The following is a 41,467-nucleotide window of genomic DNA, read 5'->3' as shown; positions in this document are numbered from 1 at the left end:
CGCACCTCAGCGTCAGTGTTAGGCCAGATGGCTGCCTTCGCCATCGGTATTCCTCCAGATCTCTACGCATTTCACCGCTACACCTGGAATTCTACCATCCTCTCCCATACTCTAGCTAACCAGTATCGAATGCAATTCCCAAGTTAAGCTCGGGGATTTCACATTTGACTTAATTAGCCGCCTACGCGCGCTTTACGCCCAGTAAATCCGATTAACGCTTGCACCCTCTGTATTACCGCGGCTGCTGGCACAGAGTTAGCCGGTGCTTATTCTGCGAGTAACGTCCACTATCTCTAGGTATTATCTAAAGTAGCCTCCTCCTCGCTTAAAGTGCTTTACAACCATAAGGCCTTCTTCACACACGCGGCATGGCTGGATCAGGCTTGCGCCCATTGTCCAATATTCCCCACTGCTGCCTCCCGTAGGAGTCTGGGCCGTGTCTCAGTCCCAGTGTGGCGGATCATCCTCTCAGACCCGCTACAGATCGTCGCCTTGGTAGGCCTTTACCCCACCAACTAGCTAATCCGACTTAGGCTCATCTATTAGCGCAAGGTCCGAAGATCCCCTGCTTTCTCCCGTAGGACGTATGCGGTATTAGCATCCCTTTCGAGATGTTGTCCCCCACTAATAGGCAGATTCCTAAGCATTACTCACCCGTCCGCCGCTAGGTCCGGTAGCAAGCTACCTTCCCCCGCTCGACTTGCATGTGTTAAGCCTGCCGCCAGCGTTCAATCTGAGCCATGATCAAACTCTTCAGTTAAAATCATTTTGCACCTTATTTATAGACAAGGTGCCAATTCTGGCTCATCAATTACTGACTTAAATTTCGCTCAAATAAACTTCGAGTAATTTAAACCAATCAATCAATGAAAATTATTTCGATTAATCAATCAGTAAAAATCCACACAAGTTGTTCTTCAATTCTCTTAATGATTTTTCTGCTCCTCGTCAGAGACAGATCCAACACAATACTAAGCTTTTATCTTAACCCTGTAAGCTAAGATATTCTTGTGTATCGCGTCGGGATGAGTGCATTATAGGGAAAAAAAACCGGTACGCAAGCACTTTTATAAATATCCATGCTCGACCGGTTCTTTTTCAGTCAAATAAATTTAAAAAATAATTTAAGTTATTGATTCATATATTTAATTTATTTTCCCATTGTTTTGATCTTTATATCTACAATCTTTATAGGCTGTTTTGGTACGTTTTGATGCATGCCATAGTTTGATGTAGGAACCTGAACAATACGGTCTACTACATCCATTCCTTTTACAACTTTACCAAAAACGGCATATCCCGGATTTCCCGGTGAACGGTTAAGAAATTTATTATCTGCGACATTTATAAAAAATTGGCTAGTAGCTGAATCTGGATCTGATGTACGAGCCATCGCTAAAGTACCACGTGTATTTGCAATACCATTTCCTGCTTCGTTCTTAATAGGTGCTCGTGTTGTCTTTTCCTGCATATTTGCAGTCATGCCACCCCCTTGTGCCATGAAACCAGGAATCACACGATGAAAAATTGTTTCTTTATAAAAACCAGACTTTATATAGCTTTTAAAGTTATTCACACTAATCGGTGCTTTATCGTCATACAACTCTATTTCGATGTTGCCTAAATTTGTTTGCATCTCAACTAAGCTATTAGCCCATACTGAGTGACTACTTAGACCTAGACAAAACAACATCAATAACTTTTTCATATTTTCCTACAATAAGTTTTATAAAAAGATAATTATTAAATTTAATCATCTACAGCGAAGAATTCTAGTGACTATTTATTAAGAATTTTTAAGTCTATTTGTTTATTTAATCCATGTTCCACGTGAAACATGGATTATTGAATTTACTTAACTATTTTTATCCCAAAATTTTCTGAAGTTTTTACTAATTTCGATAGTATGACGTTTGGCTTTTCTAGAAATTGGAGTCAGGTTAATAAAACCATGAGTCTGTTCCGGAAACTCTTCGTAATACATTTTTACGCCATTTTGTCTTAATTTATGACTATATATTTTCGCTTCATCATGTAGGACATCATGTCCAGCTGTAATCACAAAAGCTGGTGGATTTTTCTTTAGGTTGCCATAGGTGGGTGAAATAATTGGATCATCAAGTTCTACATTATGCTGAGTTGCATAATATTGTGTGACGTAATCAATATCGGTATTTGTTAAAACCAATCCTTCGTTATAGGCATAAAAAGAAGGATGTCTGCTTTTAAAATCTACTGTTGGATAGATAAGTAATTGTGCTTGTGGTGCATAAGCTTTATTTACTGATCTTTGCGCTACAACAGTACTAATATTTCCTCCTGCACTGTCCCCTGCAACCGCAATTCTATTTTTTAATATTTTTAATTGTCTGCGATTTTGATAAACCCATGCTAATGCATCTTCACATGACTGAATTAAATGTTGTGGTGAAACTTCCGGAGCAAGAGGATAGTCGATACTGAGGACCTGTACTTTTGCATATTTTGCTAATAAACGACAAACTTCATCATGAGTATCTAAACCACCTACAACAAAACCACCCCCGTGATAAAACACGATTAATGGCAGTTTCTTATTAGGAGTCGGATGATAATGTCTGGCAAAGATTGTGCCGCTTTGTAGTGGAAGACGAATATCTTCTACTGATTCAATATAAGTTGGTTTTTGACGTATGGCCTGCATTTGTGCATCAAACATTCTTCTTGATTGAATCGGATCAGAGCCAATGAAACCCACTCTCCCCTGTTTGATTTGCACAGCCATCATGCATTTCGTAAATGAATCGAGATCTGGGTATTGATAAGAATATCCTAAAATTTTAGCGAGAGACTCTTGGGCTAGTCGGGGTAACCTATCAAGTGCTCGAGCAGCAGGGCCTTGTCCCTTATCTAGCAATGTTTGAATTTTTTGATTAAATGCTGTCATGCCTGTCTCCTTGAATCCCTCTTATCCTTCATATTTTCTACAGAATTCTTTGTTGTTTGACTATATTCGCATACAACTCATGCAATCAAGATACAAAGGTAAAAACCAATCTACGCTAATCTGATTTATAGCAAATGTCATTAACAAATCTGTCGATTAAAACAGGACTTTTTTGCCAATTATTGTTAACAGACAAAAAGAGGGACTGCTATGTCAGCAAAACTAGTTGTTACTATGTTAGCAACCAGTCTTTTAACTGTAGGCTGTGTTGCTTATCCAGATGATCCTTATTATCGTGGTGGCGGATATGGTTACCATGATCATGATCGTCGCTATGATCGTGATGATCAACGTCGATATAATGATTGGGAACGAAAACGTTGGGAAGAGCGTCAACGAGTATATGAACAACAACGTAAAGACATTCGTGAACAAGAAAAAAATCGTCGTGAATGGGAAAAAAGGCACCGTGATTGGGATAAAAAACGGGTAGAAAATCGAGATCATGATCGTCGAGATTATCGTCACGATGATTAAACTCACTAAGATATAAAAAGCCCCAAAGAGATAAGTCTTCTGGGGCTTTTTTGAGGAATATAAATTCTCTCTAATTTATAGAAAAATGAGTAGCAGCTCATTTCATATATGTATCGGCATCATGAACATATATGTTCTATAAACTCATATCTCTTATTTTTAGCAGTGTATTACTGAGCAGTTGCAGAACCTGAAACTGAACCAGAAGCACCAGCGTCTACTTGACCAGGTTGTGCTTGACCAGAAACACCTGCATCGATACCAGCACCAGCATGTACGCCAGATGGGCTAGCACTTGTTTGAGCAGAACCAGAAGCGTTTAAACCAGCTTCTGATGCACAACCAACAGCTGTAAGAGCAACACCAGCAAGTACTACAGAGATAAGACCTAATTTTTTCATGATTGCTTTCCTTTCATTACGACAAACGTTTAAATGCAAAGTTCATCTTCGCGCTGCCTATAATTCACAATTTTTTTTCTGACGTGCGTATCATTGGTTGTCTTTTGTAGTAATAGAAGTACAAATTCTGCAATTTTTTATTAAATTCATTTTTTTAATATGACCAACCTAATTTATAAATTAAACCATAGATAAACGATTGTTTAATTTTATCAATTTTTTCTTTTCATTCTGCTTGGCCGTTATATTTAAAATTTTTCCATTTATAGAAACGCTATATAAGGTACATAGACTGTTACAGAGCTTTTTGGCCCTTAAAAGTGGTTTTTCATAAAAAAGCCGCGAATGATCACGGCTCTTTTAAAAGTGAATACGGCTTAAATGTTAAATTATGGCCACTGCATTTCACCTTTTACGACCTTAGCCCCTAACTCTAAGCTATCCACGCTTTGAAGTGTTGGATATTGCTTTTGCATGAGTTTGCTCAACTCAGTAGCATTTTTAGTTGCTTTAGCTGCTTTTTCATAGCTATTTAAATAATTAATTGAAAAGTTAACAGCATCTAGGCCTTGTGGTGCGCCTTCTACCATATGAGCAGGTACGACAATTTTAGGTTGAAGGGCTTTAATGCTTTCTAAAGATTGAATGACTTCCACACGATCTTTGGTTTTAGGGGTATCGGCCATCCATAAATGAATGCCTGAAGATACCGGAATACCACCCACAACTGCTTTTGCAGAAGGAACCCATAAATAAGTAAGCTCTTTTTTACCTTTAATCTCGATTGATTCATTCTCAAGTTTTAAAGTTTTAGCAGTGTAAGCTTGAGGCACAATAATTTGGCTAGGTGCATTTGCACCCATTTGTGGCCCCCAATATTTAACTTTAAGCGCTTGAGTATCCTGAATATGCTTTACTGTTTCCGGCGTAGCAATGATCTGTACATTCGGGAAATACTGTTTAAATACGTCTAAGCCGAAATAATAGTCCGGGTCACCATAGCTTACAAAAATAGTTTTTAATGTTTTACCGCTATCAAGAATATTTGCAGCAATACGTAAAGCTTCAGATTTTGAAAATTGTGCATTAACCAATAAAACTTCCTTATCCCCTTCTATTAAGGTTGAAGTCACACCGAAGTGTTCTGGTTTAGCAAGAAAACTCTGAATTTTCAATTCTTGAGCAAAAGCTGACTGAGCCATGGTTAATGCTGTAGCAGTAGCCAGTGCGGAAGCGGTTAATTTAAATAATTTCATTAGGTATTCTCCTGTTTCATGAAGAACACTTTAAATTGCAATTTATGTAAGATAAACGCACTAATTTAAGATAAACTGTTGCATATATTGTAATAATAGCTAGACATATGGATACTTTAAAAGCGATTCAGGTCTTTGTTTCTATTGCACAACATGGCAATTTGACCAAAGCAGCCGAGCATCTTAATTATTCTCGTGCCATGGTTTCGCGTTATCTTGAACACCTTGAGCATACGTTCTCAACTCGACTTTTCCAAAGAAATACCCGAAAAATATCTCTTACTCCAGCAGGTGAGAAAGCTCTACTCTACTGTGAAAATATTTTACAACAGCAGTTACTCTTACAAGAACTCGCTGCACCTGAGCAGCATAATGGAACAATTCGTTTTACGTGCGGTTTATTTTTGTTTGAACTGGGGGTAGCAGAATGTATTCGACAGTTTAAACGTCAACATCCACATATTGATTTTGATGTTTACTTAACTGAAAACACCATGGATCTTATCGATGCACAAGTAGACTTGGCGTTACGTATCACTCAAAAGGTGGCCGATGGTTTAATTGCACGACCCGTTTGTCAAATCGAGTCTGTGTTCTGTGCTCATCCTGATTATTTGAAACAGCACAGTCCCCTGCTCCATCCTCGTCAACTTATTCAACATGAATGTATTGCTCATCACAGCCAACATCAATACTGGACACTTTTTGATAATGAACAACAGCCTCAGAACTATCCTTTAAATGTCACTTTTAAAAGTAATGATGTGAATGCGCTTTACGATATGTGCTTACACGCACAGGGAGTCGCAATGTTACCTACTTTATTAGTGGAGAAGGATTTAAAAGAAAAACGTCTAACTCCTTTATTTAAAAACTTTACGGCCCCTGAGTTAAGTTTGTCGGTCGTGTATGCTTCTAGACAGCATTTACCTCGAATTACTCAAGAATTTATAGCTTTTATGATTGAAAAGCTGGATTTTTACTTAAAACCGCAAAATTAAAGCTTTAAATTGCCGTGTACGCTTGAATTTTTAGGCAATGCCCATACTTCATCCCTATTAATGAATTACAGCATATGCATGGCAGTTCAGGTTTTACGCAGTAAATACTGATGCCAAAAAGGACTGTACATGTTTAAAAACCCATTTAAACGGAGATCATCAATGGCTAATGAGCAAAATGAGCAAGCTCAAGACATTCAAAATGAGCAAGCTGAGCAATCTAACGAGCAAACTCAGGCTGAAAGTGTAGAGCAAGCAAACGACGTTACCGTTGAATCTTTACAAGCGCAAATCACCAAACTAGAAGAAAATCTTAAGCTTGAAAAAGCTCGTACTGCTAATGCAGTTTACGAAGCACAAAAAAGCGTAGAGCGTATTCAACGTGAGTCTGAGAAACATAAAGAGACTGTACTTGAAAAATTTGCCAAAGAATTGTTGGACTCTGTCGACAATTTAGAACGTGCAATTCAGGCAGCTGGTGGTGAAGAAACACCTGTACTTGAAGGTGTTAAGTTAACCTTAAAGTCACTGTTAACGACTCTTGAGAAATTTGGTGTTGTAGAAGCTGATACTCAAAATGGTTTCAATGCAGATTTACACCAAGCTGTTGGCATTGACCCAAATGCCAAAGCCAATGAAATCGGCACCGTTTTACAAAAAGGCTATACCTTAAATGGTCGCTTGTTGCGCCCTGCTATGGTTATGGTTGGTCAATAAAATGAGCAAAAGCGAAGCATCGCTTCGCTAAAAGCACAAAATTTGAGAGTTTTTTGATTTTTTTTCATAAAAATGCTTGAAAAAAACCGATTGACTCTCATATCGAATAACAAGCAAAAACATTGCAACAGAATTTTAGAGGAACACACCAAATGGCGAAAATTATTGGTATTGACTTAGGTACTACCAACTCATGTGTTGCTGTACTTGAAGGCGATAAAGTAAAAGTAATCGAAAACGCTGAAGGCGCACGTACAACTCCATCGATCATTGCTTATAAAGATGGCGAGATCTTAGTTGGCCAAAGTGCTAAGCGTCAGGCAGTAACAAACCCTAAAAATACATTATTCGCGATCAAGCGTTTAATTGGTCGTCGTTATGAAGATCAAGCAGTACAAAAAGACATCGGTCTTGTACCATATAAAATCATTAAAGCAGATAATGGTGATGCTTGGGTTGAAGTAAACGATAAAAAATTAGCACCTCAACAAATCTCTGCAGAAATCTTGAAAAAGATGAAGAAAACAGCAGAAGATTACTTAGGTGAAACAGTAACTGAAGCGGTAATTACCGTTCCTGCTTACTTTAACGATGCTCAACGTCAAGCAACTAAAGATGCGGGTAAAATCGCTGGTTTAGATGTTAAACGTATCATTAACGAACCAACTGCTGCTGCACTTGCGTTCGGTATGGATAAAAAAGAAGGCGACCGTAAAGTTGCAGTTTACGACTTAGGTGGTGGTACATTCGACGTATCTATCATTGAAATCGCGGATCTTGATGGCGACCAACAAATTGAAGTGTTATCAACTAATGGTGATACTTTCCTTGGTGGTGAAGACTTTGATAACGCATTAATTGAATACTTGGTTGAAGAATTCAAGAAAGAACAAAGTGTGAACTTGAAAAATGATCCACTTGCGTTACAACGTTTGAAAGAAGCTGCTGAAAAAGCAAAAATCGAGCTTTCTTCATCAAATGCAACTGAAATCAACCTTCCATACATCACTGCTGATGCTTCTGGTCCTAAACACTTAGTGATCAACGTAACACGTGCAAAACTTGAAGGTTTAGTTGCTGATTTAGTTGCTCGTACGATTGAACCTTGTAAGATTGCACTTAAAGATGCTGGTCTTTCGACTTCTGACATCTCTGACGTAATCTTGGTTGGTGGTCAGTCTCGTATGCCGCTTGTACAACAAAAAGTACAAGAATTCTTCGGTAAAGAGCCACGTAAAGACGTGAACCCTGACGAAGCAGTTGCTATCGGTGCTGCAATTCAAGGTGCTGTATTATCTGGTGACAAGAATGACGTATTACTTCTTGACGTAACACCATTAACTTTAGGTATTGAAACAATGGGCGGTGTATTAACACCAATCATTGAGAAAAACACTACGATTCCTGCGAAGAAATCACAAGTGTTCTCTACTGCTGCTGATAACCAACCAGCTGTAGATATTTCAGTTTACCAAGGTGAACGTAAGATGGCTCAACAAAACAAATTGTTGGGTAACTTCCAATTAGGCGATATCCCACCTGCTCCACGTGGTGTGCCGCAAATTGAAGTATCGTTTGACATCAACGCTGACGGTATCTTGAAAGTATCTGCGAAAGATAAGAGCACTGGTAAAGAGCAATCGATTCAGATTAAAGCAAACTCAGGTTTGTCTGATGCTGAAATCGAAGCAATGATTAAAGATGCTGAAGCGAATGCTGAAGAAGACCGTAAGTTTGAAGAACTTGCAAAAGCTCGTAACGAAGCTGATGCATTAATTTCAAGCTCGAACAAAGCTGTTAAAGATCTTGGTGACAAAGTGACTGAAGATGAAAAAACAGCGGTAAGCACAGCAGTTTCTGAACTTGAAGCAGCAACTAAAGAAAATGACGTTGACGCAATTAAAGCGAAAACTGAAGCTTTACAAAACATTTTGATGCCGATCACTCAACGTGCTTATGAACAAGCACAACAAGCTGGTGGTGCTGAAGGTTTTGATCCTAATGCATTCCAAGGCGGTGATGCTGGTCAACAAAAAGCTGATGATGGCGTTGTAGATGCTGAATTTACAGAAGTAAAAGATGACAAAAAATAATTTGTCTCTTTAAAAAGACCGCGCGAAAGCGCGGTTTTTTTATGAGTTACAAAAAGAAACAATTATTGTTTTTATATCAATTTGGTTATTTTGCAGTCAAAATAGTCAATTATTAAAATTAACTTTTTATTATTTATAATTATTTTAAAAAATTAAAATCACTGTTATTAAATCCATTAAATTTTCCATTAGTGCCAAATAAATAGATTTATCCCTTCCCCTTTCTTTAGCAAGATCACAAAATGATCGCCTCCTTTGGTCTCCTTTATCACTTTGACGGATCCGAATTACTTACTAACAATAAGAATTTATTTGTATTTTTATTTTTGCCATGAAAAAATTTCTATGGTGGGGAATGAGCTTTTACTTAAGTATGAGCTTACACACAGTTGCTTTAGCTCAAAGCCATTTATCAACTATTTCTTTTAATCAACCTCTAAAATACAAGATTGATTATATAGATCCACGCTTTCATATTACCAAGGAACAATTTGTTCAAATTGGCAAAGAAGCTGCTGAAATTTGGCAGAAAGAAACTGGAAAAACTTATTTTATTTATGACTCACAAGCAGAGCTTACAATTAATTTAGTATTTGATGATTATCAAACTGCTCAAAATGAAAGAAAAATTAATATAAATAAGTTATTACAGCAGCAGGAAGAATGGCGGGAGAAAAATAAAGCTGTTCTTTTATCTAAACAACAAATAGAGGAGGAAACTACTCTTTTGAATGAAGCCAAAGTCCAGCTTAATAATAGATTTGAACAATATCAAAAGGATGTAACTATCTTTAACCAAGGAAATGTTGGGAAATTTAATCAAGCTGATTTAATTAAACGTCAAGCTGAGCTAACCAGATTATCATTAGATTTAAAAACAAAATTTTCTCATCATAGTAATAAAATAGAAACTCTTAATGCGCAAATTAAGCAAATAAATCAACAACAAAACATGCTTAATCAAGCTATCAAGGAATTTAATTTAAGCACAACTGATCGTCCTGAGACTTTTCATAAAGGCTTATTTAGTCAAAATCAAATTCAGATTTATGGCTTTAATTCATTTGATGATTTGCGTTTAACACTTGCCCATGAATTTGGACATGCATTGGGACTAAAACACACTACTGACCCTAAATCTTTGATGTACCCTCGTTTAAAGGAACAAGATATTCATAACTTCAAATTAACACATTCAGATTTAGATTTACTGAGTTCAACTTATAGTTCAAATGACAAAAATCATTAAAACTAACTGATTAAATAAACTAAATAAAATAAAAACTGTTCAAATTTTACTAACAAATAATTTGGCAAATGGTAAAAAATAATGAGACCAAAGTCTCATTTATTTATCGAAATTGTATATTTTTTGATTGATTTTTCATTTTATCTTCTTATAATACGTTTTTTTTAAAATCTCCCCCCTGACGACTATGCGCTTAACATCTTTGTTATTAGGCTTGGCTTTTGCTTTTTCTAATTTTCAGGCCAATGCTCATCTTGCAACTCCTGTAAACACTCAAGTTCAGCAAAAAAATGCTCAACATTTAACATATAGAATTGCTGAAGTTGATCCTCGTTTTGGTTTAAGTCAAGATCAATTGATTCAGATTACTCAGCAAGCTGCTGATATCTGGAAAGAAGGTACAGGTAAAAATTACTTTACTTATGACCCAAATGCAAAGTTAGAAATTCGTCTTGTATACGATGATAGCCAAAATCGTTCAGCAGAGCGTCAAAAAATTTCTGCTCAGTTTAAGCAAGATCAACAACGTGTAATTGATGAACAGCAGCAAATTAAGCAGTTGAAGCAAAATTTAAGTCAAACTCAATCTGATCTTGAAAACAAAAAACAGATCTTAAATGAGAAGTTGAAAAATTTTGATCAACAAATGATGCAGTTTAACGAAGGTAAATTAGCACCTGAATACACAGCAAAATCTCTTGCGAAGACTCAGAAAGATTTACAGAAGCAAACTGTTTCTTTGAAGAAAGATATTGCCGCTTATAATCAGCAAGCTGCAGATTTAAACAAAAAGGTTAATCACTTTAATCAGATTAACGATCAGTTCAATCAATCTTTAAATCAGTTTAAGCAAAATGCCCAAGCTGATGTATTTAAGAAAGGGATTTATAACGGTAAACAAATCACAATTTATGAGTATAGCTCAATTGATGATTTACGTTTAACGATTGCTCATGAATTAGGCCATGCACTAGGCTTAAAACATAGCGATCAACCGGGTGCCCTAATGTACTCAGTTCGCAAAGACAGCAATAAAAAAAGTAATGTTTTAACTGATGCTGATCGTGATCTATTAAACGCTTTACCTCAATAATTAGTTATGAGACATAACGATGTATCTATTTTATAAATAGATACATCGAAATTCATGTCAAAGTCATGTTATTGTGGTTGTAAGAGCCGTCTAAAATAGAATGGAGATCAAGATGAGTTATTATCATATCCTGATTGAAGTAAATGACCACATTAGTACGATTGAACAAACTCGAGATATCGAACTATTTGATATTATTGAACTTAAACCGTACCTTCATTCTATTTTGTTGCCTTACTTTAACGAGCAAGAAATTGAGCTTGAAGATGAAAATATTGAATATAAAGATATTTTACATCTTGAAGTTAAACAGACTTTACTGCCTATCGAACATTTAATTGAAGAAGAACAGAAGCAATTACCAAGTGACACTGATGTCACTATTACTGCTTATGAAATCTTTAATGATCGCGACCTAAGCCAAGATGTCACTTCAGTTATTTTTGATATTTTAGAAGCAGTAAAGCTAGATCAATCCATAATTTAGTTATTCAATAAAAAAGGTCTGCATATGCAGACCTTTTTATTTAATGCCTTATTGCATCATTTTTCGTGCTTGTTCCTGACGGAATGCACGTAAAATTTGTTGCCCTGCCCGTCCTGTTGGATTTAAACCTAAACGGGTTTGCTCCTGACGTATAGCAACACGGGTTTTATCTCCAATCAGTCCATCAACAGCACCAATATCATAACCACGATTAATCAAAAATTGCTGAATCTCACGACGCTCTGCGCGAGAAGTACCAGGGTCATCTGTTGGCCAAGAAGCAACGAATGGTTTCCCACCTTTTAAACGATCAGATAAATGTGCAATTGCAAGTCCATAACTTTCTGCTGCGTTATAGCTATAAATAGCATCAAAATTTTTAAATACTAAAAAGATTGGACCACTTGCTCCTGCAGGCGCCATTAACCCAGCTGGTGTGCTACCAGATAATGCACCTTGAATTAATGGTGTACCATCAATTCGGGTTACCCCACGTGAACTCCAGCTACTCAATGGCTTTTTAGAGCGACGCCCTTCTCCATCAATTGACATACCTGATGGAATTTTGACTTCAAAGCCCCAAGGCATACCAGTTTGCCATCCAGCTTTATTCAAGAAATTAGCCGTAGATGCCAATGCATCTGCTGTGCTAGATACTAAATCACGACGACCATCACCATCAAAATCAACAGCTAAGCGTTCATAAGTTGATGGCATAAACTGTGTATGTCCAAAAGCGCCAGCCCATGAACCTTTAAGTTGATCTTCGGTTAAATCACCGCGTTGCAAAATACGCATAGTGGCAAAAAATTCTGTCCGGAAATAACTTTGCCGGCGCCCTTCACAACTTAATGTTCCAAGTGCCTGCAATAAAGGATATTTTCCAGAAATATCGCCAAAATTACTTTCAACGCCCCACACTGCCACAATTGTTTCAGGCGGTACGCCATAAACTTGAGAGGCACGATTTAAAACATCACGATATTGCGCTAATTTTTGTTTCCCAAGCTCAACACGTTCTTCATCTACAAGACCAGATAAATAGTCCCAAATTGGTGTCGAAAACTCTGGCTGATAATTTAACTTATCAATTACTGAGTAGTCCGGCGTTAAATTTTGTGTATAACGGTCATACGTGCTACCCGAAACACCCGCAGCAATCGCTTGCGAACGTAAATTTGCCAAACAACTCTGAAAATTATTATTAGGCGTGTAAGTATTGCTATTCGTTACAGGAACTGTTGCATTACTAGATATTGTAGAAGTAGAACCATTAATTATCAGCTCTGCTTGAGCCTGAGTCATTGTCAAAAATATAGACCCAACAATACAAGAAAAACGTCGCATATTATCCTAGTTCAATTTTTAAATTTAAATTTGTCTTTACCATACCATTATGGACTCAAAATTTTCAGAGAGAAATCGTAAATTTGAATTCATAATTCCTTCTTTAAATTCATTTCCGGAGTTTTAAATTCAAATTTTGCATCCAGTTTTAAATTTAAAACTTCCAACATCAGATTAATTATTTTTAAATTCAAAAATCGCGTCCATACTTTAAATTCAAAACATCAGTTTAAATTTAAATATTCAAACCATAAACCAACTGTGGATAACTTATAAAACCACACACTAAAACTGCCGAAATCCCTATATTCTCTGTATCTTTCATCATCTTTATACGCTACAAGCCCCTCACCACTCATGGATACATGTTTTAAATTTAAAAGTTAGATATAGTTTTGAATTCAAAATACCACTCAGATAACATGCATCTTTTTAAATTCAAAACGCACATAAGCTAGAGACCCGATTTAAATTCAAACTTTAGGTATTGGGGATAACTTATTTTAAATTCAAAATCAGGACCTTCATTTAAATTTAAAAGCTCAACAAAAGTTATCCACAGTGAGCAAATAACAGGTTTTTAATATTTTTTAAATTTAAAAGACAAAAAAAGCGATCCGAAGATCGCTTTTTTGCAAATTTTAACTGAATTAAATGGTCATATCAGCTGTTAATGCGAGTGGTTCTGGCAAAATTTTCGCTAATTGACGGCATAAATTCGTCAATTCATTACTATCCACAGGCATTAACGTAATGTGGCCTAACTTACGGCCAGCACGTTCTGATTTGTTATAAAGGTGCAGATGAGCGCCATTTAGTGCTAAAACATCTTCAGTTTTAGGATGCTGACCAATAATATTGATCATGACCGTTGGTCGAACAACGTCTGTTGAACCTAATGGTAACCCTGCAACAGCTCGAACATGGTTTTCAAACTGCGAACATACAGCGCCTTCAATTGACCAGTGACCTGAGTTATGCACACGTGGTGCCATCTCATTTGCACATAGGCCTTGTTCTGTCACAAATAGCTCGAGAGTTAACACGCCAACGTAGTTGAGATGATTCAACAAACGCGTAATGTAGTCTTGAGCAACTGGTTGTAGAGCTTCACTGTTCGGTGCAGGCACGATTGAGTGCGACAAAATACCGTTGTGATGGTGGTTTTCAGCTAATGGCCAAGTCTTCACTTCACCATTTTGACCACGTACTGCAATAATCGAAACTTCGCGAGAAAACTTCACAAAGCTTTCAGCAACTAAGCTTTTTGCAGGACCAAGCTCTGCCCAAGCTGTATCAATTTGGTCTTCTGAACGAAGTACAAACTGACCTTTGCCGTCATATCCACCAGTTGCTGTCTTGAGCACAATTGGTAAACCAAGCTCAGCAACAGCTTTTTTTAAGCTTTCTAGGCTGTCTACAGCACGATACGGCGCAACAGGAATCGCAAGTTCATCAAATAATGCTTTTTCTGACAAACGATTTTGTGCAGTTGCTAAAGCAATACGGGGAGGGTGCAATGTTTTGGTTTGTGTTAAAACATCTACGTCCGCAACCGGCGTATTTTCAAACTCAAGACTGAAAACATCAGCACTTTCAATAAACTGCTTTAAACCTTGTTCATCTTGGCTAGAAAAAACTTGGCCTAAAACACCTGCTGGACAATCTGTATTTGCTTCAAAAAAAGTACATTGAATATTTAATGGTAAAGCTGCTTGCGCCATCATACGGCCCAATTGCCCACCACCAAAAATACCGATAGTTTTATCCATTTCAGCCTCTTAAACCTGTCCCGGAATATTGTTGCTTGCAACTTTATCAGTTTGCGCAGCACGGAAATCTGCAACATTTTTTGCAATTTCAGGACGAGTTAAACCTAAGATTTGAGCAGCCATAATCGCAGCATTAGTCGCACCAGCTGGGCCAATTGCCAAAGTACCGACTGCAATACCTGCTGGCATTTGTACGATTGAAAGTAATGAATCTACACCATTTAAAATTGATGATTTAACTGGTACACCCAACACAGGTAAGTCAGTTTTTGCCGCACACATACCCGGTAAATGCGCAGCGCCACCAGCGCCTGCAATAATCACTTGAATACCGCGATCACGCGCAGTTTCTGCGTATTCAAATAAACGGTCTGGCGTACGGTGAGCAGATACCACTTCCGCTTCAAATGGGACACCAAGCTGTTTAAGCATATTGGCAGTATGTTCAAGCGTTGCCCAATCGGACTGGGAACCCATGATAATTCCGACTAAAGGTTGGGTATCTGTTGCGACCGCGTTCATTGGCATTTCCAAAGCGTAAAAATGGTAAAAACTCGACTTGTACCAAGCCAAGCATGAGAGAAAAAGATGAGGCCAATATTATAGCTGTTTTTTCACTCACCCCAAAGCCCAAGTTTATGAGGAAAAAGCGTGAATCCGATGGATTTAACAACGATCTGTCTGAAAACCCAATTTCAAATAATTTTACTGGCTTCTAAATACAAAATAGACACAACCAAACAAGCATAACATGGCCCAAACATAGTCTAATTTAAACGGCTGCTTAAACAGCAACACCATAAATGGTACAAATACAATGAGGGTAACCACTTCTTGGGTAATTTTCATTTCACCCAAAGTCCAGTTTTGATCACTCAAGATTCGAGTTGCTGGAATCATAAAACTATATTCCAGTAGGGCAATAATCCAACCGAATAAAATCGCTTGCCAGAATGGAGCATGGTGCAAAAACTTAAGATGCCCATACCATGCAAGTGTCATAAAACAGTTCGAAATAATTAATAGCACAAAAGCTAAAACCGTTGGGCTCAAAGGCACATCCTTCATCGTCACGATGATTTAAGTATTAATATGGATCAAAAACATTATAAAAGATAAAACTATAATTCAGCTTAAATCTAAAAAATAAAGCTGTACTTTTATGAGTGCCTCAAACACATAGAACAACAACGAATTTTGACTATCTTTTCCAGTTGAGCCTTGCTATCGTTGCTGGCAAATTTATCAATAATGAAAACACAGTAATTCACATTAATACTGTGTACAAAAGCAGTGGAGAAGGCGAGCAATGCATCTGCATATCTTGGGTATTTGTGGCACTTTTATGGGCTCTTTAGCACTTTTAGCTCGTGATTTAGGACATAAGGTAACAGGTTCCGATTCAAATGTTTACCCGCCAATGTCTACCCAGTTAGAAAATGCAGGTATTGAACTCATGCAAGGCTATGACCGTAGTCATTTACAGCCTCATCCAGATTTGGTCATTGTCGGCAACGCTATGAAACGTGGTATTGATGCCGTCGAATACATGCTCAATGAAGGCCTGCCATATATTTCTGGTCCACAGTTCCTTGCTGACCACGTTTTACAAGGCAAACATGTCCTTGGGGTGGCGGGTACTCATGGAAAAACAACCACAACAACCATGTTGGCTTGGGTACTTGATCAGGCTGGTTTAAACCCAGGCTTTTTAATTGGTGGTGTGCCACTTGGTTTTAGTGAAAGTGCTCGTTTAGGCGGTGGCAAATACTTCTGCGTTGAAGCCGACGAATATGACTCAGCTTTCTTCGATAAACGTTCTAAGTTTGTTCATTATCACCCAAAAACGGCGATTTTAAATAACCTTGAATTTGACCATGCCGATATTTTTGATGACCTAGCAGCAATTCAAAAACAGTTCCATCATCTGGTTCGTACTATTCCAAGTGAAGGCCGTATTATTGCTCCAATTACCGAAACTCATATTGATGAAGTACTTGAAATGGGCTGCTGGACACCAGTGATTCGTACAAGTTTAGAAGCAAATGAAAAAGCTGCTTTATCTGCCGAATTAATTTCAATCGATGGCAGCCATTTTAAAGTCCTCGAAAATGGTCATGTTGTTGGTGAAGTGAAATGGAACATGACAGGGCAACACAGCGTAGCAAATGCTTTGGCAACCATTGCAGCCGCTCAACATGTGGGTGTTTCGCTTGAAAAGGCTTGTGACGCTTTATCTAACTTTGGCGGTGTAAAACGCCGTATGGAGTTACTCGGTACAGTGAATGGTATTGAGGTTTATGATGACTTCGCTCACCATCCAACAGCAATTGACACGACTTTGGATGGCGCACGTAAACGTTTAGGCGAACGTCGTTTATGGGCCATTATTGAACCGCGTTCAAATACCATGCGCATGGGTAGCCATAAAGATGGCTTGGCACATTCAGCACGCTTAGCAGATGACGTTATCTGGTACCAGCCAGAAGGTTTAGACTGGGATTTACAACCTGTAATTGAAGCTGCTTCAAACCGTGCTCAAGTCAGCCGTTCACTTGATGAAATTATTGACCGTATTGTCAATGAAGCAGGTGAGGGCGATGCTGTGGTGATTATGTCTAATGGCGGCTTTGGTGGCTTACATCAAAAACTTATAAGCGCATTAAAAGCAAAAGCTGCTTAACTTTCGCTCTAGATGATTCAATAAAAAACGGGTTTCAAATTGAAACCCGTTTTTTTAGTTTAATGGTTTTTAAACCTGCTTTGGCTCTATATCTTCTATAAATTTATTCGAGATGAATAAACGTAAGGTATAGACGATACCCATTGCAAACACGCTATATCCCACGTTATTACAAATGAATGGAATACATAAAATAATAAGCGCGGTAATAGGATAAAACCATTTAGAAATTCCAGCTAAACACTCAAACTCGTATAACATCCAGATACAGGTGGTATAAAGCACCACACTCACAGCAACAATCACACCCATATATAAATCAGAGATATGTGCATGATGGGTCGTGACATCCACGGCGGCGGCAAGCGCAGCACCCACCGCAGCAATACTTACAAAAACAAAATAATGGCCATAACCCCATACAAATGGGCGTACACCTTTAAAATGATGATGCTGTTCACTACGATCAAAGTAAGCCCACCACATTGCGAACATGAGCATCAATCCACCAATCATTAAGAAAACGGCTGGAATATTGATAGATTGAGCCGCAAGCGCATCACGTATGGCATTAAAACTACCTACGATTGATTCGCCCAAAACAATAATAGTGAGGAGAGCATAGCGCTCTACAATATGATGAGGATGCCACGGCGTAGGCGAATGTTTTTCTGCATAGATGGGAACAAATAACTCGAACACAACTAGACATAAAAATAGAGGTATAGAAAGGACATGAGCAAAGTTAGCTACAAGCCAGCCAATTTGTACTAAGACTATACCTATCGCATAGCGGTAAGCCGTAACTCGCCGTTCAGGATCATGTTTTGCTGCTCGGAGCCACTGGGTGACTAAAGCCAAGCGCATAATCACATAGCCCACAATAATGATGTCAAAGTCCTGACTACGAAACACATCAGGTATACCTGCGGCCATCACCAATGAACCTACAATCTGTACAAAAGTAAGGCACCGATACAATGCATCATCATTATCGTAAGCTGAAGCGAACCATGAAAAATTCATCCATGCCCACCACAGCGCAAAAAATACCATCAGGTAGCTTGGCAGAGCATGCCATAGATGATTTTCAATAATCGCATGATGTAACTGCTGACCCGCTGTGGCAATCGCAACCACAAAAATTAAATCGAACAATAATTCAAGGGGAGTCGCTGCTCTATGCGGCTGTTTTGGATCTCTTGGAGATAAAGGCCTCAAACTTAATTTTTTCTGTTTTTCTTGAGTAGTCATAAAATTAACGTTCTCGAATAAAGTGCCAACACGTTAACACTTTAATATTAACGTCCAGATCACGCATTAAAAATTATTCAGGTCTGATGATTAATCTTTACTCATCAATAAACTATATTTCATTTTTGTGACAATTCTTTATCAAGACAATAGGCTTAATTCTTTATCATAGCCCACGTTTTTTTGTTCTCGTTTGGAATATGAATGTCTTTAGAAACACTCAACCTTAGCTTATTCCATGTCATCAATGGTGCTCAGGATGCGAGTCAATTTATCATTCGTCTTGCTATCTTTTTTGCTAATGATCTCCTGTATATTCTTTTATTCATACTTACATTTTTATGGTTTTATGGCGATCAAGATTTAAAAAATAGGGTCATTAAATCTGTCTTTTTAACCTGCATATCACTTTTGGTGGGTTATATTATTTCTCTGTTTTATCACCATCCAAGACCGTTTGTGATGGGTGTGGGCACCACGTTTATTGAACATGCACCAACAGCGTCTTTTCCAAGTAATCATATGCTAATTTTTAGCACCATCTCGCTATCTTATTTGTTTGCTCAGCGCAAAATAATTGGAATGATTCTTTTATTTTTGTCATTTGTGGTGGCGTGGTCACGTATTTATTTAGGTGTGCATTTCCCTTTAGATATGTTGGGTGCTTTTATTGTCGCGCTATTGGTCAATACAGCAGGTTATTACTTTTGGAATGCTTACGGTACAAGTTTGACCGCATTCTTTATTCACCTTTACCAGATTATATGTAAACCACTTTTAGATCGTGGTTTGATTAAATAATCCATAGAACTTTTGGTATTCACGCTACGACATTAAGTTCAGTTGCGTAATACAAAAAAATCTGCCATTCTATGTGAAATTGGATAGGTTTTATCCAATACAGAATTTAGTTTGACAAGGGGAGTAGCCTCCTCCAAACATAACAGCAATGTTATGTGTCAGATATCGTCAATACACTTTTATTAAAAAGTCGGTATCTGAGCATCGTGAAATTCATGATGTAGGCAAGACCTTGATCATGTTGATACAGATGTTTAATTCATCTGGCAACTGGTCGAGGTTTTTTTATGCCCAATTGCCGGATGTAGGGAGGATTTATGGAAACAATCGGCAATTTATGGCTGTACGTAGCATTCTTTGGCATAGTCATTGTCATGCTCCTAATTGATTTCTTGGGCTTTAAACAAAAGCAGGGCCAGGATGTCTCAATTAAGCAAGCTGCCTACTGGAGTGTGGCGTGGGTAAGCGTCGCGGTCTTATTTGGTGGCGGTTTATGGCTTTATCTTCAACAAACGGTTGGGGTGATCTTAGCAAACCAAAAAACCATGGAATACTTTGCAGGTTACTTACTTGAAAAGTCCCTCGCGATTGACAACGTTTTCGTCTGGTTAATGATTTTTGCGGCATTTGCTATTCCAGCGGCACTACAACGTAAAATTTTGCTCTACGGCGTATTAGGCGCAATCGTACTGCGTACTCTCTTTATTTTCATTGGTGCATGGTTCGTTCAAGAGTTCTCTTGGGTGCTTTATATTTTCGGTGCGTTCTTGGTATATACAGGCTTCAAGTTCTTAAAAGGCCAAGAAGAAGAAACCAATATCGAAGATATCAAAGTTTTAAAGTGGCTACGTAAGCACATGCGTATTACGCCGCAGCTTGAAGGTGACAAATTCTTTGTACGTCAAAATGGTTTATTGTGGGCAACGCCGTTATTTCTAGTTTTAATTTTAGTTGAAGCTTCAGACGTAATTTTCGCGGTAGACTCTATTCCTGCTATTTTCGCGGTAACGAGTGATCCATTTATTGTTTTAACGGCAAACTTAATGGCAATTTTAGGTTTACGCGCAATGTTCTTCTTACTTGCTGGCGCTGCTTCTAAACTGCATTATTTACCGTATGGCTTAGGCATTATCTTATTGTTCATTGGTGCAAAAATGTTGTTGCTTGATGTATTCCATATGCCAATCTGGATCTCGTTAAGCTTTATTGTCATAGTATTAGCAATCACTGCTTACCTCTCTTTACGACACAATAAGCGACACATCTCATAGAATCTTTACTTACATAATATTAAAGGGCTTTCATAGAAAGCCCTTTTTAAATTAGGAATTGACTATTTTTAATTTTGGCCATTGTTGTAACCAATTTTTGCTTTCTACACGATTTTTGAAAGTCTGATAACTAACTAGAGCTGAATTCCAACGTAAATTCAATTCAAATAAATCTGATAAGCCAAAAGGTGCAATTATTTCTAAATTACCGAATGTGTCGAAACGTATTGCTATAGCTGTTGCTGTTTCTGACCATAATGATAATGCTTCCTCAATCGAAGTTAATGGTTGAATTTTTTCACCATTATCTTTACGGTACCATGTATGTACCAAAGCCTGATTAACAACATCCCAATCTTGATTTGGAAATTTGCTTTTTAAATCACTTTGCAACTTTTTTTGATAACTATCATCATATTCATTAGCATTATAATAAATCACATCCATATCACTTGTATTTAAATCATAAGTTTTGCCATGTAAATATGACCAAACAGTGTTTCTCACCGCACCAGCACTTAAATAAACTTTTGGATGCAATTGAGAAATGATAGCTAATATCTTTAATAAACAAGGAGATTTCATCACCAAATCAATAAAATCTTGTTGATAATTATTATATATATTTGTCATATTTTGAAAAATGCTAAAGACATCCACCATGTAATAGTACATAGAAGCTCTGTACTTTAAAAGCGCTGATCAATATCATATGCCAACTAAAAATTTATCTTTCCTAATCAGAAACATAATAGATAACAGCAATTCGGTATTTCATGCCGAACATATTTATTAAAATGTGTGGAGTCTCATGCGTTCTAAAAAAATTAATCTTGTCGTGGTCCCTTTATTACTCACGGCATGTAGCCATAAAGATGGTCCTTTAGTACAAGATGTATATAACAACCAATATGACTGTGCTCGCGACTGGAATAACGAAACATGTAAACAAGAAAATAGCTCAAGTGGACATGGTTCTAGCTATGTTGGTAGCCGCTATTTAGGTCCCGCGTATTATCGAAACAATCGGGAAGTTTCTTATCACGGCAATACCTTACATCCTTACAGCAATTTGAGTGTAGGTCACCCCATTATTTCAAGTACGGCGAAAAGCGCATCTTCTTCATCCCCAATTCGTGGTGGTTTTGGTCGTAGCGGCTTCTCTTTCGGCGGCTAACTCCTCAGGCATTCACTGAATATGAAAAGAAAAATATTTACTCCACGTCCAGACTGGCAAGTGGAGCATCAACATATTGGTTTCGATTATTTTAATTTACCTTCTCTCGATGGCTCAATTTACTGGTCTGAAGGGGTTGCTTATGAATTTACGCTTAAGCAGATTGAACAACTTGAAGATGCAGCAAATGAACTGCATCAGATGTGTTTATCGATAGTAGGAGATCTCATTCAACGGGGTGACTATCCTGCTTACTTTCAAATTCCCGAAACCGCTATAAGCCATATTGAATACTCATGGAAACAAAATGCTCCGATGCTGTATGGCCGTTTTGATTTCGCTTACGATGGGCGAAATATCAAAATGCTGGAATATAACGCCGACACACCGACTGGCTTACTTGAAGCTTCTGTAGCGCAGTGGCTGTGGATAGAACAAGTCTCGGGCATTGCAAACCGGGACCAGTTCAATAGCATTCATGAAGACCTGATTAAACGCTGGAAGACAATTTTACCGCGTGGTAGCCACGTGCATTTTGCTGCCAGTCAGGAAGCGGGAAGGGAAGACTGGGGCAATTTAGAGTACTTGATGGATACCGCTTATCAAGCTCATCTACAAGTTTCCGAGCTTTCTATGGAGAACATAGGCTGGAATGGGCAAGATTTTGTTGACCTTCATAACCAACCCATTCAAAACATATTTAAACTCTATCCATGGGAATGGATCTGGGAAGAAGCATTTTCTCAATATATTCACCCACAAACACAATGGATTGAACCTTGCTGGAAAATGCTACTTTCAAATAAAGCAATTCTGGTTGAGCTTTGGAAGCGTTATCCAAACCATCCATTATTGGTCGAAACCCATACCTATGACCCGCAACAAGCTTTGTCTGGCAAATGGGTGAAAAAGCCGATTTTGGCAAGGGAAGGTGCCAATATTCGGGTTTTACAAGACGGCCATGACCAAGGTGCAGCTTCTGGTAGCTTTTATTTTGATGACTATGACAAATATGGTTATGTCGTACAGAAATGGGTAGATACCCCATTATTTTCAGGACAACTGCCTACACTCGGTTTATGGATGGTCGGACATCAATGTGCCGGCATGTCTATTCGTGAAGATTGCTATGACATTATTGGTAATGACGCCCATTTTGCAGCGCATTATTTTGTCGATTAATAAACACCTAGACAGATATAAAAAAGCACTTTTTAGGTGCTTTTTTATTGTGCCCTCAACGCAATCAATCAGTGCATTCTAAGTACATAGCGAATAATAAACTTTAGCTTTTAAAGCTAAATTAGAACAAAAATTCAAAAAAAATATTAATTAACCACATGTATTTTAAAATTTTTATCTAATTTATTTTCTTAAAAGTCAATATTGGCAAGCTCTTTGCATCTCCAAAAAAGAAAAAAGCCTAGATTTTAGGGGCTCGTGAGAGCCCTGATTTTTTTAAGGAGTGATGCCATGAATGCGATTCCAACTTTAACACCCCTTGCCATGCCATGTAACAGCAGTTTTGATGCAAAAGATTGGGAAATTTTATCGAGCCATTGGTATCCGGTAGCGCGTATTCAAGATGTCTCTACTGCGCCTCAACGAGTCACACTACTAGACGTCAATATGGCACTCTACCAGACAGAAAGTGGTGAAATTCATCTGGTCCGAGATATTTGTCCCCATCGTGGCGTGCCTTTAACCAAAGGTTGGGTTGATGGTGAGGAGATTGTGTGTCCTTATCACGGTCTACGTTACAACACCGAAGGGAAATGTACCCAAATACCAGCTCAACCTGAGCTAACCAAAATTTCTGATCGTTTTTCTCTAACTAAATTTCCGGTTGTGCAAAGATACGGTCTCATTTGGACCAGTATTCATGGTCGTGATATTACTCAAGCCAATATTCCTGTATTAGATACTTGGGATGATGCAGAGCATCAAGCAATTTTGCCACCTTTTGTGGATATTGGTGGCTCTAGCGGTCGTCAGCTTGAAGGGTTTATCGATGTCGCTCATTTTGCATGGGTGCATCACAACGCCTTTGCGAATCGTGATAATCCCATCGTCCCTAAATATCACACTGAACGTACCAACTACGGCTTAAAAACGGTCTATATCAGCAATGTCAGTAATTATCCGCATGAGCTAAAACATCTCGAACCAGAAGGCTTTTTGTGGAAGCGTACTTTTGAGGTTTATCCGCCATTTTCTGCCGTGCTTACTGTCAATTTCCCAGAAAGTGGAGTCTTAAAAATTTTGAACGTCTGTTGTCCTATCTCAAGTAATAAGACCCGTTTATTTGTTCCACTCACACGTAACTTTGACCAAACAGGTGATTTAGAAAAAGTATATGCATTTAATGCGCAAATTTTTGCCGAAGACCAAGACATGGTCGAATCACAAAAACCAGAAGAACTACCGCTCGATCTAATGATGGAAGCACATTTTGAAGCAGACCGTTCATCAACGACTTATCGACGGATTTTGGCTGAATGGGGACTAAGTAAACGTTATACCGTTTAAATCTTGGCTAACTGGGGTACAATCAATCGAAAAAAGTGAAAATATATAGGCTATCCATGTCATTGATCGCAAATACCACCGTTGTGCGTGGTCGTTTTTTAGATATTCAACAAACTGTCTCTGAGCCAACTGATATTCCAAATCAAGTACGTTATTTGGAAGATGGTGTATTGATTAGTGAACATGGAAAGATCAAATGGTTTGGTGCATGGGAAGATGCAGAGCAGCATCTACCTGCTGGAGTTGAGGTTCAACATTATCCAGAACAATTGATTGTACCTGGCTTTATTGATACGCATATTCACTTCCCGCAAACCGAAATGGTTGGAGCTTACGGCGAACAACTTTTAAGCTGGCTCAACACCTATACGTTCCCAACCGAAATCCAGTTTCAAGACAAAGCATATGCAAGCGAAATTGCCCAGTTCTTTATTCAGGAACTCTTAAAACACGGCACAACCACAGCACTGGTGTTCTGTACTGTTCATCCCGAGTCTGTTGATGCCTTATTTGAAGCCGCAGAGCGCGTTCAGATGCGTTTAATTGCCGGTAAGGTACTCATGGACCGTAATGCCCCTGAAGCGCTGTGTGACACGCCAGAAACAGCTTACAGCGATACTAAAGCACTCATTAAAAAATGGCATGGTAAAGGCCGTGCTCTGTATGCGATTACGCCACGATTTGCACCGACTTCTACACCTGAGCAATTAGAAAGAGCAGGGCAGCTAAAACAAGAATTTCCAGATGTTTATGTCCATACACATTTAAGTGAAAACAAAGATGAAATCGCTTGGGTGAAATCTTTATTTCCGGAACAAGCTGGCTATTTAGATGTTTATCAACACTATGGCCTAACTGGTAAACGTTCTGTGTTTGCGCATTGTGTTCACTTAGAAGATGAAGAATGGCAATGTATGCATGATACACAATCGGCTATCGCATTTTGCCCAACTTCAAATCTTTTCTTAGGTAGTGGTTTATTCCCATTGAAAAAAACTTGGGAAAAGCAAGTCAAAGTAGGTTTGGGGACAGACATTGGTGCAGGTACTTCGTTTAGCTTACTGCAAACTGTTAACGAAGCTTATAAGGTTCAGCAATTACAAGGTGATAAACTTTCAGCTTATGAAGCGCTTTATCATGCAACCCTAGGCGGAGCAAAAGCACTCGATTTGCAGGATCAGTTAGGCAACTTCAACGTCGGTAAAGAAGCAGACTTTGTGGTACTCAACCTAAAGCCAACAGCATTACAGGAACTTCGCCAGTCTAAATCTAAGTCTGTTGAAGATTCGCTGTTTGCATTATTCACTTTAGGTGATGACCGTAATATTGAGGCGACTTATATTTATGGAAACCGTGCTTATCAAAAAGAAACAGCCAAATAAAAAAGGCATTGTTAAGTTTTTGTTATTATTTGGAATATGTGCTATTGCGTTAAAGCGTGATCGACATAATCCGCAAAATGATAAAATTTCACAGCCATCAAAGGGTGCATGAAACGTCATTTTGCTTTAAAATTTTACCATTAACTCAGATTTTCGAGGTGTTGCAGGTCAACACCTTTTTTATTTTTTCTTTTATATCTTGTAGGAATCTGCCATGACTGTTGCAATGAGCATCATGATTTCAACCGAAGAAATTCAAGCAAAAGTCAAAGAGCTCGGCGAGCAAATCAATTCTCATTATGCAAATAGTGACAAAGAATTGGTTCTGATTGGTCTACTTCGTGGTTCTGTTATTTTCATGGCAGACTTATGCCGTACCATTACCAAACCGCACGAACTCGATTTCATGACAGTGTCTAGTTACGGCGGCGGTACCACTTCAAGTCGAGACGTTAAAATCTTAAAAGATCTTGACGGTGAAATTCGTGGTAAAGATGTGCTGGTGGTTGAAGATATTATTGACTCTGGCAACACCTTAAGCAAAGTTGTGGAAATGTTGCAAACTCGCGAACCAAATTCGATTCAATTATGCACATTAGTGAGTAAACCATCACGCCGTGAAATTGATCTCGAAGTTAAGTTTTTAGGTTTTGAAGTTGAAGATCGGTTTATTGTAGGCTATGGCTTAGACTACGACCAGAAATATCGTCACTTGCCATTTATTGGTGAGATTGGTTTATAAATTTCATAAAAATGGCACCATAAGGTGCTATTTTTTTATATAACGTTTTAGCTTTGAACAAAAAAGACACAAAAAGTCGCAATCTGCTACAGACAAAACAGTTGGCTCTGTCGCACGATAGAATATGAAGCAAAATCATTAACTTCATCAAAAAAACAACTGGAGAACAAATATGTGGTCACTTATTGTTGCTATTGTGGTTGGTTTCTTCGCAGGCTTAATTGCACGTGCTTTACATCCTGGTGATGATAAAGCAGGTTTTATCGTTACTACTTTAATTGGTATCGCAGGTTCACTTTTAGCCACTTATGGTGGTCGTTTACTTGGTCTTTACGGAGAAAATTCAGCTGCGGGCTTTATCGCTTCCGTAATTGGTGCAGTCATCATTTTGTTTATTTACAACTTGATTGTACGAAAAAGCTAAACTTCAGTTCATTCATAAAAAAAGCACCTAATGGTGCTTTTTTTATTTACAGGCCTAGCTCTTTCCAAACTTCCTGAATTTCTTCAGCAGACCTTGCACCTACTAGTTTAAAACCGTTTGCAAAAATTAGGGTAGGAGTAGCATTAAAACCTAATTTTCTTCCAAGTTCCAAGTTCCGATCAATTGGGTTTGCGCAGCTCGCAACTGTTGGTTTTACACCTTGTTCAATCAGTTTCTTCCAAGAGTATGACTGGCTCGGTGCACACCAAACTTGTCTAGAAACCACAATAGACTGAGGTTTTAAAGGGTAAATAAACGTGTAAATTGTTACATCTTTAAGTTTATCGAGTTCAGGTTCAAGTTTTTTACAATAAGGGCAATTCGGATCGGAGAATACCGCTAAAACATGCTGACCATTACCTTTGACCGTTTTAATGGCATCTTTTAAAGGTAATTGCTTCCAATCAGTTGAGTTTTGTCCTAGAACTAAGTCTTTGGTTAAATTCTTCTGGTCCTTTAAGCGGATCATAGAGCCTACCAGCATATGCTGACCATCTTCACCAAGATAAATGATTTGTTGATCTAGATTGGCGCTATATAACCCAGGCATTTCGGTTTTCTGAATATTGCTAATTTTTAAATTAGGATATTGTTTTTTAATATTTTCCCGAACTGTATCTACATTAGCGAAACTCAAACTTGTTGTTAGACTAAATAATGCCAATATTCCTAATTTTTTAAGCATAAAACCGACTCGAGGACAGGAGAGTGAACATTTTAGTCAGTTCCGTTAATGAAAACAGAACTGATTACCGAGATATAACCAAACTTCTACCCAGTTATGCTAATGTTTCACGTGGAACATAAATAGGTTTTAAAGTATTAATTTCTACCGATATATGCACGATTTCATCATGAATCGATAAAGCATGACGAATCTGGTCTGCATTCAAAGAAATATCATCAGTTTCTAGCGCTAAAATACAAGAAAATTTACCTTTCGCGACTTTCCAGACATGAATATCTGTAATTTCAACATGTTTTGGAAATTCGGCTATTACTTCCCGAATTTCTTCAACTACTGGATGATCCATTTCAGCATCTAGAAGAGTTTTTCCTGTCTCTTTCATTAAACCAAATGACCACTTTGCAACTAAAATAGCACCTAAAATCCCTAAAAGGGCATCTAAAAAATCCCATCCAAAATATTTACCTGCGAAAAGCGCAACAATTGCAAAAACAGAAGTTACAGCGTCTGCAACCACATGTAAAAATGCAGCTTTTTGGTTCAAATCATGGTGATGAGGCCGATGCTCATGCTCATGCTCATGCTCATGCTCATGGTGATGGTGATGGTGATGGTGATGGTGATGGTGATGGTGATGGTGATGGTGATGGTGACCATCATCATGAAGTAACCAGGCACAAATCAAGTTAATAACTAAACCTAAAATTGCAATTGGAATAGCTTCATTATAAAAAATTTCCACCGGGTTAAATAAACGTTGAACTGACTGAAAAGCCATAAAAATAGCCACAACCATCAGCAAAATTGCGCTGCTATAGCCGGCTAAAATCTCAATCTTCCACGTCCCAAAACTAAAACGATGGTCTTTTGAATAATATTGAGCTGCACGATAGGCAAAGTAAGCTAAACCAAGGGCCAACATATGTGAACTCATATGCCAACCGTCGGCCAATAGTGCCATTGAATTGAAGAACCATCCACCAAATACTTCCAGTACCATCATGGACGCCGTTAAAATGGTTGCAATCAAAATCCGTTTTTGTGCTAAGGGATTTCCTTCATCAAACTGATGTTGATGATGACGTGATACACTATGATCCTGCATAAAATTTAAACCCAATATACTCCCTACCAGTATATTAAATTCTACAAGAGAAAACAGATGAGTCACATTGGTCAGGATAAAAAAATTCTTAATCGTGTAAAACGGTTAAAAGGACAAATCAACAGCATTGAAAATGCGATAGAACAAGCAGAATCTTCATGTATCGATATTTTGCAGCAAGTTGCAGCCATAAAAGGTGCTATAAACGGTTTAATGAGTGAATTAATGGAACAGCACTTACATCATCATGTGCTTAAAGGTGCAGAAATCGATCAAAATGAGCTAGAAGAATTTTTAAAAGTTTTAAAAAGATATGGCTAAAAGAAAGTTCTGGATGACACAACAATATGTATCATCCAGATTATTTAAAATTATTTTCCAATGCAGAAAGAACCGAAGATTTTGCCTAATAGATCATCGGCACTAAAGTCTCCAGTAATTTCACCTAAAGCATTTTGAGCAAGACGTAGTGATTCAGCAACGAGTTCACCAGCGTTAAATACAACAAGTTGCTCACGTGCCTCTGCCAAATAGAGCTGAGTGCGCTTCATTGCGTCTAAATGACGAGTTCTCGCAATAAATGTATCTTCCTCAGGGTGAAAGCCTGCATGCGCTGTAATCGCATCTACGAGGCCTTGTACACCCATCTCTTGTTTTGCTGAAACTGTAATATGACGGAATCCTTGATAATCGCCTATTTCGGCAGATTGACCAGTTAAATCACATTTATTGCCGATTAATATGAGACGACGCGGTTCAATATGTTCAGCAAAGTATTCTTGAGCAAGTTGTAATGGGTCATCACCTTGATTTAAATCGTAGACCAATAACAGCAAATCGGCCTGCTCAATTTCTTTGATTGCACGGCGAATACCTTCTTTCTCGACCACATCTCCAGTTTCACGAAGACCTGCTGTATCAGTTAAGGTAATTGGTAAACCATTTAAGCTAATTTTTTCATGCAAAACATCACGAGTCGTACCAGCAATGTCCGTAACAATCGCTCGTTCTACACCAGCAAGCGCATTTAACAAGCTCGATTTACCGGCATTTGGTTTACCCGCAATAACAACCTGTAGACCTTCACGGAGTAATTGTCCTTGTCGTGCAGAAGTTTGAACGGCATGCACCGACTGTTTAACATCTTCCAGTAAAGCTAAAATTTTGCCATCAGCCAAAAAATCAATTTCTTCTTCTGGAAAATCAATCGCAGCTTCTACGTGCAAACGTAAATGAATCAGTTTTTCTAAAACTGTATTAATTTTTGTTGAAAATGCACCTTGCAGAGAACGAACTGCCGAACGAGCCGCAGCTTGAGAGGTGGCATCAATTAAATCGGCAATAGCTTCCGCTTGTACCAAATCCATTTTGCCATTTTCAAAAGCTCGCATGGAGAATTCCCCAGCTTTCGCAGCAATTGCACCTAGCTCAAATAAACGGCCAAGGAGAGCATTTTGAATGATGGGACCGCCGTGCCCCTGTAATTCGACAACATCTTCACCAGTAAACGAATGCGGATTTGGAAAGCATAGGACAATGCCTTCATCCATAATGCTTCCATCAGCATCATAAAACTTACGAAAACCTGCCATACGCGCTTCAGGCAAGTTTTTTTGTGTCAGATTCTGAGCAATATCATAGGCCTTAGGTCCAGATAAGCGAATCACGCCCACTCCACCACGCCCTGGTGGCGTTGCAATTGCAGCAATTGTGGTTTGACTTTGCATATTATTCACCTAAAAAACCTAAAATACAGCCAAAGAAAAATCCGCCTAAGATTACCATCTTAAGCGGATTGATTCAGCAAAAGTTCAACGATTAAGATGCTGATTCAGTCTTGTTTAGACGACTTTTCTCAACACTCTTGTTAATAAACCATTGCTGTAAAATAGTAATACTGTTGTTCACAATCCAGTACAACACTAGACCCGCAGGGAAGAACAACATAAATACCGTGAACATAATCGGCATAATGCGGAATACTTTCGCTTGCATTGGATCAGCTGGTTGCGGGTTCAACATTTGCTGAGCAAACATTGTCGCACCCATAATTAACGGCAAGATGAACCAAGGATCCATTGCAGATAAGTCTTGAATCCAGCCTAACCATGGTGCATGACGTAATTCCACACTTTCCATGAGTACCCAGTACAACGCAAGGAAAATTGGCATTTGTAGCAATAACGGCAAACAACCAGACAATGGGTTCACTTGTTCACGTTTATAAAGCGCCATCATTTCTTGCGAGAAGCGCATACGGTCTTCACCGAACTCTTCTTTCATGCGTTGCATTTCTGGTGCAATCACACGCATTTTCGCCATAGAACGATAACTTTTTGAAGATAAAGGCCACAAGATCATCTTCACCATAATGGTAAGTAAGATGATTGACCATCCCCAGTTGCCTACAATGCTATGGAAGAATTGAAGACCTAAGAACAATAACTTCGCAATTGGCCATAACCAACCATAGTCCACAGTCTGGTTCAGACCGACAGCTAAATCTTTTAATTCAGATTGTACTTTAGGACCTGAATAAAGCTTTGCATCTACTTCCATTGAAGTGCCAGCTGGAACATTAATTACTGGCGAAGTAAAGCCAATAATATTCATATGATCCGCAGACTGACGTGATTCAAGCTTAGCAACATAAGGCTGACCATTTGCTTGAGTCAGTTTAAGGTTTCCTGGAATCCAAGCACTTACAAAATAGTGCTGAACAATCGCAACCCACCCACCTTTAGCATCAGCATTTAATTTTTCTTCTGAGAAATTAGCAAACTTAAGCTTGTTATAGTGTGAATCAGGCGTACCCCAAGCTCCCCCTAAGAACGTCCCTAGAGTAAAAATACCTTGAGAAGACTTACCAGGATCCTCAGAGTTATCACGCTTTAACTGTCCAAACATCTGACCTTGCCAGTTTTGTTGGCTACGGTTAATCACTTGATGGCTTACAACAATCGGGTATTGACCTTGGGTAAAGGTGAAAGTTTTAATAATTTCAACGCCTTCTGGTGTTTTAAATACCATTGGTACGCTTAAAACTTTTTCAGACTGTCCCTTTTGATCCTGCACACCCTTAGCATCAGCCAAAGTATATGATGTTTTTTCAACCGCATATAACGGACGACCACCACGACTACTATCTGGTCCATTCAAACCAATTAAGCCAGACTGAGCAACATATGTACGCTTGGCATCATTTTCAAGCATAACAAAAGGTTGATTACTGTCTTTGCTTTTGTCGTGAGAGAGTAATTCAATACGAACAATATCACCACCTTTTGGATTAATCCAAAGATGATAAAGGTCAGTTTGTACTGAAATAAGCTGTTGATTCACAGGTGCTGTCGCATCTGTGGTTTGTGACTGCGCAATATTTGCTTGTGGCACATCGGAAGCCACTGTTGCAGTTTTAGCATTTGGCAAATCAGCAGATATTTCATGTGAACTTACAGCCGCCGCTTGTTGTTGCGGTGCAGTTGCAGCATTTCCATAATCTTTTTGCCAAGCCAAAATGAGCAAATATGCGGTGACAAACATGGCCCCGAGAATTGCAAACCTGGCCCATTGTTGCATATCTATTACCCCAAATGGTTAGAGAGATTTTGCTTCATTAAACGATCACGAAAGGGTACAGCAACATGATGCGTTTGAGAATCTATTTGATGAAACGAAATAAAACGAATTGCTTTTGGCGGTACCGGATCATATCCGGAGCCTCCCCATGGATGACATCTGCAAATACGTTTAGAAGATAGCCAAACGCCTTTGATTGCACCATGAGTTTGTAATGCTTCTATCGCATATTGGGAACAAGTTGGGATATAACGACAACGGGGTCCAAGAAGCGGACTAATCGCAATTTGATACAGTCGAATGAACCAACGCAAAATACGAACCATTGGTCATCTCTTAATTTTGCGAGGTTGGGACAACTTTAGAATGTTTTTTTGCCAAGCGTTGTAATTTTTGCCAAGCAAAATCTAATTGTTGATATAGCTCAGCGTTCGTAATCGTTTCTATACCAACTTTAGGCATTACAACAACATCTATGTCTAACCCAAATTTCGGCTGATTTAGACGAAAGCTCTCACGAGCAAGACGCTTTATTCGATTTCTTTCATGCGCACGGCGCACTTTTTTCTTAGCAACAACAATACCCAAACGGCTATTAGGCTGTTCGGTGAATTTTGCAAGAAATAAAAAATGGGGTTGATGCACTTTAAAAAGCGCACCATCAAATACACTTTTATAATCTGCAGCACAGCGTACACGACGATCTGTGCTAAAACTGTAAAGTGCCATCACACCCAAGTCTGGTCAGCGTAACAGTAATTAAACAGTTAAGCTATGACGACCTTTTGCACGACGACGAGCTAATACTTGACGACCAGCTTTAGTTGCCATACGAGCACGGAAACCATGAACGCGTTTACGCTTTAATTCAGATGGTTGGAAAGTACGTTTCATATCGAAACTCCCAAAAATGATCTTTCTATAAAGGTCCGCGATTTTATTGTGCAATGTTTACTCTGTCAATGATAAACAGAGAAAGTTTTGTATTTAAGTCAAATTTTTAGTTCTTCATCCTCTCTTTATATTAAGTCAATTTTTATCATTTAAAAGTTATACACAAAGTAATTGTTTATTTTTATTATGACTTTTAAGATATACACTTCTTATTTACATACTTATCAACAAACCTTGATGTGGAATGAGTTTGGATTTGGTATATTTGAATTTAAATTCATATTTTTTAGTTATCCACAATTGGGAGTGACCCTATTAAATAAATTCAAATTTTAAAATTTAAATTTATTCTTATTAGTGTGGACTTTTTCTGTGGATTTGATGGTTTTAAATTTAAAAAACATATATTTGAACTGTTGATAACTCTGTTTTTATTATCTTTATGGATTGTGGATAAGTTTATGTGATAATTTATCCACAGGATGTGCAAAAAGTTATACACAATTGGTTTTGAATTTAAATTTATTCACAAGAGATTTCTTTTTAGTCAAAATCAACCGAATTCGTCATGACAGATGTGGATAACTTGGGTAGAATGGCGACCCCTTCTCATCAGGAAGGGTTAATCTTTAAATGATTTGAATTTAAAACGCAGACATAGGGGATACACATGCTTTGGACAGACTGCTTAACTCGCTTGCGACAAGAGCTCTCTGATAACGTCTTTGCGATGTGGATTCGCCCTTTAGTAGCTGAAGAAGTAGAGGGTATCCTACGTCTATATGCCCCTAATCCTTATTGGACACGTTATATTCAAGAGAATCATTTAGAGTTAATATCTATATTGGCGGAACAATTGTCTGAGGGACGTGTACGTCAGGTTGAAATCTTGGTCGATTCGCGTCCTGGTAGTATTTTGTCTTCTAATGAACAACCAGCAACAACTACAGCTGCTTTACAAAGTGCACCAGTTTCACAACCTACTAAGGTTAAAAGAGAACCAGAACCTGTTGCTAACCCTGCAGTTAGTTCGAAAACTTCAAAAAAGAAACTATTAAACCCACAATTTACTTTTTCGTTATTTGTTGAAGGCCGTTCTAACCAAATGGCAGCGGAAACTTGTAGAAAAGTATTAACACAATTAGGTGCTTCTCAACATAACCCTTTGTTTTTATATGGTCCAACGGGTCTTGGTAAAACTCACTTAATGCAAGCGGTTGGTAATGCTTTACTGCAAGCTAAGCCGAATGCGAGAGTCATGTATATGACTTCGGAAAGTTTTGTACAAGATTTTGTGAGTTCATTACAAAAAGGAAAGGTTGAAGAGTTTAAGAAAAATTGTCGTTCTTTAGATTTGTTATTAGTGGATGATATTCACCTTTTGGCTGGTAAAGAAGCTAGTCTTGTTGAATTCTTTTATACATTTAACGCCTTACTTGATGAATCTAAACAAATTATTTTAACGTCTGATCGATATCCTAAAGAATTAACAGAACTTGATCCACGATTGGTTTCTCGTTTTTCATGGGGACTATCAGTAGGTGTTGAGCCACCAGATATTGAAACCCGAATCGAAATTCTACTTAAAAAAGCTGAGAATAGTGGCGTTGATTTGCCTAGAAACTGCGCATTATTTATTGCACAACAAGTGGTAGCAAACGTACGTGAACTTGAAGGTGCTCTTAATAAAGTTGTCGCAATTTCACGTTTTAAAGGTGCTCCAATCGACCTTGATGTTGTGCGAGAGTCTTTAAAAGATGTATTGGCAATCCGTGCTCGTACAATCAGTGTGGAAAATATCCAACGTGTAGTGAGTGAATATTTCCGTATTCCTCTAAAAGAACTGGTAGGTCCAAAACGGACACGAATTTATGCTCGACCACGCCAATTGGCAATGGGGCTTGCCCGTGAGTTGACTGGTGATAGTTTTCCGGAAATTGGAATGGCTTTTGGTGGGCGAGACCATAGTACCGTGATGCATGCTTGTGAAAAAGTGGTCAGTTTGCGGGAAGAAGATCCTATCTTTGACGAAGATTATAAGAATTTACTACGTCTTCTTCAGAGTTAATGAAATCATAAGACGTTGTTGCAAAGTCTCCATAAGTGCAGCATAGTACACAGCTAAAAAATGAAATGTTTGCTCCAAGTTGCTAGAGGAATGAATCGTGCGTTTGAAAATCGCTAAAGAAAGTTTACTCAATGTTTTATCGCATGTTGTCGGTGCGGTAGAACGTCGTCATACCTTGAATATTCTTTCAAACGTCAAAATTCAGACTAATGGTCAAGCACTCACCATTACTGGTTCGGATTTAGAAGTTGAACTGGTGGCGAGCACTGCTTTATCAGAAGGGGCGTGTCTTGAAGCAGGTGAAACGACTGTTCCTGCTCGTAAGTTAATGGACATTTGTAAATCTTTGCCTACCGCTGCATTGATTGATTTACAAATTACTGAAGATCAAAGATGTATTTTAAAGTCTGGTAATAGCCGTTTTGTATTAGGTACTTTACCAGCAGAAGATTACCCGTTGTTAAATACTGAGAATAGCCAAGGTACGCAAGTACAGGTGACTCAACGTGAACTAAAGCGTTTATTTGAAAAAACTGCTTTTGCAATGGCTGTACAAGATGTACGTTTTTATTTAACTGGTACTTTGTTAGAAATTGATGAAAATCAATTGCGTGCAGTCACAACTGATGGCCACCGTCTTGCCCTATGTGAAATTTTGGCCTCTTCTAGTTCGTCTCAATTAGTACAAGCAATTGTGCCTCGTAAAGCTGTTGGTGAACTACAACGCTTACTTAGTATTGAAGATGAGCAACTCACTTTGCTTATTGGTCGTGAATTATTAAATGTAACGATTAATACGCCAAGCCGTGATAAAGAACAAGGTGATATTACAGTTCGTTTTACGACAAAATTGATTGATGGGAAATTCCCAGACTACCGCCGTGTGATTCCACGTGGTGGTGATAAACATGTTTTGATTGGTCATGACGTATTTAAACAATCATTACAACGTGTCGCAATTTTAAGTAATGAGAAATTACGTGGTGTGTTCTTAAACTTTAATCAGGATTCTTTACAGCTTCGTGCAAATAACCCTGAACAAGATGAAGCGATTGAGGATTTAGCAATCCAATATCAAAATACGCCATTAGAAATGTCATTTAATGCTCAATATTTACTTGATGTGTTGGGTGTATTAGATGGCGATGATGTAAATATGAGCATGACTGAAGCGAACCAATCAGTATTAGTACAAGATCCTGCTCATCCTGACCAGACTTATGTTGTTATGCCGATGCGTGTCTAAACTGGTTTAATTCTATGCATCTTACGCGCTTAAACATAGAACGCGTGCGTAATTTAAAAACGGTTGCACTCCATGGTTTGCAACCGTTTAATGTTTTTTATGGCGCTAACGGTTCGGGTAAAACATCAATTTTGGAAGCGATCCATTTACTTGCAACAGGTCGCTCATTCCGCACACATATCCCAAAAAACTATATTCAATATGAGGCTGACGACGCGATTGTGTTTGCTCAGTCAGCAACTGAAAAAATTGGTATGCAGAAACTCGCTTCTGGCGAGCAGTTGATGAAAGTAAATGGAGATACAGTTGCAACCCAAGGTCAACTCGCCAAATTACTCCCTTTACAGCATATTGATCCACAAAGTACAGATATTATTGACCATGGTGCTAAGCCAAGACGTCAGCTTTTAGATTGGCTAATGTTCCACGTGGAACCTGAGTTTTATTTTGCTTGGCAGTATTACTCTCGAGCTTTAAAACAGCGAAATACCTTACTCAAAACAAGACGCAATCTTTCTTTGGCTGACTTAGAGCCGTGGAACAAAATGTTGAGTGATTATGGTGAAATTTTACACTCACAGCGTTTAAGTATCGTAGAACAATGGAATGTATATTTCCAAAATGATTTAAGACAGTTACTGCCTGATTTAGAGATTGAGCTGGAATATAGCCCCGGTTTTCATACAGAGCAGGGGCTCATGCAAGACTTGCTGAATCAGCATCAAAAAGACATTGAAAGACGTTATACAGAGTATGGTCCACATCGGGCAGATTTGCGCTTAAAAACACCTTTTGGACACGCCGATGATGTTTTATCAAGAGGTCAGAAAAAACTCCTGATTATTGCCTTAAAACTGTCACAAATTGCAATGTTGCATGCGAGTAATAAGGAAACTGTGGTATTATTAGATGATCTGACAGCAGAATTAGACTTAACCGCACAACAACGTTTAATTGAACGATTAAGCCAACTTGGTAGCCAGGTTTTTATGACAACTTTAGATCATGCATCGGTAAAAAAACATTTACATGATCTGTCTATTTCATATCAATTATTCAGTGTTGAATCCGGTCAAGTTAGTCTTGCTTCACCATAATTTTTTGATGTTAACCATCTTTGAATAAACCTATATTTGCTAGGGAGAAACCATGAGTTCAGAGTCTCAATCAGCCTCTCAAACAGAACAAACCAATGAAAAGGCTTATGATTCCTCTAGTATTAAAGTATTACGTGGATTAGATGCAGTTCGTAAACGTCCGGGCATGTATATTGGGGATACAGACGACGGTACCGGTTTACACCATATGGTATTCGAGGTTGTCGATAACGCAATCGATGAAGCCTTAGCGGGTCACTGTGACGAAATTATTGTCACGATTCACGAAGATGAATCGGTGAGTGTTTCAGATAATGGCCGTGGTATTCCAACTGATATTCACCCTGAAGAAGGTGTATCTGCAGCAGAAGTTATTCTTACCATTCTGCATGCAGGCGGTAAGTTTGATGATAACAGCTATAAAGTTTCAGGTGGTTTGCACGGTGTAGGTGTATCAGTCGTAAACGCACTGTCTAGTAAATTACATTTAATTATTAATCGTGCTGGCCAAATTCATGAACAAGAATACCATCATGGTGATCCGCAATATCCATTACGTGTGATTGGTGAAACGGATAACACAGGTACGATTGTACGCTTCTGGCCAAGTGCAGAAACTTTTAGTCAAACCATTTTTAACGTTGAAATTTTAGCGCGCCGCTTACGTGAACTTTCTTTCTTAAATGCTGGTGTACGTATCGTTTTACGTGATGAGCGTATTAATCTTGAACATGTTTATGACTATGAAGGTGGTTTATCTGAGTTTGTTAAATACATTAACGAAGGTAAAAATCATCTGAACGAAATTTTCCATTTCACGGCTGATGCAGATAACGGCATTGCTGTAGAAGTTGCATTGCAGTGGAATGATAGTTATCAAGAAAATGTTCGTTGTTTCACAAACAACATTCCACAAAAAGATGGTGGTACACACTTAGCAGGTTTCCGTGCGGCATTAACGCGTGGCTTAAACCAATACCTTGAAAATGAAAACATTCTCAAGAAAGAAAAAGTGAATGTGACTGGTGATGATGCGCGTGAAGGTTTAACTGCTATTATTTCGGTTAAAGTTCCTGATCCAAAATTCTCTTCTCAAACGAAAGAAAAATTGGTATCGAGTGAGGTAAAACCAGCAGTAGAGCAGGCAATGAACAAAGAGTTCTCTGCTTACTTACTAGAAAACCCGCAAGCTGCAAAATCAATTGCTGGTAAGATTATTGACGCTGCTCGTGCACGTGATGCTGCGCGTAAAGCGCGTGAAATGACACGTCGTAAGAGTGCATTAGATATCGCAGGCTTGCCAGGTAAATTGGCTGACTGTCAGGAAAAAGATCCGGCACTTTCTGAATTATATCTTGTCGAGGGTGACTCTGCGGGTGGTAGTGCTAAGCAAGGTCGTAACCGTAAAATGCAAGCTATTTTACCTTTGAAAGGTAAAATCTTGAACGTTGAACGTGCCCGCTTTGACAAAATGATTTCGAGTCAGGAAGTCGGTACATTAATTACAGCACTTGGCTGTGGTATTGGCCGTGAAGAATATAACCCTGACAAGCTTCGTTATCATAAAATTATTATTATGACCGATGCCGACGTCGATGGTTCGCACATCCGTACATTGTTATTAACGTTCTTCTTCCGTCAAATGCCGGAGTTAGTTGAACGTGGTCATATCTATATTGCACAGCCACCTTTGTATAAACTGAAAAAAGGTAAGCAAGAGCAATATATTAAAGATAATGATGCTTTGGAAACTTATTTAATTTCAAATGCAATTGATGAGCTTGCTTTGCATATTAGTGCAGAAGCACCTGCAATTACAGGCGAAGCATTAGCAAAAGTGATCCAAGACTATCAAGTTTCACAAAAGAGCTTACAACGTTTAACGTTGCGTTATCCAGCAAGCTTACTTGATGCATTACTTGAAGTAGATGCCTTTAAAGCTGATCAGAACCATGACCAGGCTTATGTACAGCAATGGGCAGATCAAGTACGCGAAGCTGTACAAAGACTACAGCCAAGTTTGCGCCCTGAAATTACGCTTGAAACCTTCGAACGTGAAAATGCTCAAGGCGAGAAAACAGCACATTATTGGCCACGTGTGACTGTATATGTCCATAACTTGCCACATGCTTACTTACTTGATGCTGGCCTATTAAACTCAGCAGAATATGCGCGTTTATTGAAGAACTCTAAGAGTTGGTTCAATTTAATTGAAGATGGTGCATATTTACAGAAGGGTGATCGTCGTATTCAAGTGGTTAACTTCCATCAGGTATGGCAGCACATTCTGCAAGATTCGCGTCGCGGTATGATGATCCAGCGCTATAAAGGTCTGGGTGAGATGAATGCTGAACAGCTTTGGGAAACCACAATGGACCCTGAAAACCGTAATATGTTACAGGTGACTATTGATGATGCAATCGAAGCCGATCGTATGTTCTCATGCTTAATGGGTGATGACGTTGAACCACGTCGTGCCTTCATTGAAGAAAATGCATTAAATGCAGATATTGATGCTTAATTGATAGCTAGATTCTAAATCAGTCTAAGGAGAGAAGATGATGAGTCAAAAGTTTATAGCAAGTATGCTGATTTCATGTGCAGCTTTAGTGAGTCATTCTGCATTTGCAGCTGACTTGGAAGCTGACATGAAAACTTTAGCAAAGAGCACAAAAGCCTTTGCTGAAGCGAAAGATCTCAATAACGCAAAACAGCAGCTTGTGATTATGCGTCAGGCTGCATTATCTTCAAAAAAATCTTTACCTCATAAGTTAGAAGGTTTACCGCCGGAAAATGTACAGGTAAAGCAATATCAAGCGGGTTTAGATCAGTTGGTTGCTGAAATTGATCGCGTTACTGTATTGGTTGATAAAGGTCAATTAGACCAAGCCAAAACTGAAGCAATAAATCTGGTTAATATTCGTAATGAAAACCATAAAAAATTTAGATAGATTCATTTTGATCTAAATAAAATAAAGGGAATGATTGATTCATTCCCTTTATTTTTTTGGTTTATTTGAGTGGATTAACTTGAAAAAGATTAATTTTCTACTAAGTCTGTAACTTGAATGAGTGCGTGGCCAAACAAATATCCAGCAGTTAACAAAAGGCAGATCCACAAAATAGCTCCAGCGACATTATAGATTAAAAACTTTCCATAACTCATATTGCTAGAGCCAGCAGCTAATGGTGCAAAAGAGCGTGCAAAAGGAATAAAGCGTGCCAGAAGAATGGTTTTGCCACCGTGTTGTAAGAAATAACGGTTGGTTTTATTTAAATACTCTTTCTTAATAAAACGTGATTTTGCTTCAAAAATACGGTTACCAAAATGACGCCCAATAGAGTAGTTCACAATATAGCCTAGGGTGGCAGCTATGGTAAGCAAAGTAATCATATAACCCAGATGCATCATTTCAATTACTGAGCAAAGTGCCCCTACAGTTAGAAGTAAACTATCTCCTGGTAAAAAGAACATAAAAACAAAAGCTGTCTCAGAAAAAATGATCAAAAAGAGTATGGCATAGACCCATGCGCCATACTCCTGAATTAAAATAGGTAAAAAATGTTCAAAATTAGTAATAAAATCAA

The 41,467-nt window shown here is 38.3% G+C and carries 37 protein-coding genes, 1 rRNA gene and 3 pseudogenes; 22 read left to right on the top strand and 19 right to left on the bottom strand.

All coding sequences use genetic code 11. From position 1 onward, the window contains the following. From J582_RS0104935 to J582_RS17765, 3 genes are all read right to left on the bottom strand, one after another. Window positions 1-760 (bottom strand): 16S ribosomal RNA (locus J582_RS0104935); the annotation flags it as partial. Between the two features lie 390 nt (window positions 761-1,150). Continuing rightward, window positions 1,151-1,708 carry a peptidylprolyl isomerase gene (locus J582_RS17770; protein ID WP_004711225.1) on the bottom strand — a complete coding sequence of 186 codons (558 nt, stop codon included), beginning with the start codon at window positions 1,706-1,708 and terminating at the stop codon, window positions 1,151-1,153. A 147-nt stretch (window positions 1,709-1,855) separates the two neighbouring features. Next, window positions 1,856-2,926, bottom strand: coding sequence for an alpha/beta hydrolase (locus J582_RS17765; RefSeq protein WP_023188037.1), 1,071 nt, complete (start codon window positions 2,924-2,926; stop codon window positions 1,856-1,858). 210 nt (window positions 2,927-3,136) lie between these two features. Here J582_RS17765 and J582_RS17760 point away from each other — a divergent pair, with 210 nt between their 5' ends. Beyond that, window positions 3,137-3,463: a hypothetical protein gene (locus tag J582_RS17760; RefSeq protein ID WP_002051871.1), complete on the top strand. Its 327-nt coding sequence runs from the start codon at window positions 3,137-3,139 to the stop codon at window positions 3,461-3,463. Window positions 3,464-3,633: 170 nt separating this feature from the next. Here the strand turns inward: J582_RS17760 and J582_RS17755 are convergent, their stop codons facing one another. Both J582_RS17755 and J582_RS17750 read right to left on the bottom strand, forming a co-directional pair. After that, window positions 3,634-3,864 (bottom strand): hypothetical protein, encoded by a 231-nt coding sequence (locus J582_RS17755; protein WP_002051903.1) that lies wholly within the window; start codon window positions 3,862-3,864, stop codon window positions 3,634-3,636. A gap of 389 nt (window positions 3,865-4,253) precedes the next feature. After that, entirely contained in the window at window positions 4,254-5,120 is an 867-nt protein-coding gene (locus J582_RS17750; RefSeq protein ID WP_004711232.1) for an MBL fold metallo-hydrolase, read from the bottom strand. 107 nt (window positions 5,121-5,227) lie between these two features. On the opposite strand from J582_RS17750, the pseudogene J582_RS17745 reads away from it, so the two are divergent. The 6 genes and pseudogenes from J582_RS17745 to J582_RS17720 all read left to right on the top strand — a co-directional run bounded on the left by J582_RS17745 (window position 5,228) and on the right by J582_RS17720 (window position 11,760). Beyond that, window positions 5,228-6,155 (top strand): annotated as a pseudogene (locus J582_RS17745) (LysR family transcriptional regulator). A gap of 128 nt (window positions 6,156-6,283) precedes the next feature. Next, on the top strand, window positions 6,284-6,838 hold the full coding sequence (grpE, locus tag J582_RS17740) for a nucleotide exchange factor GrpE (RefSeq protein WP_002051954.1): 555 nt from the start codon (window positions 6,284-6,286) through the stop codon (window positions 6,836-6,838). 152 nt (window positions 6,839-6,990) lie between these two features. Then, on the top strand, window positions 6,991-8,931 hold the full coding sequence (gene dnaK / locus J582_RS17735; RefSeq protein ID WP_004884231.1) for a molecular chaperone DnaK: 1,941 nt from the start codon (window positions 6,991-6,993) through the stop codon (window positions 8,929-8,931). A gap of 331 nt (window positions 8,932-9,262) precedes the next feature. After that, entirely contained in the window at window positions 9,263-10,180 is a 918-nt protein-coding gene (locus J582_RS17730; RefSeq protein ID WP_004884233.1) for a matrixin family metalloprotease, read from the top strand. Window positions 10,181-10,261: 81 nt separating this feature from the next. Next, window positions 10,262-11,273, top strand: a pseudogene (locus J582_RS17725) (M57 family metalloprotease). Between the two features lie 100 nt (window positions 11,274-11,373). Beyond that, window positions 11,374-11,760, top strand: a complete 387-nt coding sequence (locus J582_RS17720) for a hypothetical protein (RefSeq protein WP_006581484.1) — start codon at window positions 11,374-11,376, stop codon at window positions 11,758-11,760. Between the two features lie 48 nt (window positions 11,761-11,808). Here J582_RS17720 and J582_RS17715 read toward each other — a convergent pair whose 3' ends face one another. The 4 genes from J582_RS17715 to J582_RS17700 all read right to left on the bottom strand — a co-directional run bounded on the left by J582_RS17715 (window position 11,809) and on the right by J582_RS17700 (window position 15,947). Beyond that, window positions 11,809-13,107 carry a lytic murein transglycosylase gene (locus J582_RS17715; protein ID WP_004711242.1) on the bottom strand — a complete coding sequence of 433 codons (1,299 nt, stop codon included), beginning with the start codon at window positions 13,105-13,107 and terminating at the stop codon, window positions 11,809-11,811. 650 nt (window positions 13,108-13,757) lie between these two features. Further along, window positions 13,758-14,879: a 5-(carboxyamino)imidazole ribonucleotide synthase gene (locus J582_RS17710; protein ID WP_004884239.1), complete on the bottom strand. Its 1,122-nt coding sequence runs from the start codon at window positions 14,877-14,879 to the stop codon at window positions 13,758-13,760. 9 nt (window positions 14,880-14,888) lie between these two features. Then, window positions 14,889-15,401 (bottom strand): 5-(carboxyamino)imidazole ribonucleotide mutase, encoded by a 513-nt coding sequence (gene purE, locus J582_RS17705; RefSeq protein WP_000994663.1) that lies wholly within the window; start codon window positions 15,399-15,401, stop codon window positions 14,889-14,891. Window positions 15,402-15,584: 183 nt separating this feature from the next. Further along, window positions 15,585-15,947, bottom strand: coding sequence for a DMT family protein (locus J582_RS17700; protein ID WP_004711246.1), 363 nt, complete (start codon window positions 15,945-15,947; stop codon window positions 15,585-15,587). A 241-nt stretch (window positions 15,948-16,188) separates the two neighbouring features. Between J582_RS17700 and mpl the strand changes: the two genes are divergently transcribed. Next, window positions 16,189-17,562: a UDP-N-acetylmuramate:L-alanyl-gamma-D-glutamyl-meso-diaminopimelate ligase gene (gene mpl, locus J582_RS17695; protein WP_004884241.1), complete on the top strand. Its 1,374-nt coding sequence runs from the start codon at window positions 16,189-16,191 to the stop codon at window positions 17,560-17,562. Window positions 17,563-17,631: 69 nt separating this feature from the next. Here the strand turns inward: mpl and J582_RS17690 are convergent. Continuing rightward, window positions 17,632-18,883, bottom strand: a pseudogene (locus tag J582_RS17690) (low temperature requirement protein A). A gap of 137 nt (window positions 18,884-19,020) precedes the next feature. Between J582_RS17690 and J582_RS17685 the strand changes: the two are divergent. After that, a complete protein-coding gene (locus J582_RS17685) occupies window positions 19,021-19,617 on the top strand; it encodes an undecaprenyl-diphosphatase (RefSeq protein ID WP_022575168.1) in 597 nt (198 codons plus the stop codon). 317 nt (window positions 19,618-19,934) lie between these two features. After that, window positions 19,935-20,888: a TerC family protein gene (locus J582_RS17680; protein ID WP_004884247.1), complete on the top strand. Its 954-nt coding sequence runs from the start codon at window positions 19,935-19,937 to the stop codon at window positions 20,886-20,888. Between the two features lie 51 nt (window positions 20,889-20,939). Here the strand turns inward: J582_RS17680 and J582_RS17675 are convergent, their stop codons facing one another. Further along, window positions 20,940-21,563 (bottom strand): nucleotidyltransferase family protein, encoded by a 624-nt coding sequence (locus J582_RS17675; protein WP_004884249.1) that lies wholly within the window; start codon window positions 21,561-21,563, stop codon window positions 20,940-20,942. A gap of 136 nt (window positions 21,564-21,699) precedes the next feature. On the opposite strand from J582_RS17675, the gene J582_RS17670 reads away from it, so the two are divergent. The 6 genes from J582_RS17670 (at window position 21,700) to J582_RS17640 (ending at window position 27,142) form a co-directional block, all read left to right on the top strand. Continuing rightward, window positions 21,700-22,065, top strand: a complete 366-nt coding sequence (locus tag J582_RS17670; protein WP_004711255.1) for a hypothetical protein — start codon at window positions 21,700-21,702, stop codon at window positions 22,063-22,065. 21 nt (window positions 22,066-22,086) lie between these two features. Continuing rightward, window positions 22,087-23,247, top strand: coding sequence for a glutathionylspermidine synthase family protein (locus J582_RS17665; RefSeq protein ID WP_004884251.1), 1,161 nt, complete (start codon window positions 22,087-22,089; stop codon window positions 23,245-23,247). Between the two features lie 291 nt (window positions 23,248-23,538). Beyond that, the gene (locus J582_RS17660) at window positions 23,539-24,594 is read left to right on the top strand and encodes an aromatic ring-hydroxylating oxygenase subunit alpha (protein WP_004884253.1); all 1,056 of its coding nucleotides are present in this window, start codon (window positions 23,539-23,541) and stop codon (window positions 24,592-24,594) included. Window positions 24,595-24,650: 56 nt separating this feature from the next. Next, the gene (guaD, locus tag J582_RS17655) at window positions 24,651-25,976 is read left to right on the top strand and encodes a guanine deaminase (RefSeq protein WP_004884255.1); all 1,326 of its coding nucleotides are present in this window, start codon (window positions 24,651-24,653) and stop codon (window positions 25,974-25,976) included. 214 nt (window positions 25,977-26,190) lie between these two features. Beyond that, window positions 26,191-26,718 (top strand): hypoxanthine phosphoribosyltransferase, encoded by a 528-nt coding sequence (gene hpt, locus J582_RS17645; RefSeq protein WP_002051884.1) that lies wholly within the window; start codon window positions 26,191-26,193, stop codon window positions 26,716-26,718. Between the two features lie 172 nt (window positions 26,719-26,890). After that, window positions 26,891-27,142 (top strand): GlsB/YeaQ/YmgE family stress response membrane protein, encoded by a 252-nt coding sequence (locus J582_RS17640; RefSeq protein WP_004884259.1) that lies wholly within the window; start codon window positions 26,891-26,893, stop codon window positions 27,140-27,142. Window positions 27,143-27,188: 46 nt separating this feature from the next. On the opposite strand, the gene J582_RS17635 is transcribed toward J582_RS17640, so the two are convergent. After that, the gene (locus J582_RS17635; RefSeq protein WP_032048307.1) at window positions 27,189-27,887 is read right to left on the bottom strand and encodes a DsbC family protein; all 699 of its coding nucleotides are present in this window, start codon (window positions 27,885-27,887) and stop codon (window positions 27,189-27,191) included. Between the two features lie 94 nt (window positions 27,888-27,981). Beyond that, complete coding sequence (dmeF, locus tag J582_RS17630; protein WP_032048306.1) at window positions 27,982-28,995, bottom strand: CDF family Co(II)/Ni(II) efflux transporter DmeF; 1,014 nt, start codon at window positions 28,993-28,995, stop codon at window positions 27,982-27,984. Window positions 28,996-29,052: 57 nt separating this feature from the next. Between dmeF and J582_RS17625 the strand changes: the two genes are divergently transcribed. After that, window positions 29,053-29,316: a metal/formaldehyde-sensitive transcriptional repressor gene (locus J582_RS17625; protein WP_002051959.1), complete on the top strand. Its 264-nt coding sequence runs from the start codon at window positions 29,053-29,055 to the stop codon at window positions 29,314-29,316. A gap of 50 nt (window positions 29,317-29,366) precedes the next feature. Here the strand turns inward: J582_RS17625 and mnmE are convergent, their stop codons facing one another. The 5 genes from mnmE to rpmH form a co-directional block, all read right to left on the bottom strand. Next, entirely contained in the window at window positions 29,367-30,722 is a 1,356-nt protein-coding gene (gene mnmE / locus J582_RS17620) for a tRNA uridine-5-carboxymethylaminomethyl(34) synthesis GTPase MnmE (protein WP_004884265.1), read from the bottom strand. A 91-nt stretch (window positions 30,723-30,813) separates the two neighbouring features. After that, complete coding sequence (gene yidC, locus J582_RS17615) at window positions 30,814-32,574, bottom strand: membrane protein insertase YidC (protein WP_004711270.1); 1,761 nt, start codon at window positions 32,572-32,574, stop codon at window positions 30,814-30,816. Between the two features lie 5 nt (window positions 32,575-32,579). Then, window positions 32,580-32,900, bottom strand: coding sequence for a membrane protein insertion efficiency factor YidD (gene yidD, locus J582_RS17610; protein ID WP_002051924.1), 321 nt, complete (start codon window positions 32,898-32,900; stop codon window positions 32,580-32,582). A gap of 10 nt (window positions 32,901-32,910) precedes the next feature. After that, on the bottom strand, window positions 32,911-33,303 hold the full coding sequence (rnpA, locus tag J582_RS17605; protein WP_004706196.1) for a ribonuclease P protein component: 393 nt from the start codon (window positions 33,301-33,303) through the stop codon (window positions 32,911-32,913). A 30-nt stretch (window positions 33,304-33,333) separates the two neighbouring features. Continuing rightward, window positions 33,334-33,468 (bottom strand): 50S ribosomal protein L34, encoded by a 135-nt coding sequence (rpmH, locus tag J582_RS17600; RefSeq protein WP_000831329.1) that lies wholly within the window; start codon window positions 33,466-33,468, stop codon window positions 33,334-33,336. A gap of 670 nt (window positions 33,469-34,138) precedes the next feature. On the opposite strand from rpmH, the gene dnaA reads away from it, so the two are divergent. From dnaA to cybC, 5 genes are all read left to right on the top strand, one after another. Next, window positions 34,139-35,536 (top strand): chromosomal replication initiator protein DnaA, encoded by a 1,398-nt coding sequence (gene dnaA, locus J582_RS17595; RefSeq protein WP_002051932.1) that lies wholly within the window; start codon window positions 34,139-34,141, stop codon window positions 35,534-35,536. Window positions 35,537-35,633: 97 nt separating this feature from the next. Beyond that, window positions 35,634-36,782, top strand: coding sequence for a DNA polymerase III subunit beta (gene dnaN, locus J582_RS17590; protein ID WP_002051938.1), 1,149 nt, complete (start codon window positions 35,634-35,636; stop codon window positions 36,780-36,782). A gap of 14 nt (window positions 36,783-36,796) precedes the next feature. Beyond that, window positions 36,797-37,879 (top strand): DNA replication/repair protein RecF, encoded by a 1,083-nt coding sequence (gene recF / locus J582_RS17585; protein WP_004711272.1) that lies wholly within the window; start codon window positions 36,797-36,799, stop codon window positions 37,877-37,879. A 52-nt stretch (window positions 37,880-37,931) separates the two neighbouring features. Beyond that, on the top strand, window positions 37,932-40,400 hold the full coding sequence (gene gyrB, locus J582_RS17580; protein WP_004882604.1) for a DNA topoisomerase (ATP-hydrolyzing) subunit B: 2,469 nt from the start codon (window positions 37,932-37,934) through the stop codon (window positions 40,398-40,400). A gap of 37 nt (window positions 40,401-40,437) precedes the next feature. Continuing rightward, window positions 40,438-40,830: a cytochrome b562 gene (gene cybC / locus J582_RS17575; RefSeq protein WP_004711273.1), complete on the top strand. Its 393-nt coding sequence runs from the start codon at window positions 40,438-40,440 to the stop codon at window positions 40,828-40,830. Window positions 40,831-40,919: 89 nt separating this feature from the next. Here cybC and J582_RS17570 read toward each other — a convergent pair. Next, window positions 40,920-41,467: VTT domain-containing protein (locus J582_RS17570; RefSeq protein WP_032048305.1), on the bottom strand; the 548-nt coding region annotated here is incomplete at its 5' end.

It is taken from the genome of Acinetobacter sp. 1566109 (genome assembly GCF_000582255.1).
GTDB lineage: Bacteria > Pseudomonadota > Gammaproteobacteria > Pseudomonadales > Moraxellaceae > Acinetobacter > Acinetobacter nosocomialis.
This window is presented reverse-complemented; position numbering and strand designations above follow the sequence as displayed.

What these genes read in the sequence shown, in the direction of transcription:
- dnaA (WP_002051932.1), top strand. Translation starts at nt 34,139, where the DNA reads ATGCTTTGGACAGACTGCTTAACTCGCTTGCGACAAGAGCTCTCTGAT.
- gyrB (WP_004882604.1), top strand. Translation starts at nt 37,932, where the DNA reads ATGAGTTCAGAGTCTCAATCAGCCTCTCAAACAGAACAAACCAATGAA.
- J582_RS17765 (WP_023188037.1), bottom strand. Translation starts at nt 2,926, where the DNA reads ATGACAGCATTTAATCAAAAAATTCAAACATTGCTAGATAAGGGACAA.
- J582_RS17720 (WP_006581484.1), top strand. Translation starts at nt 11,374, where the DNA reads ATGGAGATCAAGATGAGTTATTATCATATCCTGATTGAAGTAAATGAC.
- purE (WP_000994663.1), bottom strand. Translation starts at nt 15,401, where the DNA reads ATGAACGCGGTCGCAACAGATACCCAACCTTTAGTCGGAATTATCATG.
- J582_RS17710 (WP_004884239.1), bottom strand. Translation starts at nt 14,879, where the DNA reads ATGGATAAAACTATCGGTATTTTTGGTGGTGGGCAATTGGGCCGTATG.
- recF (WP_004711272.1), top strand. Translation starts at nt 36,797, where the DNA reads ATGCATCTTACGCGCTTAAACATAGAACGCGTGCGTAATTTAAAAACG.
- guaD (WP_004884255.1), top strand. Translation starts at nt 24,651, where the DNA reads ATGTCATTGATCGCAAATACCACCGTTGTGCGTGGTCGTTTTTTAGAT.
- J582_RS17665 (WP_004884251.1), top strand. Translation starts at nt 22,087, where the DNA reads ATGAAAAGAAAAATATTTACTCCACGTCCAGACTGGCAAGTGGAGCAT.
- J582_RS17700 (WP_004711246.1), bottom strand. Translation starts at nt 15,947, where the DNA reads ATGAAGGATGTGCCTTTGAGCCCAACGGTTTTAGCTTTTGTGCTATTA.
- dnaK (WP_004884231.1), top strand. Translation starts at nt 6,991, where the DNA reads ATGGCGAAAATTATTGGTATTGACTTAGGTACTACCAACTCATGTGTT.
- hpt (WP_002051884.1), top strand. Translation starts at nt 26,191, where the DNA reads ATGACTGTTGCAATGAGCATCATGATTTCAACCGAAGAAATTCAAGCA.
- mpl (WP_004884241.1), top strand. Translation starts at nt 16,189, where the DNA reads ATGCATCTGCATATCTTGGGTATTTGTGGCACTTTTATGGGCTCTTTA.
- J582_RS17750 (WP_004711232.1), bottom strand. Translation starts at nt 5,120, where the DNA reads ATGAAATTATTTAAATTAACCGCTTCCGCACTGGCTACTGCTACAGCA.
- J582_RS17680 (WP_004884247.1), top strand. Translation starts at nt 19,935, where the DNA reads ATGGAAACAATCGGCAATTTATGGCTGTACGTAGCATTCTTTGGCATA.
- grpE (WP_002051954.1), top strand. Translation starts at nt 6,284, where the DNA reads ATGGCTAATGAGCAAAATGAGCAAGCTCAAGACATTCAAAATGAGCAA.
- J582_RS17675 (WP_004884249.1), bottom strand. Translation starts at nt 21,563, where the DNA reads ATGTACTATTACATGGTGGATGTCTTTAGCATTTTTCAAAATATGACA.
- J582_RS17625 (WP_002051959.1), top strand. Translation starts at nt 29,053, where the DNA reads ATGAGTCACATTGGTCAGGATAAAAAAATTCTTAATCGTGTAAAACGG.
- yidC (WP_004711270.1), bottom strand. Translation starts at nt 32,574, where the DNA reads ATGCAACAATGGGCCAGGTTTGCAATTCTCGGGGCCATGTTTGTCACC.
- J582_RS17640 (WP_004884259.1), top strand. Translation starts at nt 26,891, where the DNA reads ATGTGGTCACTTATTGTTGCTATTGTGGTTGGTTTCTTCGCAGGCTTA.
- cybC (WP_004711273.1), top strand. Translation starts at nt 40,438, where the DNA reads ATGATGAGTCAAAAGTTTATAGCAAGTATGCTGATTTCATGTGCAGCT.
- mnmE (WP_004884265.1), bottom strand. Translation starts at nt 30,722, where the DNA reads ATGCAAAGTCAAACCACAATTGCTGCAATTGCAACGCCACCAGGGCGT.
- J582_RS17685 (WP_022575168.1), top strand. Translation starts at nt 19,021, where the DNA reads ATGTCTTTAGAAACACTCAACCTTAGCTTATTCCATGTCATCAATGGT.
- J582_RS17755 (WP_002051903.1), bottom strand. Translation starts at nt 3,864, where the DNA reads ATGAAAAAATTAGGTCTTATCTCTGTAGTACTTGCTGGTGTTGCTCTT.
- J582_RS17670 (WP_004711255.1), top strand. Translation starts at nt 21,700, where the DNA reads ATGCGTTCTAAAAAAATTAATCTTGTCGTGGTCCCTTTATTACTCACG.
- J582_RS17715 (WP_004711242.1), bottom strand. Translation starts at nt 13,107, where the DNA reads ATGCGACGTTTTTCTTGTATTGTTGGGTCTATATTTTTGACAATGACT.
- yidD (WP_002051924.1), bottom strand. Translation starts at nt 32,900, where the DNA reads ATGGTTCGTATTTTGCGTTGGTTCATTCGACTGTATCAAATTGCGATT.
- J582_RS17730 (WP_004884233.1), top strand. Translation starts at nt 9,263, where the DNA reads ATGAAAAAATTTCTATGGTGGGGAATGAGCTTTTACTTAAGTATGAGC.
- rnpA (WP_004706196.1), bottom strand. Translation starts at nt 33,303, where the DNA reads ATGGCACTTTACAGTTTTAGCACAGATCGTCGTGTACGCTGTGCTGCA.
- J582_RS17660 (WP_004884253.1), top strand. Translation starts at nt 23,539, where the DNA reads ATGAATGCGATTCCAACTTTAACACCCCTTGCCATGCCATGTAACAGC.
- J582_RS17770 (WP_004711225.1), bottom strand. Translation starts at nt 1,708, where the DNA reads ATGAAAAAGTTATTGATGTTGTTTTGTCTAGGTCTAAGTAGTCACTCA.
- J582_RS17760 (WP_002051871.1), top strand. Translation starts at nt 3,137, where the DNA reads ATGTCAGCAAAACTAGTTGTTACTATGTTAGCAACCAGTCTTTTAACT.
- rpmH (WP_000831329.1), bottom strand. Translation starts at nt 33,468, where the DNA reads ATGAAACGTACTTTCCAACCATCTGAATTAAAGCGTAAACGCGTTCAT.
- J582_RS17635 (WP_032048307.1), bottom strand. Translation starts at nt 27,887, where the DNA reads ATGCTTAAAAAATTAGGAATATTGGCATTATTTAGTCTAACAACAAGT.
- dmeF (WP_032048306.1), bottom strand. Translation starts at nt 28,995, where the DNA reads ATGCAGGATCATAGTGTATCACGTCATCATCAACATCAGTTTGATGAA.